The sequence below is a fragment of the Vallitalea maricola genome, from assembly GCF_036985595.1.
Classification (GTDB): domain Bacteria; phylum Bacillota; class Clostridia; order Lachnospirales; family Vallitaleaceae; genus Vallitalea; species Vallitalea maricola.
On sequence record NZ_BTPU01000015.1, the window covers coordinates 1 to 57,671 of the forward strand.

At 30.1% G+C, this 57,671-nt stretch carries 48 protein-coding genes and 3 riboswitches (1 of these 51 running past the window's edge); of the genes, 47 read left to right on the plus strand and 1 reads right to left on the minus strand.

The features are described from left to right. From AACQ14_RS05055 to AACQ14_RS05165, 23 genes are all read left to right on the plus strand, one after another. Nucleotides 1-1,630, plus strand: a 1,630-nt coding sequence (locus AACQ14_RS05055; protein ID WP_339362491.1) for an S-layer homology domain-containing protein, incomplete at its 5' end; no start/stop codon positions are given. 234 nt (nucleotides 1,631-1,864) lie between these two features. Beyond that, entirely contained in the window at nucleotides 1,865-2,242 is a 378-nt protein-coding gene (locus AACQ14_RS05060; protein WP_113674871.1) for a BlaI/MecI/CopY family transcriptional regulator, read from the plus strand. Between the two features lie 12 nt (nucleotides 2,243-2,254). After that, on the plus strand, nucleotides 2,255-4,051 hold the full coding sequence (locus AACQ14_RS05065; RefSeq protein ID WP_339362492.1) for a BlaR1 family beta-lactam sensor/signal transducer: 1,797 nt from the start codon (nucleotides 2,255-2,257) through the stop codon (nucleotides 4,049-4,051). Between the two features lie 22 nt (nucleotides 4,052-4,073). Further along, nucleotides 4,074-4,928: an MBL fold metallo-hydrolase gene (locus AACQ14_RS05070; RefSeq protein ID WP_339362493.1), complete on the plus strand. Its 855-nt coding sequence runs from the start codon at nucleotides 4,074-4,076 to the stop codon at nucleotides 4,926-4,928. Between the two features lie 129 nt (nucleotides 4,929-5,057). After that, nucleotides 5,058-5,146, plus strand: a riboswitch (cyclic di-GMP riboswitch). Nucleotides 5,147-5,178: 32 nt separating this feature from the next. Continuing rightward, a riboswitch (cyclic di-GMP riboswitch) is annotated at nucleotides 5,179-5,263 on the plus strand. Nucleotides 5,264-5,288: 25 nt separating this feature from the next. After that, a riboswitch (cyclic di-GMP riboswitch) is annotated at nucleotides 5,289-5,368 on the plus strand. After that, nucleotides 5,361-6,167 carry a transglutaminase-like domain-containing protein gene (locus AACQ14_RS05075; protein WP_339362494.1) on the plus strand — a complete coding sequence of 269 codons (807 nt, stop codon included), beginning with the start codon at nucleotides 5,361-5,363 and terminating at the stop codon, nucleotides 6,165-6,167. It overlaps the preceding riboswitch by 8 nt. 251 nt (nucleotides 6,168-6,418) lie before the next feature. Continuing rightward, entirely contained in the window at nucleotides 6,419-7,024 is a 606-nt protein-coding gene (locus tag AACQ14_RS05080; RefSeq protein ID WP_339362495.1) for a site-2 protease family protein, read from the plus strand. Between the two features lie 23 nt (nucleotides 7,025-7,047). Then, complete coding sequence (locus AACQ14_RS05085; protein WP_339362496.1) at nucleotides 7,048-7,809, plus strand: segregation and condensation protein A; 762 nt, start codon at nucleotides 7,048-7,050, stop codon at nucleotides 7,807-7,809. A gap of 109 nt (nucleotides 7,810-7,918) precedes the next feature. Continuing rightward, nucleotides 7,919-8,497 (plus strand): SMC-Scp complex subunit ScpB, encoded by a 579-nt coding sequence (scpB, locus tag AACQ14_RS05090; protein ID WP_339362497.1) that lies wholly within the window; start codon nucleotides 7,919-7,921, stop codon nucleotides 8,495-8,497. A gap of 69 nt (nucleotides 8,498-8,566) precedes the next feature. Further along, nucleotides 8,567-9,730, plus strand: coding sequence for a D-alanyl-D-alanine carboxypeptidase family protein (locus AACQ14_RS05095; protein WP_339362498.1), 1,164 nt, complete (start codon nucleotides 8,567-8,569; stop codon nucleotides 9,728-9,730). A gap of 45 nt (nucleotides 9,731-9,775) precedes the next feature. After that, nucleotides 9,776-10,486 (plus strand): pseudouridine synthase, encoded by a 711-nt coding sequence (locus tag AACQ14_RS05100; RefSeq protein ID WP_339362499.1) that lies wholly within the window; start codon nucleotides 9,776-9,778, stop codon nucleotides 10,484-10,486. Nucleotides 10,487-10,575: 89 nt separating this feature from the next. Continuing rightward, nucleotides 10,576-11,136 (plus strand): class I SAM-dependent methyltransferase, encoded by a 561-nt coding sequence (locus AACQ14_RS05105; RefSeq protein WP_339362500.1) that lies wholly within the window; start codon nucleotides 10,576-10,578, stop codon nucleotides 11,134-11,136. A 187-nt stretch (nucleotides 11,137-11,323) separates the two neighbouring features. Continuing rightward, nucleotides 11,324-12,775, plus strand: coding sequence for an acyl-CoA carboxylase subunit beta (locus AACQ14_RS05110; RefSeq protein ID WP_339362536.1), 1,452 nt, complete (start codon nucleotides 11,324-11,326; stop codon nucleotides 12,773-12,775). A gap of 16 nt (nucleotides 12,776-12,791) precedes the next feature. After that, the gene (locus AACQ14_RS05115; RefSeq protein WP_273326372.1) at nucleotides 12,792-13,094 is read left to right on the plus strand and encodes an OadG family protein; all 303 of its coding nucleotides are present in this window, start codon (nucleotides 12,792-12,794) and stop codon (nucleotides 13,092-13,094) included. A gap of 72 nt (nucleotides 13,095-13,166) precedes the next feature. Then, a complete protein-coding gene (locus AACQ14_RS05120) occupies nucleotides 13,167-13,544 on the plus strand; it encodes a biotin/lipoyl-containing protein (protein WP_113674882.1) in 378 nt (125 codons plus the stop codon). Between the two features lie 31 nt (nucleotides 13,545-13,575). Then, nucleotides 13,576-14,751: a sodium ion-translocating decarboxylase subunit beta gene (locus tag AACQ14_RS05125; protein WP_339362501.1), complete on the plus strand. Its 1,176-nt coding sequence runs from the start codon at nucleotides 13,576-13,578 to the stop codon at nucleotides 14,749-14,751. Nucleotides 14,752-14,816: 65 nt separating this feature from the next. After that, nucleotides 14,817-16,226 (plus strand): oxaloacetate decarboxylase subunit alpha, encoded by a 1,410-nt coding sequence (locus tag AACQ14_RS05130; protein WP_339362502.1) that lies wholly within the window; start codon nucleotides 14,817-14,819, stop codon nucleotides 16,224-16,226. 425 nt (nucleotides 16,227-16,651) lie between these two features. Further along, nucleotides 16,652-17,572, plus strand: a complete 921-nt coding sequence (locus AACQ14_RS05135; protein WP_339362503.1) for a MurR/RpiR family transcriptional regulator — start codon at nucleotides 16,652-16,654, stop codon at nucleotides 17,570-17,572. A gap of 28 nt (nucleotides 17,573-17,600) precedes the next feature. After that, nucleotides 17,601-18,839, plus strand: coding sequence for a BaiN/RdsA family NAD(P)/FAD-dependent oxidoreductase (locus tag AACQ14_RS05140; protein WP_339362504.1), 1,239 nt, complete (start codon nucleotides 17,601-17,603; stop codon nucleotides 18,837-18,839). A gap of 24 nt (nucleotides 18,840-18,863) precedes the next feature. Further along, nucleotides 18,864-19,229, plus strand: coding sequence for a chorismate mutase (gene aroH / locus AACQ14_RS05145; RefSeq protein WP_339362505.1), 366 nt, complete (start codon nucleotides 18,864-18,866; stop codon nucleotides 19,227-19,229). A gap of 213 nt (nucleotides 19,230-19,442) precedes the next feature. Next, nucleotides 19,443-20,111, plus strand: a complete 669-nt coding sequence (gene cmk / locus AACQ14_RS05150; RefSeq protein ID WP_353514010.1) for a (d)CMP kinase — start codon at nucleotides 19,443-19,445, stop codon at nucleotides 20,109-20,111. 24 nt (nucleotides 20,112-20,135) lie between these two features. Further along, on the plus strand, nucleotides 20,136-20,981 hold the full coding sequence (ispH, locus tag AACQ14_RS05155) for a 4-hydroxy-3-methylbut-2-enyl diphosphate reductase (RefSeq protein WP_339362506.1): 846 nt from the start codon (nucleotides 20,136-20,138) through the stop codon (nucleotides 20,979-20,981). Continuing rightward, the gene (gene rpsA, locus AACQ14_RS05160) at nucleotides 20,962-22,107 is read left to right on the plus strand and encodes a 30S ribosomal protein S1 (RefSeq protein ID WP_339362507.1); all 1,146 of its coding nucleotides are present in this window, start codon (nucleotides 20,962-20,964) and stop codon (nucleotides 22,105-22,107) included. Before ispH ends, rpsA begins: the two co-directional genes overlap by 20 nt. Before the next feature lie 190 nt (nucleotides 22,108-22,297). Next, the gene (locus tag AACQ14_RS05165) at nucleotides 22,298-23,083 is read left to right on the plus strand and encodes a CheR family methyltransferase (RefSeq protein ID WP_339362508.1); all 786 of its coding nucleotides are present in this window, start codon (nucleotides 22,298-22,300) and stop codon (nucleotides 23,081-23,083) included. On the opposite strand, the gene AACQ14_RS05170 is transcribed toward AACQ14_RS05165, so the two are convergent. Next, the gene (locus AACQ14_RS05170) at nucleotides 23,078-24,166 is read right to left on the minus strand and encodes a ribonuclease H-like domain-containing protein (protein ID WP_339362509.1); all 1,089 of its coding nucleotides are present in this window, start codon (nucleotides 24,164-24,166) and stop codon (nucleotides 23,078-23,080) included. The two genes, AACQ14_RS05165 and AACQ14_RS05170, sit on opposite strands and share 6 nt — an antisense overlap. 189 nt (nucleotides 24,167-24,355) lie before the next feature. Here AACQ14_RS05170 and AACQ14_RS05175 point away from each other — a divergent pair, with 189 nt between their 5' ends. The 24 genes from AACQ14_RS05175 to nadA form a co-directional block, all read left to right on the plus strand. Continuing rightward, nucleotides 24,356-24,730 carry a hypothetical protein gene (locus tag AACQ14_RS05175; protein ID WP_339362510.1) on the plus strand — a complete coding sequence of 125 codons (375 nt, stop codon included), beginning with the start codon at nucleotides 24,356-24,358 and terminating at the stop codon, nucleotides 24,728-24,730. 125 nt (nucleotides 24,731-24,855) lie between these two features. Next, nucleotides 24,856-26,262 carry a tRNA (N6-isopentenyl adenosine(37)-C2)-methylthiotransferase MiaB gene (gene miaB, locus AACQ14_RS05180; RefSeq protein WP_423247984.1) on the plus strand — a complete coding sequence of 469 codons (1,407 nt, stop codon included), beginning with the start codon at nucleotides 24,856-24,858 and terminating at the stop codon, nucleotides 26,260-26,262. 70 nt (nucleotides 26,263-26,332) lie between these two features. Further along, nucleotides 26,333-29,017, plus strand: coding sequence for a DNA mismatch repair protein MutS (gene mutS, locus AACQ14_RS05185; RefSeq protein WP_339362511.1), 2,685 nt, complete (start codon nucleotides 26,333-26,335; stop codon nucleotides 29,015-29,017). A gap of 14 nt (nucleotides 29,018-29,031) precedes the next feature. Continuing rightward, nucleotides 29,032-31,035, plus strand: a complete 2,004-nt coding sequence (gene mutL / locus AACQ14_RS05190) for a DNA mismatch repair endonuclease MutL (RefSeq protein WP_339362512.1) — start codon at nucleotides 29,032-29,034, stop codon at nucleotides 31,033-31,035. A gap of 6 nt (nucleotides 31,036-31,041) precedes the next feature. Then, complete coding sequence (miaA, locus tag AACQ14_RS05195) at nucleotides 31,042-31,995, plus strand: tRNA (adenosine(37)-N6)-dimethylallyltransferase MiaA (protein ID WP_339362513.1); 954 nt, start codon at nucleotides 31,042-31,044, stop codon at nucleotides 31,993-31,995. A gap of 141 nt (nucleotides 31,996-32,136) precedes the next feature. Further along, entirely contained in the window at nucleotides 32,137-32,364 is a 228-nt protein-coding gene (gene hfq / locus AACQ14_RS05200; protein WP_113674896.1) for an RNA chaperone Hfq, read from the plus strand. 14 nt (nucleotides 32,365-32,378) lie between these two features. Further along, nucleotides 32,379-33,668, plus strand: coding sequence for a methionine gamma-lyase family protein (locus AACQ14_RS05205; protein ID WP_339362514.1), 1,290 nt, complete (start codon nucleotides 32,379-32,381; stop codon nucleotides 33,666-33,668). Nucleotides 33,669-33,842: 174 nt separating this feature from the next. After that, on the plus strand, nucleotides 33,843-34,790 hold the full coding sequence (locus AACQ14_RS05210; RefSeq protein WP_339362515.1) for an N-acetylmuramoyl-L-alanine amidase family protein: 948 nt from the start codon (nucleotides 33,843-33,845) through the stop codon (nucleotides 34,788-34,790). A gap of 347 nt (nucleotides 34,791-35,137) precedes the next feature. Further along, a complete protein-coding gene (locus tag AACQ14_RS05215) occupies nucleotides 35,138-36,121 on the plus strand; it encodes an AAA family ATPase (RefSeq protein WP_339362516.1) in 984 nt (327 codons plus the stop codon). Nucleotides 36,122-36,137: 16 nt separating this feature from the next. Next, entirely contained in the window at nucleotides 36,138-37,004 is an 867-nt protein-coding gene (locus tag AACQ14_RS05220; protein WP_339362517.1) for a DUF58 domain-containing protein, read from the plus strand. Between the two features lie 43 nt (nucleotides 37,005-37,047). Continuing rightward, nucleotides 37,048-38,853: a vWA domain-containing protein gene (locus tag AACQ14_RS05225; RefSeq protein ID WP_339362518.1), complete on the plus strand. Its 1,806-nt coding sequence runs from the start codon at nucleotides 37,048-37,050 to the stop codon at nucleotides 38,851-38,853. Between the two features lie 119 nt (nucleotides 38,854-38,972). Continuing rightward, nucleotides 38,973-41,660 carry a VWA domain-containing protein gene (locus AACQ14_RS05230; protein WP_339362519.1) on the plus strand — a complete coding sequence of 896 codons (2,688 nt, stop codon included), beginning with the start codon at nucleotides 38,973-38,975 and terminating at the stop codon, nucleotides 41,658-41,660. A 12-nt stretch (nucleotides 41,661-41,672) separates the two neighbouring features. After that, on the plus strand, nucleotides 41,673-44,030 hold the full coding sequence (locus AACQ14_RS05235) for a hypothetical protein (protein WP_339362520.1): 2,358 nt from the start codon (nucleotides 41,673-41,675) through the stop codon (nucleotides 44,028-44,030). Continuing rightward, complete coding sequence (locus tag AACQ14_RS05240; RefSeq protein WP_339362521.1) at nucleotides 44,030-44,950, plus strand: ABC transporter ATP-binding protein; 921 nt, start codon at nucleotides 44,030-44,032, stop codon at nucleotides 44,948-44,950. The genes AACQ14_RS05235 and AACQ14_RS05240 overlap by 1 nt, the downstream gene beginning before the upstream one ends. A gap of 37 nt (nucleotides 44,951-44,987) precedes the next feature. Further along, nucleotides 44,988-45,839: an ABC transporter permease gene (locus AACQ14_RS05245; protein ID WP_339362522.1), complete on the plus strand. Its 852-nt coding sequence runs from the start codon at nucleotides 44,988-44,990 to the stop codon at nucleotides 45,837-45,839. Continuing rightward, complete coding sequence (locus AACQ14_RS05250; RefSeq protein ID WP_339362523.1) at nucleotides 45,832-47,271, plus strand: ATP synthase subunit B family protein; 1,440 nt, start codon at nucleotides 45,832-45,834, stop codon at nucleotides 47,269-47,271. Before AACQ14_RS05245 ends, AACQ14_RS05250 begins: the two co-directional genes overlap by 8 nt. A 158-nt stretch (nucleotides 47,272-47,429) precedes the next feature. Next, on the plus strand, nucleotides 47,430-48,932 hold the full coding sequence (locus AACQ14_RS05255; protein WP_339362524.1) for a sugar ABC transporter ATP-binding protein: 1,503 nt from the start codon (nucleotides 47,430-47,432) through the stop codon (nucleotides 48,930-48,932). Nucleotide 48,933: 1 nt separating this feature from the next. Then, complete coding sequence (locus AACQ14_RS05260) at nucleotides 48,934-49,926, plus strand: ABC transporter permease (RefSeq protein ID WP_339362525.1); 993 nt, start codon at nucleotides 48,934-48,936, stop codon at nucleotides 49,924-49,926. A gap of 33 nt (nucleotides 49,927-49,959) precedes the next feature. Beyond that, nucleotides 49,960-51,024: a uroporphyrinogen decarboxylase family protein gene (locus AACQ14_RS05265; RefSeq protein ID WP_339362526.1), complete on the plus strand. Its 1,065-nt coding sequence runs from the start codon at nucleotides 49,960-49,962 to the stop codon at nucleotides 51,022-51,024. A 54-nt stretch (nucleotides 51,025-51,078) separates the two neighbouring features. After that, a complete protein-coding gene (locus AACQ14_RS05270) occupies nucleotides 51,079-52,140 on the plus strand; it encodes an arabinose ABC transporter substrate-binding protein (protein ID WP_339362527.1) in 1,062 nt (353 codons plus the stop codon). 123 nt (nucleotides 52,141-52,263) lie between these two features. Beyond that, nucleotides 52,264-54,042, plus strand: a complete 1,779-nt coding sequence (locus AACQ14_RS05275; protein ID WP_339362528.1) for a sensor histidine kinase — start codon at nucleotides 52,264-52,266, stop codon at nucleotides 54,040-54,042. Nucleotides 54,043-54,056: 14 nt separating this feature from the next. Then, nucleotides 54,057-55,259, plus strand: a complete 1,203-nt coding sequence (locus AACQ14_RS05280; protein WP_339362529.1) for a response regulator transcription factor — start codon at nucleotides 54,057-54,059, stop codon at nucleotides 55,257-55,259. Next, nucleotides 55,256-57,064: a substrate-binding domain-containing protein gene (locus AACQ14_RS05285; RefSeq protein ID WP_339362530.1), complete on the plus strand. Its 1,809-nt coding sequence runs from the start codon at nucleotides 55,256-55,258 to the stop codon at nucleotides 57,062-57,064. The genes AACQ14_RS05280 and AACQ14_RS05285 overlap by 4 nt, the downstream gene beginning before the upstream one ends. Before the next feature lie 125 nt (nucleotides 57,065-57,189). Continuing rightward, a protein-coding gene (gene nadA, locus AACQ14_RS05290; RefSeq protein ID WP_339362531.1) for a quinolinate synthase NadA crosses the window boundary here: on the plus strand, nucleotides 57,190-57,671 show its 5' portion. Its footprint extends 424 nt past the window's final position; only the first 482 of its 906 coding nucleotides appear in the window; it begins with the start codon at nucleotides 57,190-57,192; the stop codon falls past the right edge of the window.

Sequence of the window (57,671 nt, forward strand, 5' to 3'; positions counted from 1 at the left end):
CAATCAAGCCCAAGAAGTAACGAGAACAGTAGTAGTAAAAGACGATGAAGAAGCTCCAGTGATAACTCTAGTGGGAAATGCAACAGAAGAAGTAACCTACGGAGGAACGTATACAGATGCAGGAGCAACAGCATTAGATAATAGAGATGGAGATATAAGTGAGACCATAGTAGTGACTGTAACTAAAAACGGTGAAAATGTTGGTGAAGTATCTACAAATGAGCCAGGAACATATATCTACCACTACAATGTATCCGATGAAAAAGGCAATCAAGCCCAAGAAGTAACAAGAACAGTAGTAGTAAAAGAAGATGAAGAAGCTCCAGTGATAACTCTAGTAGGAAATGATAATGAAGAAGTAACCTATGGAGGAACGTATGTAGATGCAGGAGCAACAGCATTAGACAATAGAGATGGAGATATAACAGAAAATATAGTAGTAACTATAACTAAAGACGGTAGCCTTGTAGATGCAATATCTACAGTTGAGCCAGGAACATATATCTACCACTACAATGTAACTGATGAAAAAGGTAACGAAGCTAATGAAGTAACAAGAACAGTAGTAGTAAAAGAAGATGAAGAAGCTCCAATAATAACATTAGTAGGAAATGAGAGAGTAGAAGTAACTTATGGAGGAACGTATACAGATGCAGGAGCAACTGCTTTAGACAATAAAGATGGAGATATAACAGAGAATATAGTGATGACTATAACTAAAGATGGTAACCTTGTAGAAAGAATATCAACAAATGTATCAGGAATATATATCTATCATTACAATGTATCTGATGAGAATGGGAATGAAGCCAACGAGATAACAAGAATGGTAGTAGTTAAGCAAAGACCAAGTTCAGGTGGCGGAGATACCCCTTCAGGCGGAGGTGACAACCCATCAGGAGAAGATAATAATCCTTCAGATGGAGGAGACACAACTGATGATAATGAAGATGGAGACTTAGACGAAGAAATAATAATAGATGAACCTACAACTCCATTAGGTGCCATAGAATTTTATGATCCTTATATCAAGGGATTTCCAGATGGTTCATTTAAACCTAAAAAAGCTGTTACAAGAGCGGAAGTAGCTGCAATGTTTGCAAGAATTCTAAAATTAGATACTGAAGAATCAGGAGATTCTAGCTATACTGATGTAACAAATGCTCATTGGGCATACAAGTACATTCAAGCGATAACCAAGATAGGTTTATTCAAAGGATATGATGATGGAACATTTAAACCAAATCAGGCTATAAAAAGATCTGAAATAGCAGTTGTATTCTCAGCATATTGGGATTATGTTGGTGCAGAAGTAAAAGATGACGAAAGTATCTTTACAGATATTTCAGGACATTGGGCACAATCATATATAAATAAATTATATAATGCTGGAGTAGTAAAAGGCTTTGAAGATAAAACATTTAGACCTGATACCGATACTGCTAGAGAGCAAATAGTAATTATGATCAATAAGATTATAGCTAGACCTAAATTAGATACAGTAAATCCTTCGTTTAGTGATGTATCTAATGACCATTGGGCATATGGAGATATTGAAGCTGCATCAGTAAAATTTAACAAAGAAGAAAATAATGAAGAAGAGAATCAAGATAGTGGAGATCAGCAATAAGACATAATATGAAATAGTAAATGAACAAAAAAATAATCATTTATTTTAAGGACTTAGTCAATAGGCTAAGTCCTTTTGGCGGTTAAATAAATTATATTATAAGCTTAAACTGGTAGTAAAAGGGGTTTTAAATTATTAGAATAAACAGTTGACATACAAGTATTACAGGTGTAATATATAACTTGAGAAACTATTACATATGTAATAGTTTGAGAAAAGAAAGAGGATGATTATATGGAACAAAATACTCAAATATCAGGTGCAGAATGGAAAATAATGAATATACTTTGGTCGACTTCACCCCTTACAGCGAATGAAATAATTAATCATTTGGGTAATCATGTCAATTGGAATGATAGAACCATAAGAACATTAATAAATAGATTATTGAAAAAGCAAGCAATTTCATTTGATAAAAAGGGCAGAGAATACTTATATTACCCTATTGTTAACGAAGATGAATGTAAAAGAAAAGAAAACAAAAATTTCTTGAACCGTGTTTATAATGGCACTTTCAGCTTGATGTTTGCAAAATTTTTGGAAGATGAGGCATTTAGTAAGGATGAAATAAATGATTTGAAAAAGATTCTTAACGAAAAGACGGAAAAATAAGGAGGTTAGATATTGTTTAATTTACATGAGTTGACTATTCAAATATTTCATTCATCAATAATAATAAGTATTGTCATCTTGATTATTCTTAGCATAAAAACCATATTTAAAAATAGATTAGGAGCAATGTGGCATTATTCCATATGGTATATACTTATATTAAGGATGGTGTTGATAGAATCTGTTGAAACCAGTTTTAGTTTTTTTAATATATATAATTACTTATTAAATAAGAAAAGCGATATTGCCATTATCACCAATGATACATTATTAGAACCTCTTGGAAATAGTAATATGCTTAATCAACCAACAAATATTTCAGGTGATTACGCAATATCTATGACACAGAATCAATTGACATTCTTATATGATAAAGGGACTATGGTTTGGTTAATAGGTGTTTTACTAATATCAATAATTATAATAAGTTATAATTTATACTTAAATTTTAGATTAAGACGTGAATATGAAATTAATGTAGATGAAAATATAAAGATGATTGTGGAAGATTGCAAGCTAAAGATGAAGGTAGATAAAAAAATAGGTATTGCTGAAAGTAATTTGTTCAAAACACCCATATTGTTAGGTGTTCTTAAACCAATGTTAGTATTCCCAAAAGCTATCTTACAGGATTTAACATCAAAGGAACTGGAATACATTATCCTACACGAACTAGCACATTATAAAAGAAAGGATATTATAAAGAATTGGATCTGTGTTATGTTACAGGTTATTCATTGGTTTAATCCATTGGTCAGCTATGGATTTTATAAAATGCGTCAGGATTGTGAAGTTGCTTGCGATGCATATGTCCTTTCTCATTTGGAATCACATGAATATAAGGATTATGGTAATACAATAATTACTATGATTGAAAAAATATCTTTTTCTTCATCCATCCCTGGAATAGTAGGATTTAGTAACAAAAAAACAAATATTAAAACTCGCATTCATAGTATTGCAGAATTTAAAAAGGAGAAAAAAACAACAAAAATCAAAAAAGCAATAGTTTTTGTAGTATTAGCATGTATCTTATTAAGCAATAGACAGAATGTAATGGGTTACGAAGAGTCAGAATTACCTATAAATATAATAGATGAACACTTAAAAGAATATTTTGATAAATATGATGGGACATTTGTTATGTTAAATGAGAATGAAGACAATTATTACATTTATAATTCTTATAAGGCTCAACAGCGTATGGTACCATTGTCCACTTTTAAGATAGTTATTGCTGTAACGGCTCTTGAAGAGGGTATCATAAAAGACGGAATGTCAGAGTTGATATGGGATGGAACGAAATATCCTTATGATATATGGAACATGAATCATAACTTAAAAACTGGGATGAAATTTTCTGTTAATTGGTATTTTGAAAAGTTAAGTAGAGATATAGGTAAAGAAATAATGACAGACGTGATTAAGAATATTAATTACGGTAATGAAATTGGTTGGGGAGGGATAGAAAGTATTATAAATGGTAAATTAGCATTAAAGATTTCACCTATAGAACAAGTCGAATTTCTTAAAAAAACACATAATTACGAAATACCCTTTAAGAAAGAAAACATAGATACGGTAAAAGAAGTTATAAAATTATCACAAAAAGAGAATAGTGTTTTGGCTGGAAAAACAGGAACATTGATTTCAAATGAACATGAAATCAATGGATGGTTTATTGGTTATGTGGAAAAAAATAATAACGTATACTATTTTGCGGTTAACATTGAAGGCGATAGTGATGCAAATGGTGTTAACGCTCGCAAAATAGCGCTAAAAATATTAAATGATAAAGGGATATACTAAGAATAATGAGGGAGAATTTTATATGAAAAAATTTTTTGTATTAGTAATGATGATAGTAATAATGGTTACCGCTGGATGCAGTGCTAAAAAGGATGACTATATTTATAAGCTAGATATTGATGATGAAGTTAATATTGATGATAGTTTGACCATTAAAGAAATTAAGAAGGGGGTTTTAGTAGTAAATCATAAATTTCCATGGGATGGAAATTCTATGATTATTGAAATGAAAAATGGTGATGTAGCCCTAATTGATACACCTTATGAAAACGAAGCAACCAGAAAGATTATTGAGTGGGTCCGAGAACGAGCAGGTCAAGAGGTTAAATTTATAGAAATAAATACTGGTTTCCACTTTGACAATTTAGGTGGAAATAAATATCTTGCTGAACAAGATATTAAGATTATAGGAACATCAAAAACGGTAAATATGGTTAAAGAAAGAGGAGAAGATGCTAGAAAGCTTTTTTTAGATTGGCTAAAAGATCCTGAATTGAAAAAATATTATGATGTTTACACTAAACTTGAGTATATAGAGCCTACTGAAATAGTTAATATAGATATTGATGAGGAAATGGAAATTGTTTTTGGAGATGAAAAATTAGTACTTTATTATCCACAAGAATCCCATTCTCCTGACAACATTGTCGTTTATTACCCTAGTAAAAAAGTATTGTTTGGTGGTTGTATGGTGAAATCAGCTGAATCAGAAAACTTAGGTAATACAGCAGATGCAAATATTATGGGATGGTCAGAAAGCATAAAGAAATTAAAAAGAAAGTATAGTGAAAAAAGTGTTGATGTAATTGTTCCTGGTCATGGTGAAGTAGGCGATTATTCTTTGTTAGAAAATACTGAGAATCTATTAGAGCAATGAATCAGATTAACTTAGTGCTATCTATTGTTTATTAGATGTAATATATAAAGAAATATTTACCAAATTAACAATATGTGATATAATATCAATGAGAGGGTAGTCAAAGAGTCGGCAGTATTGACCGTATTATTCTGTAAATCGTAAAGCATATGAAAATATGTGACACAAAGCTATAGGGTCTAAGGCTTAATTATAAGCTATGATAGCCAGTTACCAGAGGAAGACTTTGATTACCTAGTAGTCAAATCTTTTCTCGAAGTGGCAAATTCAGTGAAAGCTGAAGACGCAAAACTAAAGGGCCTAAGTCAAAAATGATATGGCAGCCAGTTACCGAAAGAAGAGTTTTATTACTTTTCTTTCCCACGAATATGGCAAACCTATCGTGAGGTAGGGACGCAAAACTATAGGGTCTTCATATATGAAGATAGCCAGATGCCGAAGGGAGAGTTACAACTGAAAAAAATAGTATTAACTTTTATAGTTGCATTAATTTTTGTAGCATTAGCTGGGACAACCGCTTTTGCTAAGAGTGAAATTATAAAGGTCAATGCTGATAACGGCACAGTAAGTATCAATTATGATACTACTAATTATTCTGACTTAAAAGTTGTCGTGAAGAAGGGTTCGGATAAATATATCTATAACCTTAATTCTTCAAATGAAGAGCTACCATTACAAATGGGCAATGGTGAGTATACTGTAGGAATATATAAAAGAGCTGATGGTAACAAGTACAAATTGTTAACATCTAGTAAAGTACATAATGATACAACTAATAATACAGTATTCTTAGCAAGTGTTCAGAATGTACATTGGACAAGCGATTCAAAAGCAGCTATTCTAGCTAAAGAACTAACTAAAGATGCCAAGACTGACAGAGAGAAAATAGAAGTTATATATAATTACATAATCGATAATGTTAAATATGATGATGAAAAAGCAAAGAATGTTAGTAGCAGATATTTACCTTCAACTAATGAAACGTTAGCTAGTGAAAAAGGAATATGCTACGATTATGCTTCTCTATTTGCAGTTATGCTTAGAAGCCTTAACATTCCTACAAAGCTTGTTCATGGCGATAGTAATTTCACTTCTGTCTATCATGCTTGGAATGAAGTGTTAGTTGATAACAATTGGATAGTTGTAGACACTACCATTGATGCAGCATATAAATCAGAAGGTGTAAAAGTTTCTTATGAAAAAGATCCTTCAGATTATAGTGCTAAAAAGGTATTTTAATAATGAATAATATTTGATCCCTCTCAAAGTAATTTTTGAATTAATTTTATACTTAGAGTTTAAACAAGTATTTTTATATATCTCCATACATCTGATAAATTTCTTTTTTCTATATCATTTTTATAACGTATCATAAATTTTATATCTCCTAATAATAATCTAGGATAAATCAAAGATTTTTCAAGTATTGCTTGAAATTATAACCAATTATTAGTACAATATCTTATAGAATGAAAAATGAGGTGTAAGACATGGAAGCAATAAAATTATTAATAGAAATAGTAATTAGTTTTGTCTGTGCAGTAATTGTAGTATGTGTTCATGAATATCCTAGAATTATTTGTTACAAGTATTTAGTTCATCCATTATATAAGAATGAAACCAAAGTTTCATTTAATCCACTAAAATATATGGATCCATTTGGAATAATTTCTTTTATGTTTTTAGGGGCTGGATGGCAAAAACCTTTTAGTTTTAATACTGGTAGATTAAGAGATAAGAAAAAAGGTCTTATATCCATAACATTAATTGGTATATTATCTAATTTGCTGTTAATGGCAGTTTTAATACCTATTTTTGTTTCAACATTTAGGCAGAATTATTATGTAACTAAGTTTTTATTTATATTGATTCTATTTAACTTAGCTATAGTTGTTGTGAATTTATTACCTGTACCACCATTTGATATGGTTAAAATAATTCAAGCTCTTAATCCACGTGCATACTTCAAATTTGTTCAATACGAGAAAGTTATTCAAGCTTTATTCATTTTATTCTTGGCTTCTGGATTTATTAGTACTCTAGTAAATATTATTATAAATAGTATTTTTAGTACTATGATAGTTAGCGGGGTATAAGAAATAAAGAAAGGGTTTTTTAATTGAGTATTCCTGTAAAATTAGAAGTATTTGAAGGACCATTAGATTTATTGTTACATTTAATAGACAAAAATAAATTGAATATATATGATATACCTATTGTTATAATAACTGAACAGTTTTTGGAATATATCAAGAAGTTAGAAGAAAAAAATATGGAAATTATGAGTGAATTTATTGAAATGGCAGCTACGTTAATAAATATTAAGTCTAAAATGCTGTTACCAATAGAAGACGAAGAGGAAGAAGAAACAGACCCTAGAGAAGAACTGATGAATAAACTCATTGAGTACAAGAAATTTAAATATATTAGAGATAAATTGAAAATAAGACAAATTGATGCTAAAAAAGTTATTTTCAAAGAACCTACAATACCAACAGAAGTTCTTAACTATGAAGAAAAAGTAGATACCAGTAAGATACTATCAGATATTGATTTTTCTATGATTTACAATGTATTCCAATCTGTTATGAAAAAGCAATATAATAAAATAGATACTATAAGAAGTGATTTTGGTGAGATTGTTAGAGAAGAATATACTGTAAATGATAAAATAGATTATATAATTAATTTATCAAAACAGTACGAAACCATAAGTTTCAGAGATGTTCTCGAAACTCAAATATCCAAAGTAGAAATAATTGTTACATTTCTTGCAGTCTTGGAATTAATGAAGATGGGTAAAATATTAATCGTACAAAGGGATCTATTTGATGATATCATTATAAAGTATACAGATTTAAATAATGATAATATAATATAATTAATCCTGAATGCCTAAATAACATAGAATATTTAGGATTTAGGATATATTTATGTAGATTGATTATATATACACTTAGAAATAAAAGTTTGAACAGAGGGGAATAAATATGCAACTATGTAAAATTGAAGCTATTATTGAATCTATATTATTTACTATGGGAGAAGCTGTTGAACTTGATAAGATAGCTGATGTTATAGAACAAGATAAAAACACAACTAAAAAGATAATGAATAATCTTATAGATAAATATGATAGTCCTGATAGGGGCATAACAATTATTGAGATTGATAATGCATATCAGATGTGTACTAAAACAGAATATTACGATTATATAAGAAAAGTTAATAATAAAGCAAAGAATTATGTATTGACAGATGTATTACTTGAAACTTTGTCAATAATTGCATATAAGCAACCTATTACTAAAGCAGAAGTTGAAAAAATAAGAGGTGTAAGTTCTGTACATTGTATTAATAAACTAATAGACTATAATCTAGTATGTGAAAAAGGCAGAATGGATGCACCGGGTAGACCTATAATTTTTGGAACGACACAGGATTTCTTACGAAATTTTGGATTTCAATCCTTAAAAGAATTACCGCTGATAGAAGAAGAAAAACTATCAACTATCCAAATCGAAGCACAACAAGAAGTACAAAAAGAATTTAAAACAGAAGAGGGTTAAAAATTTGGAATAAATTAATCATTTTACTTATAAATTATTATAAGGAATTCTATAAGAAAGATGATTAAGATGAAGAAAATAACTAGTACAATAATATACATATTCATGATTGCTATAATGTTATCTTGTAATATTGCTTCTGCAGAAGATTGCAATGATGAACCAAAAAAATTATATGCATACTCTGCTCTGTTGATGGATAAGAAAACAGGAAGAGTATTATGGGAGAAAAAAGGTTTTGAAGAAAGAGCTATGGCAAGTACAACTAAGATTATGACTTGTATTGTAGCTCTTGAGTCATGCGAACTTGATGAAATAGTTAAGGTAAGCAAAGAAGCATCGAAAGCCCCTAAGGTAAAATTATATATTAGGCCGGATGAGGAATATTATCTGGGAGATTTGTTGCATGCATTAATGTTGGTTTCATCTAATGATGTAGCAATTGCAATAGCAGAGCATGTAGCAGGTTCTACAGAAGAATTTTGTAAATTGATGACTAAGAAAGCTAAGCAGATTGGTGCTATAAATACATGTTATAAAACACCTAATGGTCTTGATGCAGATGGGCACTATACTACGGCATATGATTTAGCCCTTATAACGAGATATGCTCTTAATAATGAGACTTTTATGAAGCTTATTAATACACCATCTGTAAGCTTTTGTGAAATAAATGAGGGTAGAAACTTTAACATATCCAACAAAAATGCTTTTTTAAGTATGTTTGAAGGAGCTAATGGAGTAAAGACAGGTTACACTTCAAAAGCTGGCTATTGTTTTGTAGGTTCTGCTAAACGAGGAGATCTAGAACTAATATCTGTGGTTTTAGCATCAGGTTGGCCTAATAATAAAACTTATCGATGGAACGATACTACAAAAATCATGAATTATGGATTTAATAATTATGAAACAAAAACAGTGTTGACTAGTAATAAACATGTGTGTCAAGTTGGAGTAAAAAAAGGTATTGGAGAATCTATAGATGTTTTAACATCACAAGATGTTGATATAACGTTGTCAAAAGATGAAAAGGTATATATACTATATAATGTTAATTCTAATATAATAGCCCCAGTTAAAATTGGGCAAAATGTAGGTAATGCCGAAATATATGTTGATGGTAAACATTACCTTTCAGTACCACTCATAACCAATACAGAAATTAAAAAGATCACTTACAAACACATATTCAATAAAGTACTTGAAAAATTTCTTTTGTTTTCATGTAACTAATAAATTTATATCTTTATGATTAATATGATTAAGAAGGGAAAATAAATGGAAATTAGATTACAAAAATATTTGGCTGATGCAGGTATCGCCTCTAGAAGAAAATGTGAAAGTTATATAGTTGAAGGCAAAGTATCAGTTAATGGAAGAGTCGTTAAAGAACTTGGAAGCAAGATAGAACCAGATAAAGATATAGTAAAATATAATAGCAGAGTTGTTAAGAATAACTCTCACTTAATATATATTATGTTGAATAAACCTACTGGTTATATAACTAGTGTTTCAGATGAAAAAGGTAGAAAGACAGTAATGGACCTTATTGATATTAATACCAGGGTATACCCTATCGGTAGACTTGATTACAATACCAGCGGGTTATTACTTCTTACTAATGATGGAGATTTAACTTATAAATTGACTCATCCAAAACATGAAGTCGAGAAAAAATATATAGTAACTGTTAAAGGTGTACCTTCAGAAGAAAAACTAAATGAATTAAGGAAGGGAACTGATTTGGGAGTTTATAAGACATCTCACTCCAAAATTAGTGTTCTTCAAAGCAGTAAAGACAAAACAAAATTAAAAGTAGTAATTCATGAAGGTAAGAATCGACAGGTACGCAAAATGTTTGAACATATAGGTTGTCCCGTAATAAAACTTCAAAGAGCGGCTATTGGAAAGCTAAAAATAGACGGTTTATCTCAGGGTAAATATAGACATCTAAGTAAAGATGAACTTAATTATTTAAAAAATTTATAAGATTTATATATCCCCAAAGAAAATAAGATAAAATGTCTTATTATACTCTTTGGGGTTTAACATGTGTATTTTTAAAGGAGGTGGTTTACATGTTTGAGCCTAAAATCACTGATACTGTACAAGGAATTGTTAAAACATACATCAATGAGGGTGATACAGTTATAGATGCTACTATTGGAAATGGTTATGATACTGTTTTTTTAGCTGAGATGGTAGGCATTGATGGAAAGGTATATGGCTTTGACATTCAAGATGTTGCAATCAGGTCAACAAAAGAGAAATTAGATGAAAGAAAATTATTAAATAGGGTAACACTAATAAAGGACTCTCATGAATGTGTCAAAGATCATATTAAGAGTTCAGTGAAAGTTGCTATGTTCAATTTAGGTTATCTTCCAAGTGGAGATAAGGAAATAATTACTAAACCTTATTCTACTATAAAAGCTATAGATAATATACTTGATCTATTAGAGGAAAATGGTCTGGTATCAATTATTTCTTATTATGGACATAAAGGCGGTATGTTAGAAAAAAATGAAGTAAATAAATATTTAGGACAATTAAATAATAAGCAATATGACGTAATATCCATTGCTTATGAAAACAGGAAAATGAATGCTCCTATTATTTATTTAGTAAGGAAAAAATAGTTGCTTATTTTTTAAATACACTTGATATTTGCAACGAATTAATGTAAAATGATACTTGGTGAAGATTGCATTGTTTTACATAAACATAAAAATGGAGGGTTAATGCATGAGTATTCAAAACATGATCAATGAACTCACTAACCGTCGAAATGTTATTGAAACAGGTAGAGAAGAAGCAATTAGCAAGATACATGCTGATTCTAAATTGACGGCTAGAGAAAGAATTGAAGAACTACTTGACACTAATAGCTTTGTTGAGATTGGTGCGTTCGTAAAGCACCGTACAACTGATTTTAATTTAAGTGTTAAGGATACTCCAGCTGATGGCGTTGTAACTGGTTATGGTACTGTTGAAGGAAGATTAGTATACGTATATAGCCAAGACGTAACAGTCCTTGGTGGTGCATTAGGTGAAATGCATGCTAAGAAAATATGTGCTGTTTACGATATGGCTATGAAAATGGGTGCTCCAATCATTGCGTTACTTGATTCTGCAGGAGTTAGACTTCAAGAATCTACAGATGCACTTGATGGGTTCGGACAAATTTTCTTGAAGCAGACGCTAGCATCAGGAGTTGTACCACAAATTACAGCTGTTCTTGGTACATGTGGAGGAGGAGCTACACTTATTCCTTCTTTATCAGATTTTACATTCATGACTAAGAAAGCTACTAGTTTATTTGTTAATAGTCCTAATTCTTTAGATAGTAAAACTGAGACATTAGAAACTATAGCAAGTGCTGATTTCCATTCTAAAGAAACTGGCATTGTTGATTTTGTATGCGAAGATGAAAAAGATTTATTAGCAGAGTTAAGGAATTTTGTTAATTTATTACCTTCAAATAATTTTGAAGAAGCTCCAATATTTGATACAAATGATGATCTTAATAGAGTATCAAGCGAACTGAATGAAATTGCTCCAGAAGATTTAACTGCAGGAATTGATATGAAAGTAGTTATTTCTCATATTGCTGATAATAATATGTTCGTTGAAACTAAAGCAAACTATGCAGTGTCAATGTTAACAGGCTTTATTAGATTAAATGGACAAACTGTAGGTGTATTAGCAAATCAAAGCGTTGAAAATGATGGTTTACTTACTTCTTCAGCTTGTGAAAAAGGAACTAAATTTATTGGATTTTGTGATTCTTTTAACATTCCAATTGTAACTTTAACTGATGTTGCTGGATACAATGCTACAGTAGCAGAAGAAAAGATAGGAATCTCAAAATTAGTATCAAAATTACTTTGTGCTTTTGCAAGTGCAACAGTTCCAAAAGTAAATGTTGTCGTAGGCAGAGGTTATGGAACTGCTTATGTTGCTATGAATAGCAAACATATAGGTGCAGATTTTGTATATGCTTGGCCAAACAGTAAAGTATCTATGATGAACGCAGATTCAGCTGTTAGAATAATGTATGCTGATGAGTTAAGTAAAACTAGTATCTCTACTGAAGATATTAACAATAAAACTGCAGAATATGAAGAACTTCAAGCTAGTCCATATGCTGCTGCAAGTAGAGGATATGTTGATGATATTATTGAACCAGCTGCTACAAGAAAGCGTGTTATAGTTGCATTAGAAATGCTTTATAGCAAAAGAGAATCAAGACCTGAAAAAAAACATGTAACTGTTTAAATGAGGTGAATTTAATATGAGTAACTTATCTGAAGGTGTAATTGCACTTATAAGTGGAATGGGAATAGTATTTGCAGTGCTTATACTGATTGCTGTAATTATATGGGCATTCAAGTTTATTAAACAACCTGGTAAAAAAGAAGTTGTAGTTCCAGAACCACTTCCTGTACAAGCACCTGTAGAAGTGGAAGAAGAAACAGATGACTTAGAATTAGTCGCTGTTATTACTGCTGCTATTGCAGCATCTCTTAATACTACAACTGATAAATTGCAAGTAAAATCTTTTAGAAAAATAGGTTCAAATAGATCAAGATGGTAGTTTAGAGATAATAATTTTAAATGAAAACTTTTGTTAAAAATTGTTAGCAAATATTTGATAGGAGGATTTATCATGAGAAATTTTCAAGTTACTGTTAATGGTAATACATACGAAGTTGCTGTAGAGGAATTAGGAAACGGACAAGTTGCAACTCCTGTAGTATCAGCACCAACAGCAGTACCTAATAAAGCAGCAGCGCCTGCAAAGAAACCAGCCGCAGCGTCAGCTCCAGCAGGAGCGACTAAAGTAACAGCTCCAATGCAAGGTAAAATTGTAGATGTTAAAGTATCTAGTGGACAACAAGTCCAAGCAGGAGATGTACTTGCTATACTTGAAGCTATGAAGATGGAAAATGAAGTCGTAGCTCCAGCAGCTGGCACAGTTGCTTCAGTAAATGTTTCAGCAGGACAAAGCGTTGAGACAGGAGATTTAATCGTATCTCTAAACTAAGAATTAAACATAGTAGGGAGGTAACTCGATAATGGAATTTTGGAGTAGGCTTGGAGACGCTTTGTTAGGATTTGTTCAAGATACCGGTATTTACTGGATATTTGATAAATTTACAGCTGAAGAACAAGCTTGGCGAAATATAATTATGATAGTTGTTGCATTAACATTAATGTATCTAGCTATTAAAAAAGAATATGAACCATTATTATTATTACCAATTTCATTTGGTATGTTGTTAGTTAACTTGCCTTTAAGTGGAGTTATGAATGAACCTGTAGGAGATCAAATAGGTGGATTGCTTCATTACCTATATCAAGGGGACGAACTTGGTATATTCCCACCATTAATCTTTATGGGTGTAGGAGTTATGACAGATTTTGGACCATTATTAGCTAATCCTAAAAGTTTCTTATTAGGTGCAGCCGCTCAATTCGGTATCTTTTTCGCATTCTTTGGAGCTTTAATTTTAGGATTTACACCTGAACAAGCAGCTTCTATAGGTATTATTGGTGGAGCTGATGGTCCTACAGCTATTTTCACAACAATACAGTTGGCTAAGGAGCTACTAGGTCCCATCGCAGTTGCTGCTTATTCGTATATGTCATTAGTACCTATTATTCAACCACCAATTATGAAGGCTTTAACATCTAAAGAAGAACGTATGATTAAGATGGAACAATTAAGACCAGTATCACAATTAGAAAAGATATTATTCCCAATTGTTGTTACTATAGTAGTTATACTTATTTTACCATCAACAGCACCACTTATCGGTATGCTTATGTTCGGTAACCTTATAAAAGTTTCTGGTGTTACTGAGAAACTTGCTGATACAGCTTCTAATGCACTTATGTATATTGTAACAATATTCTTAGGTATTACTGTTGGTGCTACAGCAAGTGCTGAAAAGTTTTTAACAGTAGATACTCTTAAAATATTAGCATTAGGATTAGTTGCATTTGCAATTGGTACTGCTACAGGTGTTATATTTGGTAAAATCATGTGTAAATTATCTGGCGGTAAGATTAACCCATTAATCGGAGCTGCTGGTGTATCAGCTGTTCCTATGGCAGCTAGAGTTGTTCAAAAGGTAGGACAAAAAGAAAACCCAACAAATTTCTTATTAATGCATGCTATGGGACCTAACGTAGCAGGTGTTATAGGTTCAGCAGTTGCTGCTGGGGTATTCTTAACATTATATAAATAATTAAATGTAATATGAGTGAAAGATTCACTTAGGTAGAAAGTCAATGATTATAGGAGGTTTAAGATATGGCTGTGAATAAAAGACCTGTAAAAATTACAGATACCATACTTAGAGACGCTCACCAATCACTAATAGCCACTAGAATGAAAACTGAAGATATGCTTCCTATTGTAGAGAAATTAGACAAAGTAGGATATCATTCAGTTGAATGTTGGGGTGGAGCAACATTTGATGCTTGCTTGCGTTTCCTTAAGGAAGATCCATGGGAGAGACTTAGAAAGTTAAGAGATGGATTTAAAAATACGAAATTACAAATGTTATTAAGAGGTCAGAATATCTTAGGATACAGACATTATGCAGATGATGTAGTTGAATATTTTGTTCAAAAGACTATTGCTAATGGTATAGATATTCTTCGTATATTTGATGCTTTAAATGATCCAAGGAATCTAAAAACTGCAATAGATGCAACTAAAAAAGAAGGCGGTCACGCTCAGATTGCTATTTCTTATACTCTAAGTGAAGTACATACATTAGAGTATTATGCAAAACTTGCAAAACAATTAGAAGATATGGGTGCTGACTCTATTTGTATTAAAGATATGGCTGGATTATTAGTTCCATATTCAGCAACAGAATTAGTGAAGACATTAAAAGAAACTGTAAAAGTTCCTATTCAGTTACATGCTCACTATACTAGTGGTGTTGCTGCTATGACTTATTTAAAAGCTGTTGAAGCTGGAGCGGATATAATTGATACTGCAATGTCACCATTCTCAATGGGAACAGCTCAACCTGCTACAGAAGTTATGGTTGAAACATTTAAAGGAACACCTTATGATACAGGATTTGATCAAGATCTATTATCAGAAATAGCTGATTATTTCAGACCACAAAGAGAAAAAGCTCTAGAAAGTGGATTGATGAATCCAAAAGTATTAGGTGTTAATATTAAAACATTATTATACCAAGTACCAGGTGGTATGTTATCTAACTTAGTATCACAACTTCAAAAACAAAATGCAGAAGACAAATTCTATGACGTTCTTGAAGAAATACCAAGAGTGAGAGCTGATTATGGATATCCACCACTTGTTACACCTTCAAGTCAGATTGTAGGAACACAGGCTGTACTTAATGTACTTTCTGGTCAAAGATACAAGATGGTAACAAAAGAATCTAAAGCTTTAGTTAGAGGAGAATATGGAAGAACTCCTGTACCAATTAGTGATGAAATCAAGAAAATCATTATTGGTAATGAAAAACAAATAACTTGTCGTCCAGCTGATTTAATTAAGCCTGAGCTTAAGAAAATAGAATCTGAAATGACTAGATATAAACAACAAGATGAAGATGTTTTATCTTATGCATTATTTGCACAAGTTGCTGAAGATTTCTTCAAATATAGAGAAGCACAGCAAACTAAGGTAGATCCTAATATGGCTGATAAGGATAATAAGGTATACCCTGTATAGATTCAATATAATAAAGCTGGTACCTTTTGGTACTGGTTTTATTTTTTTAATGGAAGGATTAGAAGTACAATCTTTTAAATTTTACTTTTTTTTATAGGCCGTAAGTACTTTTGTATATGCATATTTTATTAATTAAAACATATTGTAAAATTATTTTTATTAATATATAATAATATTAATCCATAAAAAATAACAATGCCTAGAATTCTATACAAGATATAGTAATCATGAAGAATTAACAACAATATATTGTATAGAAAGTTATACAGAACTATTTGTTTTTTAATTAATTATAACAATCTTTAAAGTGATAAAAAGAAAATAATTCGTTATATTAAGTTATTGGTATAAAAATCTAGTACATAATATTTTTAATATCCATAAAAACTTTGATAGTGAATTAATAATGTTAGAGAGGTATTAATATGCATAGACAAAATGATTTGATGAAAAGGATTAATAATTCCTACCCAAAACTTAGTAAGGGGCAAAAATTATTAGCAAATTATATATTGGAACATTATGAGAAGGCAGTTTTTCTTACAGCTGCAAAGCTAGGTAAGATAGTTGGCGTTAGTGAGTCAACAGTGGTAAGATTTGCTAATGAACTTGGTTATGATGGTTATCCAAAACTACAAAGAGCCCTTGAAGAATTAGTTAAGACAAAATTAACTTCATTCCAAAGAGTTGAGGTGACATCAGATAGAATTGACAAAAATCATGTTCTAAAATCAGTTTTACAATCGGATGCAGAAAAGATTAAGCATACCTTAGAAGAAATTGATGAAGATATATTTAATGAAGCAACCAGCATGATACTAGGGGCTAGGAAAATCTATATACTAGGTGTAAGAAGTTGTGCTTCCTTAGCAGGTTTTTTAGGTTTCTACTTTAACCTAATATTTGATAATACCAAATTAATCCATACAAACAGTGTAAGTGAAATGTTTGAACAGATTTATAGAATTGGTCCAGAGGATGTAGTAATAGGAATAAGTTTTCCAAGATATTCAAAGCGTACTAAAAAAGCTATGGAATTCGCTAAAAATAGAGATGCACAGGTAATTGCTATAACAGATAGTTATTTATCCCCATTGATACAATTTGCTGATTGTAGTCTTATAGCTAGAAGTGATATGGCTTCTTTCGTAGATTCATTAGTTGCACCATTAAGCTTGATTAATGCATTGATAGTTGCATTATGTATAAAAAAGCAAGATGAAGTGTTAGACACTTTAGAGAATCTAGAAAAAGTATGGAACGAGTATCAAGTTTACGACAATGAAGAAGATTATAATATGAATTACAATATACAATCAAAAAATAACACCGATATATTAGAATAGCTAATATGTGAAAGGACTTGAATAAGTATTGAAAAAAGTTTTAGTAGTAGGAGGTGGACCATCAGGCATGATGGCAGCAATAATAGCTGCGAGAAATGGTTGTGAAGTCCACCTTTTTGAGAGAAATGAAAAATGCGGTAAAAAATTATATATAACAGGTAAAGGCAGATGTAATATTACTAATGCTACTGATGTAGAGGAATTGCTTGAAAATGTTACTACTAATAGGAAATTTTTATACAGCGCATTTTATTCCTTTGATAGTTTTATGCTAATAGACTTTTTTAATGATATTGGTTTGAAAACTAAAATTGAAAGAGGGAATAGAGTTTTTCCTGTATCAGATAAATCATCTGATGTTATATCATCTTTAACTAGAGAAATGAATAAATTAGGTGTAGTTATTCATCTTGATTCAAGAGTAAAAGATATAAAAGTAGAAGAAGACAAAGCAAAAGGCATAGTACTTCATGGTGGTAACTTAATTGAAGGTGACAGTGTTATAATAGCTACAGGTGGGCTGTCATATTCATCGACGGGATCAACTGGTGACGGGTTCAATTTTGCAGAAAAAGTCAATCATACAGTTAGTGATACACATCCTTCACTAGTGCCTTTAGTGACAAGAGAAAGTTTTATTAAAGAATTACAAGGACTTTCTCTTAGGAACGTAAAAATCAGTATAAAAGCAAATGGTAAAATTATATATGAAAATTTTGGAGAAATGTTATTTACCCATTTTGGAGTGACAGGACCTCTTATTTTATCTGCTAGTAGATATATTATCCCTTATAAAGGTAAAGATATGACTTTATCAATAGATATAAAACCTTCTCTTGATACTAAAAAACTTGATAATAGGATATTGAAGGATTTTAACAAATATATGCGAAAACAATTCAAAAACGCTTTAGATGATCTGTTGCCAAAGAAATTAATACCTATTATTATAAAACTATCTGGTATTGATGGAGAAAAAAAGGTAGACCAGATTTCTAGAGAAGAAAGATTGAGATTAGTAGATTTAATTAAAAACTTTACATGCCATATTATAGGCACAAGAGATTATAATGAAGCAATAATAACTTGTGGTGGAGTTAGTATAAAGGAAATTAATCCTATGACTATGGAATCCAAAAAAGTTGAAGGATTGTATTTTATAGGAGAAGTTCTTGATCTTGATGCGTTAACTGGAGGTTTTAATTTGCAGATAGCATTTTCTACAGGGTATCTTGCGGGACTTGCTATAGGTGAAAGTGAGCTTTAAATATTATTATATAGGAGTGAAAAAATGGTTTCCATAAGAGGAGCAATTACGATTGACACTAATACTAGAGAAAATATTATTAATGATACAAAAACATTACTAAAAGACATATTAATTAGTAATAATATTAATAATGACCAAATAATATCTATCATTTTTTCAGCTACAAAAGATTTAACAGTTGCATATCCTGCTATTGGTGCTAGAGAACTAGGTATTGTAGATGCATCACTAATGTGTGTTAGCGAAATGTATGTAGAAAACAGTTTAGAGATGTGTATAAGGGTTATGGTGACTGCCCATATCCCTAAATCACAAAATGAAGTAAAACATATATATCTGAAAAAAGCAAAAAAATTAAGACCTGATTTATTAGATAAGATGAATTAAATAATGAGACAATTAAATTATTTTTTGTAAAATTAATTTACTAAGTTAACGTTGAAAAAGGTCCAAATACTAAGCAAGACTATAATAAAAGATAATTTAAGATATAAAATAATTATAATTTTATATCTTATTCATAAAACTTAGTATTGACAGTTTGAGAAATACAGTTTATAGTTTATTATTGGTGACAATATTATTATGGAGGGTAATGTTGTGGATATAATTAACATAGCAATTGATGGACCAGCTGGTGCAGGTAAAAGCACTATAGCCAAAAAGATTGCTAAGGAACTAGATATTATATATGTAGATACTGGTGCTATGTATAGAGCTTTTGGACTTTATTGTATTAGAAATAATATATCAAGTAACCAAAACGATATTATTAACAATATATTAAACGATATTGATATTAGTATCTGCTATATAGATGGTGAACAGCAAGTAATACTTAATGATGAGAATGTCAATCAGTTTATTAGAGATGAAGAAGTAGGTAAAATGGCTTCAGAAATCTCAGTAAATAAAAATGTACGTCTTAAGCTTGTTGAATTGCAAAGAAACCTTGCAACCAAGAAAAGTATTGTTATGGATGGTAGAGACATAGGTACTTACGTGTTACCTAATGCTACAACTAAGATTTATCTCAATGCAAGTGTTGAAACAAGAGCTAAGAGACGTCATAAAGAATTATTAGAAAAAGGTATATCTAGGAACTTGGAATCTATAGAAGATGAAATAGGTAAAAGAGATTATAGAGATATGAATAGAGAATTTGCTCCACTGAAAAAAGCAGATGATGCTATAGAAGTGGATACATCCAATCTATCTATTGATGAAGTAGTTAATAAAATCCTTAAAATGATAAATAATAATTATTAAATATTATTTGAAAGGAAGATACTAATGGAAGTAATAGTAGCAAAATCTGCAGGATTTTGTTTTGGTGTAGATAGAGCAGTAAAAAGTGTATATGATAATATTGATGGCAAACCATTATATACATATGGACCAATAATTCATAATTTACAAGTAGTTGAAGAGTTGGAAGATAAAGGCGTAAAAGTTGTAAATGATATAGAAGAACTTCTAAATCTACCTAAGGGTAAAGTTATTATAAGATCCCATGGTGTAGAAGAAAAAATATATAATTATATTAGAGACAATGGATTTTCTATTATTGATGCTACATGCCCTTATGTCAAAAAAATTCATCGTATAGTTAATGATTATAGTAAAAAGGGTGATACTATAATTATAATTGGTGATTCTAGTCATCCAGAAGTTATTGGAATAAATGGTTGGAGTTCATCAAAAGCAATTATTATAGAAAGTATAGAAGATGCTAAAAAGCTTCAACTACCTACAGATGAACATATTTGTATTGTTGCTCAAACAACACTTAATTATCTAAAATTCCAAGAAATAATTGAAATATTTTTAGATAAAGGTTATCATGTAGATATAAAAGATACAATATGTAGAGCAACAAGAGATAGACAAGAAGAGGCTATAAAGCTATCAGGTAAAGTAGATAAAATGCTGGTGATAGGTGGTAAGCATAGTTCTAATACTAAAAAGTTATACCAATTATGCAAGAATCAATGTGATAATACTTATCATATTGAAACTATAGAAGATTTGGAGTTGCTTGTTTTTAGTAAAAATGAGATAATAGGAATTACAGCTGGAGCTTCAACTCCAAAGAACATTATTCAGGAGGTTATTACACATGTCAGAAGTACAGAATGAAATTAGTTTTGAGGAAATGTTAGAACAATCCCTAAAATCAATTCACAGGGGAGAAATAGTTGAAGGGACAGTTATAGATGTTAATGATAATGAAGTTTTTGTTAATATTGGGTACAAGTCTGATGGTATTATACCTAAGAGCGAATACTCAAACTATCCTGAAGTTGAACTGAGAGATACTGTGAAACCAGGGGATAAGATCAAAGTTAAAGTTTTACGAGTAAATGATGGTGAAGGACAAGTATTACTTACTTATAAAAGAATACTTGCAGAACAAGGTCTTAGTAAGATTGAAGAATACTACAAGAATAAAGAGCATTTGACTGCGAAAGTATCACTAGTACTTGCAGGTGGCTTAGTAGCTATTGTTGATGAAGTTAGAATATTTATTCCTGCTTCTTTAGTATCAGATGAATATGTAGACAATTTAAGAGACTTCTTAGGTAAAGAAATCACATTTGTTATCAGTGAATTCAACCTTAAAAAAGGTAGAATAATTGGTAATAGAAAACAATTATTATTAGCTGATAGGCAAAATAAAATAAAAGAATCAATGGAAAAAATAGAAGTTGGTATGGTAGTAACGGGAAATATTAAAAATGTAACAGATTATGGTGCATTTGTTAATATTGATGGTATCGATGGATTAATCCATATCTCACAAATGTCATGGGGAAGAGTTAAAAAGCCAAGTGATGTTGTTAAAGTAGGAGATAAAGTAAAAGTTAGAATAATAGGTATTGATACTGATAAGAATAAAGTATCCTTATCTATGAAATTTGATGAAGAAAATCCTTGGAATGATGCTGCTACTAAGTATGCGATTAATAATGTAGTTGAAGGTGTTGTTGCAAGAATGACTGACTTTGGTGCTTTCATTGAACTAGAGCCAGGGGTAGATGCATTATTGCATGTGTCACAAATAGCTAAAAAGCACGTTGAAAAACCATCTGATGAACTTAAAATCGGTCAAAAAATTACAGCTAAAGTGTTAGATTTCAATCAAGAATCTAAAAAGATTAGTTTAAGTATCAAAGCTCTTGAGGATAACAAAACTAAAGAAGCTGATGCTAAGGAAGTAAAAGAAGAAGTAAGTAATGAAAAAACAGTTGAAGAAACTAAATAATAATATATAAGATAAAAAAAGCTGCAAAAAGTATTCTAGAGTATTTTTTGTAGTTTTCTTTATCATTTTACTTTTGGCGAAATAAGTTTCGCTATTATAGCCTAATATAATAAAAAATGTATAATACATAGATTAAAAATTATATTTATAAAATATTGTATTTGACATAATAAAGGAGAAGGATAAAATAGTGATTGAAAATTATGAAGATTTTAAAGATGCCGTTTTTAGACTCTCTAAAATTGATTTAAACGCTTACAAAGAAAGACAAATGAAAAGGCGTATAGATTCATTAATAAGAAAGAATAATGCAGATAGTTATCAAGAATTTATTGATATATTAAAGAAAGATAAAAAGATATATGAAGAGTTCATTAACTACTTGACTATTAATGTATCAGAATTCTATAGGAATCCTACTCAATGGCAAGTTCTAGAAAGAGATATTTTACCTTATCTTATAGATAAATTTGCCGATAATCTAAAAATATGGAGTGCAGCTTGTTCAACAGGTGATGAGCCATATTCTTTAGCAATGGTATTAAGTAAATTTATTCCTCTAAGCAAAATTAAAATTGTAGCTACAGATATTGATAAACAAGTATTGGAAAAGGCTAGAATGGGATTATACAAAGACAAAAGTTTAATTGGTCTACCCCAAGAATTCAAAACAAAGTTTTTCAGACAAATAGGTAGTTCTTATCAAGTAACTGATGATATAAAAAAATGTATAGAATTTAAGCAATTAAACTTGTTAAAAGATAATTACCCAAGTAATTGTGATTTAATCGTATGCCGTAATGTTCTAATATATTTTACAGATGAAGCAAAAGATGGTATATACAAGAAATTCAATAATGCTATGAAAAAAGATGCAATATTATTTGTTGGCAGTACAGAACAGATTATTCAATCTGCAACATATAAATTTACATCTCTCAAATCATTTTTTTACAAGAAGATGGATGAACTATAAGCTTTTAAGTATACTAGTACATAGGTTATCTGTGAATGAAGTATTATTATGAATATCATCTTGTAGTTGTACATATTTAGTTTTATTATTTTTAGATAAATAAAATATTTTTTCGTTTTTTACTATATAGGTATCAAGAAGAGGTATGAATATGCCTCTTTTCTTTATGTAGCAGGTTTCACTTGTAGCTTTTGTTTTATTAGATTTATCTATGTACTTTGCCACATATTTATGAACTGCTTGATCCTCTGAATGTATATAATAATAATCTTTATAATTATCAAAGAAAAACTTTAATTCATCATTAAGAAGCCGAATTTTTATAAATAGCTTTTTATGCTTTATATGTATATAATAATTATCAAAAGTAAAACTATAATCAAAAGGAACTTCTGTATTAGCAGAAAGATGTATAGTCATAATTAATTCACTAATATCAATATCATTAACTTTGTAAGATATATTATTGTGTTTAAGATTATTATATGTATCTACGTAATCCAGGATTTTAAGTACTTTAATAAGTCCTATCAAATCTTCTTCGTTATGAAGTAATAAATTAGTCTTCTCAATATCACTTTTTGATTCTGTAAAATCAATGTATTGCCTAATTAATTCTCCTCCTGTAAAGGTATCCTTTCTAAATATACCTAGATATTTTTCAATTGTCTTAAGCTTGCAGTTCTCAAGGTTTAATACATGTTTACATGGTCTAACTAATTTATATATGTCAATATTTTCTATATAAGATAGATTATTGTCTATTTTATATAATAGTGCCTTTTTAGTTATGAAAGGTATATCAAATGATGTGCCATTATAATGTATGATTCTTTTGAAATCATTACTGAATTTTATGAACTCATATAATACGGCATATTCATCATTTTCATTTTCAGCTAGCCATTGAATCATTGTGGGTTTTCCATTTGCAAAATAGATACAACCAATTAAATATACAATGTTCTTCCTATATGAAAAGCCAGTAGTTTCTATATCAAAGAATAATAGGTTATCAAGATCACAATATCTTCTTTTTAAAATATCGGTATCTATATCAATATTTTTATTTATGATTATCATAATTTCTCCTTGTTAATGAGTGGGGATTATTTACAATTTATAGTTACAGTATAAGCTAATTTTAATGTTTAATCAATTTATTATATCATGTTTAATTACTTCTGTATGTGGTATAATAGATAGAGCTTGTACACCTTTTAATTGATTACAGCATATAATGTATTAAGAAATTAGAAAGGGGGACAAGTTATGGAATACTCATATCTAGCACTCATACCTTTAATAGCTGGTATAGGTGAAGCTATTAGACTAACAGGGGTTCCGTGTAGATATATACCATTTATCAACTTAGTTATTGGACTAGCTCTTGGTATGATATTATGTTCAACAAATTCAAAATCATGTATAGTTATTGGTTTGTATACTGGGCTTAGTGCATCAGGTTTAGTTAAATCTACAAGAGAATTCAATAATTGCTTGAATGCTAGAAGTCCATGTAACAAAAAGGACAGGCATTATACCAAAAGAAGAAAAGACAACTGTTTTGAAGAGATATTTAGAGAGCTTGAAAAAGATTACGAATCTCATAATAATACAAACGATGAATTTGAAGATGATGATTAACTACTGTTGAAAAAATGTCTTATATTATGTAAAATACTAATATCAATAAAAAATAATAATTATTTATACGATAAAAGGAAAGTATATGTAGAATAATATTCAATAGACGATAGTGGAGGAATATAATGAATAAGAATCTAGACATATCACATGAAGAAAGTTTAAGGCAAAAACGAATAATGGACAAACTATCAAAGCAAATAAAAGGTAAAGGGTTAAAATATTATGTATCAACTTTTGGTTGCCAAATGAATGCCCATGATTCGGAAAAACTAAAAGGAATATTAGATCAAATAGGATATGTGCCTACTGAAGAAGAAAAGGATGCAGATTTTGTAATATATAATACATGCTGTGTTAGAGAAAATGCTGAATTGAAAGTATATGGCAGACTTGGTTCATTAAAAAACAATAAAAAACATAAACCAGGAATGTTGATTGCCCTATGTGGCTGTATGATGCAGCAAGATACTGTTATAAATGAAATTAAAAGAGCATATAAGCATGTGGATATTTTGTTTGGCACCCACAATTTATATAAATTAGCTGAGTTGATACAAACACGACTAGATACCGGTAGAATGGTAATAGATATCTGGGAGAATTATAAAGAAATCGTAGAAGATTTACCAAGTATAAGAAAATTTAAATTTAAGTCAAGTGTCAATATTATGTTTGGATGTAATAATTTCTGTACTTATTGTATAGTACCTTATGTAAGAGGAAGAGAAAGAAGCAGAAAACCAGAAGATATTATTAATGAAATAACAGACCTAGTTGATGATGGCGTAAAAGAGATTACATTACTTGGTCAAAATGTTAATTCTTATGGGAAAAACTTGGACAAACCTCTTACTTTTGCTAAACTAATTCAAGAAATTGAGAAGATAGAAGGACTTGAAAGAATAAGATTCATGACATCTCATCCCAAAGATTTGTCGGACGAGCTTATAGAAGTAATTAAAACTTCCAAAAAATTGTGTGACCATATTCATCTGCCGTTTCAATCTGGAAGCACAAATGTACTAAAAAAGATGAATAGAAGATATACAAAAGATAGTTATCTGGAGTTGGTTAGTAAAATAAAAGAAGCACGTCCTGACGTTGCTCTTACTACTGATATAATCGTAGGTTTTCCAGGTGAGACAGAAGAAGATTTCCTAGATACATTAGATGTAGTAAAAAAAGTTGAATTTGACAATGCTTTTACATTTTTATATTCTATAAGAACTGGTACACCTGCTGCAACTATGGAAAATCAGGTGCCTGAAAATGTTGCAAAAGAACGTTTTAATAGGCTTTTAGAAGTGCTTAATGAAATAGTATATAAGAAAAGTATGGAAAAAGTGGGGAACACTTATGATGTTTTAGTGGAACAGATAAATAGACAGGATGATAATCTTGTTTCTGGGAGGTTAGGAAGTAATCATCTAGTACATCTTAAAGGAAATAAAGATTTAGTTGGTAAAATTGTACCTGTTAAAATAATAGAATCAAAAGGATATTATTTAATAGGGGAACAAATAAATTAAGAAAATGAAACTAATAGTGTTTTAATATATATAATGCAATAAAAAATTACTATAGGAAAAGAGGTTACTAATGAAGAATAAACTATCACCTATGATGCAGCAGTATATGGATCTAAAGGAACAATATGAAGATTGTATATTATTTTTTAGATTAGGTGATTTCTATGAGATGTTTTTTGAAGATGCAAAATTAGCATCAAGAGAATTAGGAATTACATTGACAGGTAGAGATTGTGGACAAGCTGATAGAGCTCCTATGTGTGGTGTCCCTCATCATTCATCTGAAAACTACATAAATAAATTAATAAAAAAAGGTTATAAAGTAGCTATATGTGAACAGGTAGAAGATCCCAAACAAGCAAAAGGTATCGTTAAACGAGATGTTGTTAGGATAGTCACTCCAGGTACTAACCTTAATATGCAATCTTTAGATGAATCCAAAAATAATTACTTAATGAGTATATTTGGTAATAAAGACAATTACGGAGTAGCTCTTGTAGATATTACAACAGGAGATTTTCTTGTAACAGAAGTAAATGAAAAAAGAAAACTAATAGATGAGATAGGAAAATTTTATCCTACTGAAATAATATGTAATAAAGATATTATAGTTTGTGCAGATTTCATAAGAGAATTAAAAGATAGATTTCATGTCTATATCAGTGAAGAGGAAGAATGGTATTTTGATTATGGTAGATGTGTTGGCAATATTAAAGAGCAATTTGGAGTTGGCACTATAGACGGTTTAGGGATAAAAGAATTCAATCAAGGGGTATGCGCTGTTGGTTCATTATTAGAGTATTTATATAAAACTCAAAAAAGCAATATATCCCATATAACTAAACTAATACCATATCTTACTGATTCCTATATGATGGTTGACTTATCATCAAAACGTAACCTGGAATTAGTGGAAACACTTCGTGAAAAAGAACGTAGGGGTTCTTTATTATGGGTCCTTGATAAAACTAAAACTGCAATGGGTTCCAGATTACTTAGAAAATGGATTGAACAGCCTTTACTATCAAAAACAAATATTGAAGATAGGCTTGATGGGGTTGAAGAATTAAAAAACAAACCTATCATAAGTGAAGAATTGAAAGAGTTTTTGAACCCTATATATGATTTGGAAAGACTTATGAGTAAAATAAGTCTGAAAACCGCTAATTGTAGAGATTTAATAGCTTTCAAGACCTCTCTGGAAATGCTGCCATTTATAAAGAAATTGTTAAACGAATGTAATGCTGATTATATTACCAAGATAAAAGATACATTTGATGACTTAAGAGATATTTATGATTTGATAGATAAAGGAATAATTAATGACCCGCCTATATCTGTAAAAGATGGAGGCATAATAAAAGAATCTTATCATCCACAAGTTGATAAACTTAGAGAAGCAGGTACAAGAGGTAAGCAATGGATCGCTGAATTAGAAGCAAAAGAAAAAGAATTGACAGGCATTAAGAACCTTAAAATTAAATTTAATAAAGTATTCGGTTACTATATAGATGTAACAAAATCTTATCTGGATCTAGTGCCAGATAGATATGTAAGAAAACAGACGTTAGCTAATTCAGAGAGATACATAACTCCAGAATTAAAAGAAATGGAAAATACTATAATGGGAGCAGAAGAAAAAATAGTTGCTCTTGAATATGAGTTGTTTGTGGAACTTAGAAACAAAGTAGCAAAAGAAGTTGACCGAATTAAAGATACTGCTTATAAGGTAGCTATCCTTGATGTTATTACCTCACTAGCAGATGTAGCTATAAAATATAATTATGTACGACCTGTTTTAAGTAATGATGGTGCCATTGATATCAAAGATGGACGTCATCCTGTTGTGGAAAAAATGATGAACAATGAAATGTTCATAGCAAATGATACATACCTCAACAAAATGGATAGTAGATTTTCCATTATCACTGGTCCAAATATGGCAGGAAAATCAACTTATATGAGACAGGTTGCTCTTATTGTCTTAATGGCGCAAATAGGCAGTTTTGTTCCAGCGGGTGAAGCTCATATAGGAATAGTAGACCGTATCTTCACCAGAGTAGGAGCTTCTGATGATTTGGCTTCTGGACAAAGTACTTTTATGGTAGAAATGACAGAGGTAGCTAATATACTTAGAAATGCCACTAGCAACAGCTTACTTATTCTTGACGAAATAGGTAGAGGTACAAGTACTTTTGATGGTCTTAGTATTGCATGGTCTGTAGTTGAGTACATAGTTAATAAAAAGAAAATTGGAGCCAAGACATTATTTGCCACTCATTATCATGAACTTACAGAATTAGAAGGCAAGGTTGACGGCGTGCAGAATTATTGCATCTCCGTAAAAGAAAAAGGCGATGATATAATCTTCTTGCGTAAGATAATAAAAGGAAGCACAGACAATAGTTATGGTGTACAAGTAGCGAAACTTGCTGGTGTACCTTTGGATGTTATTGACAGAGCTAAAGTTCTATTATCTGAATTAAGTAATGCAGATATTGCAAAAAATACTAAGATCGTGTGTAAAGATGCAGTGGAAGAAATAGCAACTGTCAAGGAAGAAGAAATAAATATTGAAGTTCCATTAGAACAGGAAAAAGAAGAAAAAACAGAACCGGTACAATTAGGATTATTTGATGTAATGGGTAATTATAATGAACTAATTGATGACTTGAAAAGTTTGAATATAGTAGAAATGACACCAATGGATGCATTGAATAAATTATATGAATTGCATAAAAAAGCCTTGACTTAGAAGGGAGTGTCATCATGTCTGAAATAAGATTGTTAGACCAAAATACTATCAATAAAATAGCAGCAGGTGAAGTAGTAGAAAGACCATCTTCGGTTGTAAAGGAGTTGGTTGAGAATTCTATTGATGCTGGTGCAAGTGCTATAACAATTGAAATAAAAGAAGGTGGAATATCTTTTATACGTATTACAGATAATGGTAAAGGAATATCAAAAGAAGATATTCAGACTGCATTTATTAGACATTCAACTAGTAAAATCAAGTCCATAGAGGATTTAATAACCGTATCATCATTGGGATTTCGAGGTGAAGCACTTGCAAGTATAGCTGCAGTATCCCAAGTTGAAGTTATAACTAAGACATATGATGATATAACAGGCATAAGATACGTAATAGAAGGTGGTAGGGAAGTAAGTAAGGAAGAAATAGGATGCCCTGAAGGTACAACCATAATTATCAAGAATCTGTTTTATAATACTCCTGCTAGGAGAAAATTTCTTAAAAAGCCAGCAACAGAGGGAGCTTATATTAGTGAGTTCATTAATAAACTAGCCCTTGGTAACATAGGTATATCTTTTAAATTTATATATAATAATACTATAAAATTACATACTTCTGGAAATAATGTTCTTAAGGATTGTATTTTCAATATCTATGGTAAGGAAATAGTCAAAAACAGCGTTCCAATAGAAATTAATAATGACCAATTCAAAATTAACGGTTTCATTGGAAAACCAAAGATAAGCAGAGCAATCAGGAATTATGAGAATTATTATATAAATGGTCGTTATATAAAAAGTAAAATCATTATGAAAGCAATAGAAGAAGGTTATAAAACTAAATTAACCGTCCATAGATTTCCATTTACAGCATTCTATATAACAATTAATCCAGAATTGATTGATGTAAATGTCCATCCAACAAAGATGGAGGTTAGATTCAACAATGAATCCATTATCTATGAAGCAATTAAAAGTGGTATTTACGAAGCGCTTAGGAAAGTAGATCTTATTCCTGAGGTATCATTGAACAATGGACAAAGAGAGATAAAAAAAGATAATATAAAGATAGATACTGCTATTCCAGAACCCTTTGAAAAAAATAGGTTAAATGAAATGAAAAAAACTTCAATAAAAGAGCAAACTAATCATTATGAAGCTAATAGCAGTAGTCTTATAAATACTTTCAGAAAAAATTCTGAGATAACTAATAAAATAGTATCCCAGAATATAAACAACGAGAAACAGGAACAAGCTGATAAACATTTGATAGATAATAAATCAATTCAGCAACCTAAAGTTATTAGTAATGACAGTATAAAAAAAGTAACAGATGAATCAAAGACTAGACCTGATAATAAACAGAATGAATTATCAGCAAAACCCAAATATGTTGCTGAACAAGCCTTGTTATTTGAGGATAAGGGTGTTAATGCTAAAACTGTCAAGAACTATAAGATAATAGGACAGCTATTTAATACTTATTGGATTGTAGAATTTGAGAGCAAATTCTATATTATTGACCAACATGCAGCTCACGAAAGAGTGCTGTATGAGCGTTTAATGAATAAGCTGGAAAACTCAGATATAATGTCTCAAGGTCTTTTGCAGCCAATAATTATTCATGTTTCTATAAGAGAAAAACAATTGATAGCGGATTATAAACAATTATTCATAGACTTAGGTTTCGAAATAGAAGAATTCGGTAAAGATGCTTATGCAATAAGAAGTGTACCTTATATATTTAATAAGTCCTTAAGTTCTAATCAGTTCATTGAGATATTAGATAGTCTTAATGAACATTATGATCCTGATAAATACAATGTAGTAAGAAATGATATAGCAACTATGGCATGTAAAGCAGCTGTAAAAGCTCATGATAAATTGTCGGTTCTAGAATATGAAAAATTATTTGATGAGCTTCTTGAAATAGAAAATCCTTTTACATGTCCACACGGGAGACCAACTATCATTTCTATGACAAAATATGAACTAGAAAAGAAATTCAAGAGAATACAGTAATTAGGAGTGGATATATTGAGAAAACCTTTAATTGTTATAGCCGGACCTACAGCAGTTGGTAAGACTAGTTTATCGGTTAAACTGGCAAAGGAAATAGGTGGTGAAATAATCTCTGCTGATTCTATGCAAGTTTATAAGTATATGGACATAGGAACGGCAAAAGTCACAAAAGAAGAAACTCAGGGTATAAAACACCATTTAATAGATGTACTTGAACCTGATGAGGAATTTAATATAAATATATTCCAGAATTCAGCTAAGAAAAGTATAGAAGAAATTACACAAAATAAAAAAGTTCCTATCATGGTGGGGGGAACAGGTTTCTATATACAGTCAATCATATATGACATTGATTTTGAAAATACTTGTAAAGATAATTCATACAGGGAGGAACTTCAAAAGGAAGCAGCTCTTTCAGGTAATGAATATGTACATGATAAGCTAAAAGATATTGATCTCGTATCCTACAATAAAATTCATCCTAATAACTTGAAAAGAGTTATTAGGGCTTTGGAATATTATAAAGAAACTGGTAGACCAATATCATTGCATAATGAAATAGAATCAAAGAAAGAATCACCTTATAACCTTCTCTTTTATGTTCTTGGCATGGATAGAGAACTATTATATGAAAGAATTGATAGAAGAGTAAATATAATGATTGAACAAGGATTAGTAGAAGAAGTACAGAAATTAAAAGAAATGGGATATAGTGAAGATTTAGTATCCATGAAGGGATTAGGATATAAAGAGATCTATGGATATCTTAATGGTGAATATGACCTAGATAGAGCAATCTACATTCTGAAACGTGATACCAGACATTTTGCAAAACGTCAGATTACGTGGTTTAAGAGAGAAAAAAATGTAAGATGGTTGAATGTAGATGATTACAATATGAATTTAGAATTAATTTCAAATAAAATGTTAAAAGATATTGAAGAATTAGGAATTATATAATACAATAGTAAGTGAGATGAAATAATTACCAAATACTAAAGATGTTAAATTATATAAATTAATTATTCTAATTAATAAAAAGTAATAAAATTTATTATATATATAATTTAAAAAATACGATATCAATGGGGGCGAGTTTAAATGAGTAAACCAATTAATTTACAAGATTTATTTTTAAATCAAGTAAGAAAAGACAAAACAACTGTAGTAGTATATTTAACAAATGGATTTCAACTAAAAGGACTAGTAAAAGGATTTGATAACTTTATAGTAATTCTTGAGACTGAAGGTAAACAACAAATGATATACAAACACGCAATATCGACTGTTATTCCTTCTAGAGAAGTATCCTTAACTGTTGAAGAATAAAGAGGTATAGATAAATGACTGATTTTTTACAGAAGATGTATCAGAAGCAAAATATCTCAGAAGAAGTTTATAACTATTGTAGCGAGATTGAAAAGAATTTAATAGATAGATTTAATCATGTTGATGAAATTGCTGAATACAATCAATTGAAAGTACTATCTGCTATGCGAGAGAATAGAGTCAGTGATGTACATTTTGCTGCAACAACTGGATATGGTTATAATGATCTTGGGAGAGATACATTAGAAAGTGTATATGCTTCTGTATTTAATGCAGAAGCTGCTTTAGTGCGTCCACAATTAATTTCTGGTACTCATGCACTAACTATAGCACTATCTGCTAATCTAAGACCAGGTGATGAGATATTATCTCCTGTCGGTAAACCTTATGATACTCTTGAAGAAGTTATTGGTATAAGAGAAACAAATGGTTCTCTAAAAGAGTATGGTATTACTTACAGACAAGTAGACATGTTAGAAGATGGAAGTATTGATTATGAAGGAATAAAGAAAGCTATAAATGATAATACAAAACTAATCAGCATACAAAGGTCTAAGGGTTACGATACTAGACCAACCCTATCAGTAGATACAATAGGGGAGATTATCTCTTTTGTTAAGAGTATAAACAGTGACCTTATCTGTATGGTTGACAATTGTTATGGTGAGTTCGTTGAGAAAATCGAGCCTACAGATCTAGGAGCTGATATGATAGTAGGTTCTTTAATCAAGAATCCAGGAGGTGGACTTGCACCTATTGGAGGTTATATTGTGGGTAAAGAAGCTTGTATTGAGAATTGTGCCGTTAGATTGACTGCACCGGGACTTGGTAAAGAAATAGGAGCAACCCTTGGTCTTAATCAACAATTTTTTCAAGGATTGTTTATGTCACCACAAATAGTAGCTGGAGCTTTAAAGGGAGCAATATTCGCAGCTAATGTTTTTGAAAAGCTTGGATATGAAGTGATACCTGATTCTACAGAGAGTAGACATGATATTATACAAGCTATCAATTTAGGTTCGCCAGAAGCTATTATTGCATTTTGTCAGGGAATTCAAGCGGCAGCACCTGTAGATAGTTTTGTGACACCTGAACCATGGGATATGCCAGGATATGATTCAGAAGTAATTATGGCAGCTGGAGCATTTGTACAAGGTTCTTCCATTGAGTTAAGTGCTGATGCGCCTATAAAACCACCTTATACAGTGTTTTTTCAAGGAGGTCTATCATGGCATCATGCAAAATTCGGTATAATGACAGCGCTTCAGAAAATGATAGATAATAAAAGTATAACATTAAAGTAACATAAACAAACTCATGACTTTTCAATTTTATTATATATTTTAGATTACAATCAAGTAGTCTTCATACATATTGAACGAATTGAAAAGTTTTTTTGAAACAAAAAATATGACATTGGGACGTTTCGTTTGACACATTTCCTTGAGGGTTAAAAATAATTAAATAGGATGAAAGCTATGGCAAGAAAAATTGATAATAAAGTAAAAATAAATAATGTAAAATTGATTATAGATAGAAAAATGACTGTAGAAGAAGTAGCTTATAAATTAGGTGTTAGTACTAATAATGTTCGTCATTGGTTAAAGGTGTATATGGGAAATCAAAAGAAGAAAAGAATGAGATTGATTGCGGGAGTAGCATTATTACTTATTATTAGTGTTCCAATCATTCTTTTTACCATATTTCATAGAAAAACGAAACCAGTGTCAGAACCTATTGTACAAAACAAAGTGGCAGAAGGAACCACTGATCAAAAAACAAATGCTGATAAAAAATCTATCTACAACGGTATGGGAAAAGTTTTTATCGATCCTGGTCATGGATTTTCTGATTCCGGTACAGAAGCACCTGAAGAATTTGGATTTAAGTTAACAGAAAGTGAAGTCGTTTTAAAAATAGCTAAAAGGGTAGTTGAGATTCTTGAAGCTAATGATTATGATGTAGTAATGTCAAGAACTGAAAATTATGATGAGAAGCAAGAAGATAAGCTATATAAAATATCCTTAACCGAAAGAGTAAGATTAGCTAAAGAAAGTAAAGCTGATGTATTTATATCATTACATGTAAATGCTTATGAAGAATCTAGTAACGTTAATGGATATGATTTGTATTACTGTGAAAAAGATGATAAATATAATGAAGAAGCAGAAAAATTCGCTAATAGAATAACTGATGAGTTCATTAAAAAAACAGGAATAGAAAAAATAAGAGTACATAAGGAACCAAGAAGAAGTTCATATCAAGTGACTAGACAAACAACAATGCCATCTTTACTATTTGAAATGGGATATGCTACTAATAAAGAAGATGCCAAAAGATTATTGGATAATGAATTTCTAGAAAATACAGCAATGTCAATAGCAGAGGGAATCATGGGATATTTAACTGAAATATACTCTATGTAAAATATACAATTTAATAAGAATATTACTGGTTTAATATATACATAAAACAAGGATGACTTTACAAACAAGCGATATGTTTCGTTGATTCTTATATAGAATAAAGGTTATCCTTGTTTTTTCGTAACAAAATCTTAATCATATTTTAATGTTATTTATGCAAAATCTTAATTTAATTCGTGTAGAATTTAAGATGATTTGTTATAAAATTAGCTAAAATAAGTAAAAATATAGTAAAGATAATATATAAATTATAAAATTAAAATACAATTATAAGATTATGTATTTATTGACGATACTTTAGTAAGTATATACATTTGAAGGTAGTATATTAGAAAGAAGGTAAAAAAATGGAAGTTAATGAAAGTACCATAAAGGATTGTAAACTTAAGGTACATAATGTGGAAAAAGAAATAGCTAAAGGAATAATTGGACAAGAAAATATAATTAGACAAGTTCTTCTAGGGGTTCTGACTGGTGGAAATATTTTGCTGGAAGGTGTACCGGGACTTGGAAAAACACAACTTGTCAAGACTTTAGCTAAGGTTATGGATCTGTCGTTTTCAAGAATTCAATTTACACCTGATTTGATGCCAGCTGATGTTGTTGGTACTAATATGTATGTTGAAGATAATCATGGAAAAGGACATTTTGAATATCAGAAAGGACCTGTATTCGCTAATTTATTATTAGCTGATGAAATTAACAGGGCAACACCAAAGACTCAATCAGCTATGTTAGAGGCAATGCAGGAGATGACAGTAACAGTTGGTAACAATACTTATGAATTACCACAGCCATTTATGGTACTTGCAACACAAAATCCAATTGAGATGGAAGGGACTTATCCTTTGCCAGAAGCACAATTAGATAGATTCATGTTCAAAGTATTAGTAGAATTTCCTAATCTAGATGAATTATCCAGAATAATGGATTTAACTGTAGACTGTATAGGTAATGAACCAGAGAAAATAATATCAAGTAGTGATATACTTAACATGAGGAAAATAATAAATGATATACCTGTTGCGAAATATGTTAAAGAATATGCATTAAGATTAGTAGTAGCAACCCATAGTGAATTACCTGATTCACCTGAAATAGCCAGGAAGTATCTTAAATTTGGAGCAAGTCCACGTGCAGCACAAGCTATTCTAAAATCAGCTAAAGCAAATGCTCTACTTGAAGGAAGATACAATGTATCTTTTGACGATATTAATTATGTTGCTCTTCCTTGTCTTAGACATCGTATTTTCTTGAATTTTGAAGCAATCAGTGATGGAATTAATAACGATGAGTTTATTAAAATGCTGATTAATGAAATAAAAGCTTAGGAAGCTGAGGAGTATTATGAACGAACAAATTTTTACATCGGACTTTATGAATAAATTAGAAAAGTTATCAATAAGCGTAAAAAATATGGCAACATATGGTTTGGCAGGAAGCAGAAAATCAAAGGCTAAAGGTATGTCTGTAGAATTCTCTGATTATCGTGAATATGTACCTTCTGATGATTTCAGAAGAATAGACTGGAATGCTTATGGGAGATTTAAAAAACTATATATAAAATTATTTATGGAAGAGAAAGAAGCTGTATTCAGGATTTTTATAGATAATAGCAAATCAATGTCATTTAATAATAAAAACATAACCTCTCTTCGTTTAGCAGCAGCTTTTACTTATATAACTCTCAATAACTTAGATAAAGTATTAATAAATCCCCTGATATCTAATGAAACAGGCATTTTTCTTGGACAAGGTAAAAACTCTTTCATGAAGTACATTAGTTACTTAGAAAATATTGATTTCAATAACCATGAAACGAGTTTTGCAGGACTAAAGAAAATGAATTTCAATGGTAGCGGGATTAGTATTATAATTTCTGATTTATTTACTAATGAAAATATAGAAGATGTTATAAAATTCTTAGCATTCAATAAGCAGCAGATACTGGTTTTACACATATTATCTGATGAAGAAATGAATCCAAGAATTGATGGAAAACTAAAAATGGTAGATAGTGAAACTGGGCAAGAAAAAAATCTCGTAATAACTCCAAGATTACTTAAAAAATATAGAGAAAATGTAAAAAGATTCAGTAATAATATTAACGATATTTGCAGTAAATATGGTGCTTCATATGTTAATATTAAATCAACAGATTCAATTGAAAAGATTATCTTGGAAGATTTAATAGGTACCTTTATTATGATATAGAAAATCTATATCATATTTAATACAAAGAGGATGTGTAATTAATATGAGGTTCAGTAATCCTTATGCTTTATGGGGCTTACTTCTGATTCCATTAGTTATTTTGATGTATATATTGAGGCAGAATTTTGAACAAAAAGAAATTTCAAGTATCTTTTTGTGGGAACTGGCTTCAAAGGAAGATGAAGTAAATACACCCTGGCAAAAGTTGAAAAAAAATATTCTAATGATATTACAAATAATAGTAATAATCATTATTACATTAGCATTGGCTAATCCGTATTTATATAAAAAACAGGAAACTAACAATGTACAGCTCATTGTCATAGACACAAGTGCTAGTATGAATGCAGAATACAAAGATGGGGAAACTAGATTAGATTATGCAAAGGAAATGGCAAAAGAAAAAATAGATGGATTATTAGATGGTACTCCAGTGACTATTATAACTATTGGAAACGATGTTAACATAAATGTGTCTAATGCTGTTTCCAAAGATACTATCAAAAAATCCATTAACAATATTAATCCAACCTATGGTTCTATGAAAATAGATGACAACATAGATTTTATATTCTCAATAGCCAAGAGCTATGAGGATTATGAGATATCTATAATATCTGATGAGATTCATAATAATGATAACGTACACAACTATTTAGTTCAGTCAGAAGGTTCTAATGTAAGTATAGACAATATATCAACTTTCTTCTCAGAAGGTTCATATGAAGTTCTTGCAAAAGTCACTAATAGATATAAAACGCCTGTAAAAATACATTTGGACATATATGACCAAAATGATACATGGCTAAAAGGCAGTGAGATAGACTTAGAATCATATGAAAGCAAGAGTATATTATTTGATAATATCAACTGTGAAGGCAATTATATATATGGTCAAATAAAAGAAAAAGATTTAATTGCAGCAGATAATAAAAGATTTAATATATTGAATAAGAATGAGATAAAAAGAATCATTCTAATATCAGAAGAAAATATTTTTATGGAAAAAGCGATTTTAGCATCTAATAGATACGAGTTGTATAAAACTAAGAATTCTAGTGTTAACAATGAAAAATATGATTTGTATATTTATGATAGTATAATACCTGATTCAATTCCAGATGAAGGCAATTTAATGTTCCTAAATATACCAAAGGTTGATGGATTATATGATACTGAAGCTGAAACCAGTAGTGGAATGGCAGCATTCAGTGATGAAGATATTACTAGACATGTATTCAATGAAAAATTTATTGTTTCTGATTATAGAAAAATATTACCTAATGAATATATAAAATCTATAGCTAATGTTGGTGAAGATAGTATTATAGCAATTGGTAATAAAAATGGTAGAAAATTTAATATTATATCTTTTGATTTACATAATAGTGATTTTCCGTTAAATATCAGTTTCCCTGTTCTTATAGATAATTTATTGGCAGATGTATTAGGGAATGGTGTACAGATTGATGAGAATTATCATGCAGGAGAAAATATTTCTTTTGAACCTTTAAGTACTACTGAAAAAGCTTTTATATCTGATCCGAAAAATAATAAAGCTGAATTGGATGTAAATTTCCCTATAACTTATTATGATGATACTAAGGAATTAGGGGTGTATGAATTGATACAAGAGAATAATGAAAAAGAACAAAAGACAGATTATATAACTATAAATTATAATACTGATTCAGAATCAACTATTAAAGAGTATTCAGATGAGCTTGATGATAATGTATCAAATAAAATGGTCACTAGAAGCCGTAAAAAGACTGATTTCATGAGCCTGTTTATCATTCTTGCTGTAATTGTTATGTTATATGAATGGAAAAAATATGTTATTGGCTAGAGGTGTAATTTATGAGGGTAGAGTTTGGAAGAACATGGATTTTGTTATTATTTCCAATATTGGTGTTTATAATATTTAGAATATCAAAAAACTATTATAGCAATAATTTTAAAAAGTATTTGACTACGGTAACTAGATGTATAGTAATACTGTTTTTAATATTATCTTTAGCTGATATTTCTATCGTTAATACATCAAAAGAAACATCAACAATTTTCTTATCAGATGTATCCGAAAGTGTGTCAGAGAATAAAGAAGAAATTAAAGAATTTATTAGAAATGCTATAAAAGATAAAGGAAAAAACGATAGAGTTGGTTCGGTAATATTTGGAAAAGATGCTTCTTTGGATGTTAGTATTACTAAAGATTTTACATCGGATATATTAGAAACAGATGTTAATAAGTCTTATACTGACATTGAACAGGGTATGCTCAAAAGTATAGCATTAATTCCAAGGGACACAAATAAAAGAATTGTTTTATTAACAGATGGTAAAGAAAACAAAGGAAAAACAGAGAAATTAATTCAATCAATAAAAGATCAAGAAATTGAAATCAAAGTGAAAACCTTAGAATCAAAAGCTGCTAATGAGGTATATATTGATAATTTTTATGTTCCTCAAAAGGTAAATCTTGGTGAACAATTTCAGATTAACATGGATATATTTTCTACTACCCATACTAATGCTAAGATAACTGTTATAGCTGATGGTGAAAAAATTATTACAGACAATATTAATCTTAGAAAAGGTTCCAATAATTATGTGTTGAAAGATACAGCAAAAAAGATGGGATTTGTCAGTTATGAATTATTGATTGAACCTGAAGATGATAGATTGACAGTTAATAATACATACTCAGCATTTACATTTGTTAAAAGTAGCCCCAAAGTACTCATAGTATATGATCAGGAAAAAGATGCCATACAGATAGAGGAAATAACTAAGAGTATAGGACTAAACTATGATAAGACCAAAAGTGTACAAGTACCTGTTAATTTAGAGAATATGTTAAGATATAAGAGCATAATTCTATGTAATGTATCAGCAGATAATTTGAGTGAAGATTTTTTGAACAATATGGAATACTATGTTAAAGATTTCGGAGGAGGATTAGTTACTATTGGTGGTGAAAATTCTTACGCACTTGGTGGTTACTATAAGACTCCACTTGAAACCGTATTACCTGTTAACATGCATATGCGTGGTATAAAGGATAAACCTAATATGGCAATGATGCTTGTTATTGATAAATCAGGTAGTATGTCTGGTAGGAATCTAAGACTTGCCAAAGAAGCTGCTATGCGAACAGCCCTAGTATTGGAAGACAATGATCAAATTGGAGTAATAGCATTTGATGATAAACCTTACGAGATAGTCGAGTTACAAAAAGCTGAAGATAGAGATACTATCAATGAAAGTATCCTTAACATCAACGAAGGTGGGGGTACATCTATATTACCTGCTTTGCAAGACGCTTATGCTAAGTTAAGTGAGAGTAAGGCTGAGATAAAGCATATTGTTTTGCTGACCGATGGACAAGCGGAACAAATAGGATATGAACCATTACTTGATAATATGAATAGCAATAAAATTACATTATCAACAGTAGGGGTTGGTGATGGAGCGGATACTAAGCTTTTATCATATTTAGCTGCTTCTGGCAATGGAAGAAATTATTTTACTAAAGATGGAAGGAATATACCTAGAATATTTGCTAAAGAAGCTTTTATGGCAACAAGGACATATCTTAACAATATAACATTTACACCAATAATGAACTCTTATCATAATATCCTAGCAGATATTTATGATGAAGGATTACCCAAGTTACAAGGATATATTGGTACTTCACCAAAGGATGCTGCGACAGTATTGCTATCTAGCCCTGTAAATGATCCAATATTATCAGTTTGGCAATATGGACTGGGTAGAACAGCTGCTTGGTGTTCTGATTTGTCAGGCGAGTGGAGTGCACTTTATAATACTTGGGATAAAAATAATGTTTTCTGGCAGAATATTATCAATTATACTATTGAAAATTATTCTGATGAACCAATAGAGATTAATAGTACTTATGAAAATGGGGAAGTGAATATTACTCTTAATTCTTCTAACAAAGATTATTTATTAGATTCAACAGTACAAATGAAATCACCATCCAATAAATTAGTTAATGTTAATCTAGAACCAGTTAGAAAGGGAGTATATAAAGGAAAATTTATTCCAGACGAAGTAGGTTCTTACATGATGAAGGGAATTCAAAAAGACGGCGATGAAATTGTAGGTACTGGCTTAAGTGGCATAACTATACCTTATTCAGAAGAATATAAATTGATAGATAACAATAGTTTCATGGATTTTGTAGAAAAAATAGGAGGTAAGATTATTAATGATCCTGATGAAGTATTCAGTGAAATTGATAATAAGGTGAAAACAAGCAAAAACATATCTAACATCTTACTAATAATTGCACTTATACTATGGATTATTGATATAGCTCTGAGAAGATTCAATATTGCATCAAAAATTAATAAAATAGCTATACCTTTTAAAAGACTAATGAGCCTACTGGATAATAAAACGGTAAAAGGAAATAAATCCGATAAAGCTAATATTGAAAATAATAAAAGTAACAGCAAAAATGAAGAGATATCATTGAATAAAAAAGACATGAAGAATGAAAAAGACACGAAGAATGATAAAACAAAAAATAACAAAACCAACAAATCTAATAAAAACAAAGACAATAAACCTAACTTGCTGGATACTTCAGAGTTACTTGGCAATACCAAAAGGAAACGATAAGGGAGAATGATGATGAAGAGGATAATAAGATTAATAGTGTGTACATTCTTGATTTTAATATTTGTAGAAGTTAATATTGAAACATGGGCTGCAGAATATAGAGATTTTGAGGTTGATGTACACTATGGATATGACAATATTTTTAAGTATAATGAGTATTTGCCTGTATCTGTTCATGTGAAAAATAATACAGATGATTTTGATGGTGATGTAGTATTACGTTATCATGTTAACAATAATAGTGATGGGGAATTAAGCCAACGAGTTACCATAGAGAAGAATAATTCAAAAGAAATGAAATTCTTGATACCAAGGATTAGTGAAGAATTATCAATCATGAAAATAATATTTCGAAAAGATAACAAAGTGATGTATGAGGAAAAACTGACTATACCCTATACCCAGGGAATATACAATAACCTAATGTTAGGGATTCTTACAGACGATTTTGATGAACTTAGTTATATTAATTCATCAAATGATTATGTAAAGGTTGAACTTAATGAACAGAATTTTCCAAGTAATATTTTCGCTAGCAAGATTTTGGATGTAATAATTATTAACAATTATGATTTATCCAAATTAAGTCAAGACCAACTGGATATATTGAAAAAATGGGTAAATGATGGTGGACATCTAGTAATTGGTTCTGGAGTCAATTATTCTAAGACTTTAACACTTTTACAAGATTTCATAGGAATCGATATGATTGATGGCGTCAAAGAAATTGATAGTGATATTCTGTATGATTATGTAGCAGAAGAAGCTAAAACAGATGATCACTCATTATTAAGTATAGCATTAATTAATAGTGACAAATTGAAAAGTACAATTATAAGCGGGGATAACCATATAGTCTATAATATGAACAAAGGTAAAGGTATGATTGATTTATTTACATTTGATTTGGGAATGGAACCAATGAAATCTTTTACACATAATAATAAATTTTTTGAGAAGTACTTTAAACAAGAATTTGAAGATATGAAAATTCTACTATCCAATAGCTATTATAGATATAATCGTACAAATAGTTTCTTGAATGTAATACCAGGACTTAAATTTCCTTCGTTGTGGTCAATAATAATAATAATTGGTATATACATTATATTGATTGGACCTGTTCTATACTTAGTGCTTAAGCGTAGGAAGAAAAGACATTTAATGTGGATTATGGTACCTGTAATATCTATAGTTTTTGTTGGTATCATGTATATTAGCGGTATGAACACTAGGCTTAAAGAACCAGTGACTCAAGTTGTCAACATATTGAATTTCTCTGAAAAAGGTGGTTCTTATAATAGCTTCGGAACTGTATTGAATACAGATAAATCAAAGCTGGATATAAAATCCAATGATAGTCTATATATGATCCCATTAGAAAGCTATGACTATTATTCCTATAACCAGTCAAAAAATATGGATATAAAAAATTATAAAGATTTTCCTGTAAGTTTCAACTGGAAATCTGGTCTTGAACCATCAATAGAATATTATAATTCTAATGTGTTCAGTAATAACAACTTTGAATTAGAAACTTCGAAAAATATTCCAGTGGAAAATAAGATTCAATTGAACTTATTATCTGAAGGAACTGAAATAAAAGGTTCTATAACTAACAATTATGATTTTGGATTAGAAAATTGTATAATATATTTCAAGAACAAAGTATATTTGATAGATGATCTGGGAGCAAATGAAACTAAAAAAATAGAAGATATGGGCATTAGGAATTATGACTATTTAAGAGAATATTATTGGAATCTAATTGATAATATTGATAGTTCTTCCGATTTCAAAGAAAAAAATGATAGATATCAAGATAGCAGGATGATTGATTTTAATATGTATACTTATGAAGCGATAAATACTGAAGAAGCTATTTTTGTTGGATGGACAGATAAGAAATTCACTAATGGATTTCAAGTCAACGGTAAAAAGACTAAGAACTTTGAGAAGTCTATGATAAGTGTTATTGATACAATTAACTATGTTAAAGGTTCTAATATTGTTCTTGAATTCGGTTCAGTTAGACCTTATATAGATAACGCAGTCAGCAGTAATGTTATATATAGTCGTAACAAAGAGTTCAGCTATTATTACAAATTACCAACTGAAACAATAGATATTAATAAGATAAAATTCAGAAGAATAGCAAATATGAAAAATAAATATATTGATGCTAAATTTTATATTGTTGGTACTGATAATGAAACATACCAAGAGTTTGATGATACTATTACTATAGAGGCTGAAGAGCTGGATAAATATATTAACAGTAATGGAGAAATATTAATGGCAGTTATTCTATCTGAGGATGAAGGAGAAGTTGACATTCCTGAAATATATATAGAAGGGATTGGAAAATAATGTTAGAGATTAGAGGACTAAAGAAAAACTATAAAAAATTTACTGCTTTAAAAGGTATAGATTTAAAAGTGGAAAAAGGTGAGATATTTGGATTTATCGGTCCAAATGGTGCTGGTAAGACAACGACGATGAAAATTGTATGTGGACTGTTGAGTCCTACTTCTGGTGAAGTGTATGTCAATGGTATCAATGCTTTACAGAATATAAGGAGAGCTAAACAATATATTGGTTATATGCCCGATTTCTTCGGTGTATATGATAATCTTAAGGTTACTGAGTATTTAGAATTCTATTCTTCGATTTATGGCATCAAAGGAACTGAGAGAAACAAAATGATTGAAGACCTACTAGAACTTGTTAATCTTACGGATAAATCAGATTTTTTTGTTGATAGCTTGTCAAGAGGTATGAAGCAAAAGCTTTGTTTAGCAAGATGTCTGGTTCATAATCCAGAGCTATTAGTTCTAGACGAACCTGCGTCTGGTATGGACCCTAGAGCTAGAGCAGATCTAAAAAAAATACTATGTACACTTATAGACATGGGAAAAACAGTTATCATCAGTTCTCATATCTTATCTGAATTATCAGAAGTATGTACTTCCATAGGTATTATTAATAAAGGAGAAATTGTTATTAGTGGAAATGTAGAAGAAGTAACTAACAAAGTATACAATAACAAAGTATTAGAAATTGAAGTTAGTGATTCTCCAGATAAAGCAGAGACAGTATTGAAAGAAATTGATTTTGTTCAAGATATTAATCCTACTGGAAATAAATTAGAAGTTTCTATTAACGGAGATAATGAACAGATTAAAAAACTACTGAAACAACTTGTTATAAGAGACGTTCCAGTTATTACACTTAACAAGAAAACACAAAACCTTGAAGATATATTCTTAGAAGTAACTAAGGAAGCTTAAATATTGTAAATAATATTTATTTGGAAGGAATGAAATTATGAAATCAATTATACTAAAAGAAGCTAAGATAAAAATGAGAAGTTGGAAAAGTGTTGGTATGATAGTATCTTATGTTACATTATTAGCATTTGGGGTTATTGTAATGTTAAGTAGTACTTTATACAGCGTATATAATAATAATCTAAGTGAAAATTATAGGAATATATACATGACAATTACGATTATACAGGTTTTAATGATATCTTTTATAGTACCAATAATTGCTTCAGGTTCAATATCTCTGGAAAGGGAAAAACAAACTTTGGATATACTTCTTAGTACTAATATGAGACCTATATCCATAATAATGGGAAAATTAATGACAACAGTAAGTGTTGTACTATTGTTAATAGTTACATCGTTACCTATTTTTTCGTTCGTATTCTTATTTGGAGGACTAAATATAACATCAATCTTGAGTATGGTAGCATTTTTTATAATCATCTCATTCTTTTTTGGTTCTTTAGGAGTATTTTTTTCAACACTATTCAAGAAGACGTTAACTTCAATAGTACTAACATTCTTAGTTATGATGTTTTTAACTATAGGAACTATCTTGATACCTGCAATCTATACGTATATGACAAGGGATTATTCTTATTTTGAGAATAATACTTTTTTCCTTTATTATATTAATCCAGGTATAACATTTTGGGCGGTATTATTACAGCAATTTGGTGGGATAGACAGGCTTTCTGGCTACTTGAATGGAATAACATTAAATGACAATATTACAATAATCAGTTGTTGTTTATATATACTATTATCTGTAGGATTAAATTTTGCTTCAGCATATATTCTTAATCCTATAAAAAAGAAAAAAGGTATAGAAGAGGTCAGCTATGAATGATATTAATGAAAGTATAATTAGTATTATTAAGAAAGTAAGAAGAAAAATAATATACAAGATGTTAATAGAAAATGTTCTATTGAGCATTACTGGTGGAGTTATTGCATGTATTGTACTTGCAATAATAGCTCATATCACACCAATAACATTTATATATATAAAATCAGCTTATATAATGATTATTAGTATGTTGATAGGAGTGGTATACTCTTTATTCAATATACCGGATAATAATTATACAGCAAAAATTATTGATGAAAAAGGATTGAAAGAAAGAACAATAACTGCTCTTGAATTAATGGAGAGTAATAATCCATATGCAAGGATTGAGATAGAAGATGCTTATTCTCACTTAAGGAAAATCGACTATAAAAAAATAATTTCCTTAAAACCTTCTACTAAAAAATTTGTGTTGAGCATATCCATGGTCACTATTTTAATTATAATATTGGCAATTCCAAATAGGCATAGAAATATTGTAGAACAAAAAGAACGAATGCATATTGTTAAAGAAGAAGAGAAAGATGAAATAGAGAAAATCAAGAAAGAAATAAAGAAAGATGTCTTCTTAACTGAGAAGGATAAAAAAGAACTTGAAAAAGAAATAGCAAAGCTCAATAAAGAGATATCAAGTATTAATGATGAAAAAGAGTATAAGAAACAAGCTGAGTCGAATAAAAAAATCATAGAGCACAAAAAAAATAAAGCCAAGGAAGAGAATTTCGAAAAATTAGCAAAGAAAATGTTGGAAAATAATAGTTTACAGGAATTAGGAAAGGCTCTCAGCGATAAAGAATTTGATAAAGCTAAGAAAGAAATAGATAAATTAATTGAAGAAGCAAAAAAGATGAGTGATAAAGAATATAATGATATGCTGGCTGATTTATCAGATAAGTTAGCTGGACTTGACATCAGTCAATTACAAGATGCTCTAGGGGATTTAGCTAATGAAATGGAAATGACAAGTATAACACTGTCAAATAGCCAGTATGCTTCTTCTAATAGTAATAATGGTAATCCAGGGAAATCCCAAAATAATAATCAAAGCTCCAGTACAGGGGCTAATAGTGCGCAGAATGGACAGGGGAGTGGACAGGGTAACGGACAAGGCAGTGGGCAAGGTAATCAACAAGGTAACGGAAATAGTAATGGAAAAGGACAGGGAAGGGGTAAAGGGAGTGCCAATTCCGAAACAGATAATGAATCCTTAGATGCTTCCACACAAGATAAAAATATCAATGGTAAGCGTGGAAATAAAGATGATTCCCAGATTCAGATGACTAAAGAAGGGATATCTATAGGTGGTGAGAAAGTACCATATGTCCAGGTAATAGGTGAATATGAGAGCAAAGCCTATGAATCAATGAATACATCAGATATTCCTAAAGGAATGCAAGAAGTAGTAAAAGAATATTTTTCAGGACTTAATTGATTTATATAAAATAATTGACATTGCGTATGTCAATTATTTTTTTTGTCTTTATATCATATTTTTATAAATTATTCTACTTTATTGTAAATACAAAATTTCTTTTTTTTAGTATACTTCTTTTAAGCAATACACATATAACATTTTAAGGAGGTTGAAATGTGAAAGATATACTGGAATTTTCAGGTATAACAAAATACTTTCCTGGAGTTAAAGCGTTGGATAATGTAAGTTTTAAAGCCAACAGTGGAGAAGTACTTGCATTTCTTGGAGAAAATGGAGCTGGTAAATCAACTCTTTTAAAAATTTTGAATGGTGATTTTCAGCCTACTAGTGGCGAATACATATTAAATGGAGAAGCAAAACATTTTAAATCACCAAAAGAAGCCATAGATGAAGGTATAAGCATCATATACCAAGAACGTCAAATTGTATTGGATATAAGTGTTGCAGAAAATATATTTCTAGGACAGCAGCCAATCAAGAAAAACGGATTGATTGATTATAAGAAATTATACCAAGATGCTAAAAAAATAATTGATGAATTTGGTCTTAATATCGACCCAAGAGCAAAAGTTCGAAATATCAGTATTGCACATCAACAAATGGTTGAAATAATGAAAGCATATAGCCGAGATCTTAAGGTTATTGCATTTGATGAACCCACTGCTAGTTTATCTGATAGTGAGATAGAAATCCTTTTTGAAATAATCAATAAGCTGAAAAAAGAGAATAAGATAATCATTTATGTTTCGCACAGAATGAAAGAACTTGAAAGAATAGCAGACAAAGTAGTCGTATTCAAAGATGGAAAATTCGTAGATCTTGTTAAACGAAATGATGTGACTAACAACGATTTGATTACTATGATGGTAGGAAGAGATCTAGGAGATATATTTAACGAATTGGATAGAAGTAAAGGTTACGGAGATACAATATTAGAGGTCAATAACCTGACAACTAATGATGTAAATGATGTATCTTTCTCTCTAAGGGAAGGAGAAATACTTGGATTCGCAGGACTTGTCGGTGCTGGTAGAACAGAAGTAATGCGAGCTGTTTTTGGAGCTGACAAAGTTAATGGTGGAAAAATACTATTGGAGAAAAAAGAGGTCAATAGTAAATCTCCAAAGCAAGCTATCAAGAAGGGGATTGTTCTATGTCCAGAGGATAGAAAACTTCAAGGTATTCTACCTAACTTATCTGTAGGATATAACATCAGTATTGCTGTGCTAGATAATATTATAAATAAAATTGGCTTCATCAATAGAAAAAAGGAAAATGTTCTAGTTGAGGATAGTATTAATACCTTTAATATTAAAACTCCTAATGCCACTAAGAAGATTGTTGAATTAAGTGGTGGTAATCAGCAAAAAGCTATTGTTGCCAGATGGCTGGCGACTAATCCAAAGGTACTGATATTAGATGAACCTACCAAAGGTATTGATGTAGGTGCAAAAGCAGAATTTTATAAACTAATATGTGATTGTGCAAAAAATGGTATGGGTGTCATACTGATATCTTCTGAACTCCCAGAAGTTATAGGATTAAGTGACAGGATTATTGTTATGAAAGATGGATATATAACAGGTGAAGTAATGAGAGAAGAGGCGACAGAAGAAAAAATTCTTGCCTATGCAATGTTAGAAGGAGAGGTTAATTAAAATGGATAAACAAAAATTAAAGACATTAAGAGAAAAGATACCTAGCGATAGAATAGGATTATTGATAGCGTTAATAGTTATGATTGCAGTATTTTCTTTATTCAATAAACATTTCTTTTCGTATAAAAATATGATAAATATACTTATTGCAGCTTCATTGACTGGATTGGTTGCAGTAGGTGAAACATATTTGGTTATTGCAGGGTTAGTTGACTTGTCAGCAGGTTCAGTAGCTGCATTTGGTAGTGTATTGGCTGCAGTAGTTCTAAGTTCAACGGGTAATGTTTTTGTTACAGTGGTAATTGTTATCCTTGCAGGAATATTAATTGGTATTTTCAATGCTGTTACAGTTAATTCTTTGAAATTAGAACCATTCATTGCAACTCTTGCATCAATGTCAATCGTTAGAGGTTTAGCATATATAATATGTAATGGAAAACCTGTCTTTATAACTAATAATAGTTTTCTTAAGTTAGGAAGCCAAAGGATATTCGGTATTCCTGTACCTGTTATAATATTAATAATTTCTTTTATAATATTTGGTGTAATTTTATCAAAAACTAGATTCGGTAGAAGTATTTACGTAGTCGGAGGTAACAAAGAAGCTGCTAGATTAGCTGGATTAAACCCTAAAAGGATTACTTTGATTCTATATATGGTTAATGGAGCATTGGCTGCATTAGGAGGGGCTTTATTAGCGGCTAGAATGAATTCAGGGCAACCTGCAGCAAGTGTAGGATTGGAATTTGATGCTATCACAGCAGCTGTATTAGGTGGAACAGCATTCTCTGGTGGAGTTGGAACAATTTTCGGTACTGTCCTAGGTGTATTTATACTACAAGGATTCAACACTGGTCTTATAATGTTGAATGTACCTACTTTCTGGCAGTATGTAGCAAGAGGTTTATTATTATTGATTGCATTGACATTCGACTTCCTTAGAAAGAGAAGAAGAGATAAAAAGATATTAGAGAGCAGTATGGCAAATAGTTAATAATCATGTGATATAGGTAAGGAGGTATATGGAATGAACAGAAGAGAGAATCTATTATCACTACTTAAAAGACAAGGGTATGATGAAGTACCTGTAGAATTTCTTTTATGTCCAGATTTAGAGAAATTATTCAGGAAGAAAACTGATTACATAGGGGATTACATGGAATATTTCAACATGCCTTGGAAGTATGTAGATGATATGAAGCTTATTGATAATGATACTGATAAATACTTGAAGTATTTTGATTCATTGAAACCAGGCTCCAAGATTGATTATTGGGGTGTTGGACATGAACCAGGTAGTGAAGCAGCAAAGCATATGACATATATGAGAAATCCTCTCAAGCAAATAACTAGTATAGAAGAACTTGAGAATTATCCATTTCCTGATTTTTTATCTGCTAATAATGACCACCAAAAAAAGCAGGTTGAACAGATTCACGAAGCAGGTCTAGCAGCTGTTGGTAATATGCAGATGACCATATGGGAAGCTTCTTGGTATATAAGAGGTATGGAAGAATTAATGATGGATATGATGTTTGAAGATGAAAAAGCAGTTTATCTCTTGGATAAGATATCTGAAATCAATCTAATAAGAGCAAAGTCATATGTAAATGCTGGAGTAGATATTTTGTTTATTGGTGATGATATAGGAATGCAGAGAAGTATTATGATGAGCGAAGATTTGTATGTGACTTGGCTAAAACCAAGACTGAAGAATTTAATTAGTGAAGTGAAAAAGATTAATAAAGATCTTTTTGTTTTTTATCATTCTTGTGGTTTCATAACTCCTTTTATACCACATCTAATAGATGCAGGAGTTGATGTACTTAATCCAATTCAGCCTGAATGTATGGACTTCAAGGATATCCATTCAGAGTTTGGAGATAAAATATCTTTCCATGGTACAATAGGTACACAATCTACGATGCCATTTGGAACTCCAGGGGATGTTAGAAAGGAGGTATTCAGAAATCTCGAAATAGCAGGAGATAAAGGTGGTTTATTGGTAGCACCAACACATCTGTTGGAGCCTGAAGTACCTTGGGAGAATATAATTGCTTATGTACAGGCTTGTAAAGATTTTTTGAAATAGATAGTAGAAAATAGTAAATATATGTATAATATAAAAAAAGTGGAGGTATTTATTATGAAGAAAATATTAAGTTTGTTAATAGCTACAACATTGATTATTAGTTTATTTGTTGGATGTTCTAAGGATGAAAAAAATGATACAAAGAAAGATGACAATAAACCAGTAGCTGAAAAGAATGATGATAAAAAAGAAGCTGACAAGAAAGATGATAAAATAGTTATAGCCGGAATCTACAAAGCTGGTGACCAGGTTTGGTTTATAGATGAAGGTGCAGCTGCGGAAGAAATGTGTAAAAAAATGGGTGTAGATGAATTCATTTATATTGATGCAAAAATGAATCCAGAAACATATCTACAAGCTATTGATAATGTTATTGCACAGGAAGTAGATGGAGTTCTAACATGTATACCAGATCAGCAACTAAGTCAAGTAACTGTAAACAAATTGAAAGAAGCAGGTATTCCTGTTATTGCAGCTGATGATGCATTACAAGATGAAGATGGTAATAAATTAGCACCATGGGTAGGTATTAGTGCTTACAATATCGGAGCAGCTAATGGTGAATGGATGGCTAAATATGCAATAGATAATGGACTAGATAAAGACGAAGAAGCAGGATTACTTCTTTTGACTATGGATACTGTATCTAGCTGTGTTCCTAGAACTGAAGGAGAATATGATAAATTCACTGAGAATATTTCTGATTTCCCAGAAGACAAGATTTACCGTGCAGATTATAATGGTGAGACTGATAAAGGATTTGCCGCAGCTTCAAGTGTAATCACAGCTAATCCTCAAATCAAGAAGTGGATGGTAATGGCAGCTAATGACGAAGGAGCTGTTGGTGGAGTTAGAGCTTTAGAGCAAGCTGGTTTGGACAAAGACTCTTGTGTAATAGGTTTAGGTGCATATCTAGCAAAAGGTGAATTCAAGAAAGAGTATTCTGCTATGAAAGCAGCTACATATTTTTCAGCACAAGCTGTTGGTGGCGATTCTGCAAAATTCTTAATTGAACATATAAAAAATGGTACAGAAATACCTATGGAACATGCAGTTGACGCTATAATAGTAACCAAAGATAACTATAAAGAGGTTATGGGTAAATATGCAGAGTAAAATGTGCTAATAATGGTATTTTTTATAACGGGTGTTCATCACCCGTTTTTTTGAATTATGTGGTATAATAATGTTTATTAACCTATGATTCATTATTACTAATTAAGAATGGAGCACATAATATTGAAAATAAAATTAGTCAATTTATATAGGAATAGTAGTATTCTCTATAAGATAATGTTCAATTATATTATTATAATATTACTTACTGTTATAACTTTAAGTTGGTTAAATTTTAATAGAATCAGTAAATCTCTTGAAGAAGTTACTAATGACCATACTTTACAGATGGTTAAACAAGTACAGAATAATATTGAATTCTATATAAGTAATATGGAAAAAACAATAAATTATATTTCTAATGATAAATCTCTTCTACAATATGTAAATCAAAGCTATACCACTGATAGTGAAAAGAAAATATTAGAAGACGATATTCTCTATTTATTTAACAATTATTCAAAAACGGAGTTGGATATTTCTGGTATATTATTTACTGATTCTTATGGTAATTATATCAGTAATAATATGAAAAAAATTGAAACCACTCCTCTTAATAATGATTTCTGGTTTAGAAAAGCTGTTGATAGCCCAAATGAAATACATTTATTCAGCAAACCTATTGGGAGAAATGTAAGAAGTATCTATGATTATTATAGTGCGGATAATGTTATATCAATTGTAAAAGCAGTCAAAGATTCAAAAGAGAACTTCAGAGGAGTTATTATGATTGATATGAAATTATCAGTAGTTGAGGATATTATTGATAATGTCGTGTTAGGAAAAAGTGGTTTTCTATATGTAGCAGATAACAAAGGAGACGTGGTTTATGCTCCAGTAAATAAAATAGTCTATAGAATACATCCTTCAATAACACAAGATATGCAGCCACAAAATAATCTACACACAATTGATAACAAAAATTATCAGATTCTAAAAAATTATTCTAACTATACCGGATACAATGTCATAGGTATATTTCCTACAGATGAAACAATGAGTATAATCATTGAGGTCATTATGTATATAATTCTATATGGTATTTTAATAATAATTCTTGCAATTATTTTATCAGGCTTATTAACAAGATCTCTGACAAAACCAATAAGTAAATTAAGAAAATTAATGGCAGAAGCTGAAAATGGACAGCTTGATGTAAGATTTGAAAGCAAGTATAATGATGAGATCGGTAAGTTAGGTAAAAGCTTCAATAAGATGATTGAATCAATAAAAAATCTCATTAATATAGTTTATATTGAACAACGAAAAAAAAGAAAAGCTGAGTTAAGAGCTTTTCAAGCTCAGATTAAGCCTCACTTTCTATATAATACATTAGATACCATTAATTGGATGGCACAAGATTATGAAGCAGATGATATATCTGAAATAGTAACGTCCCTAACTAATCTATTCCGAATCAGCCTTAGTAAAGGTAAAGAAATAATTACGTTAAAAGATGAAATAAAACATGTTGAAAGTTACTTAACCATTCAAATGGCTCGTTATGAGGATAAATTTGACTATACTATAGATTATGATGAATCATTATTGGAATCAAGAGTGATTAAACTAATAATACAACCTATTGTAGAAAATGCTATCTATCATGGTATTAAAGAATGTGAGCATAAAGGTCATATTTCCATAAAAATAACTAAAATAGAGAATAAAATATGTTTTATTATTAATGATAATGGAATAGGGATAGATAAAGAAACAATAAATGAGATGAATGACATGTTCAATAAAGTTCGAGACAAAACAGGTAAATATGGAATCGGTATGTTTAATGTAAATGAAAGATTGAAGTTAAGTTTTGGTGAAGATTATGGTATAAAAATAGAGAGTATCAAAGGACACGGTACTACAATTAAAATATTGCATCCAATTATACAAGATTAAAGGGAGGGTTTTTGGTGTATAAACTTTTAATTGCAGATGATGAACCTAAGATTAGACGAGGATTAAGTAAATTAAAATGGGAAGAGCTGGGTGTTGAAGTTGTAGGAGAAGCTGAAAATGGTAAAGTAGCTCTACAATTAGCAAAAGAACTTAGGCCGGATATTATGTTTGTAGATATATGTATGCCTTTTATCGGAGGGTTAGAATTAATTACTCAGATAAAAGAAATCTTGCCTAACTGTATAATAATAATAATATCAGGTTATGATGAATTTGAATATGCGAAAAAAGCACTGACTCTTAAGATATTCGATTATGTTCTAAAACCAGTAAACAGAAAAGAATTAATGGAAACAGTAAAAAGAGCGATAGTAACCTTGGAACAAAATCTTAAAAATAATCAATATATCAATTGGGCTAAATATCAAGTTCACAAGAACAAAAATACTATCCTACAGCAGTTTTTAAGCGATTGGTTAAATTTCAGAATCTCATTTGATAAAGTATATAATCAATTTAATTTATTAAACATTGATTATAGCAAAATAAATTTATTATTTTTAGTTAAGCCATTAGAAATTGAAAACAAAGATACAGTGAAATTGGAAAGGGACCTATTGAATTTTTGTCTAGAAAATATTTTACAAGAAATATTAGATGAATATAAGCAAGCATTGATTTTTCATGAAAACGATGTTGTAGTAGTACTATTACCTATGACACAGGAAGATGAGATATTAAATATTGAAAAGAGTATCAAGATGAGTATCAGTAAATATCTAGGTAGAGAAGTTGTGACACTTTATCAAAAACTCAATGATGATTTTTTTGAGTTACCAGATTATTATAAAAATCTTTATAAACAACTTATTTCTACTATTGAATATACACCTATAGTTCAGTTGGCAAAATGTTATATAGAAAAAAAATATTATGACCAAGATTTAAGTCTGATTGAAGTTTCAAAAGAACTTAATGTAAGTGCAGCTTATCTAAGCAGGTTAATAAAAAAAGAGACTGGGATGTCTTTTAAAGAATATTTAACTAAAATACGTATTAGTAAAGCAATTGATTTCATGAATAATCCAACGATAAAGTTATATGAGATTGCTGAGAATGTTGGATATAGTACACAGCATTATTTCAGTTCAGCATTCAAAAAAATAACTGGGGTTTCACCTACTGTTTATAGACATGGGAAGGATGAAGGCATTTGAAAAGATTAAAATTCAGTTATCACATTTTAATATTAATACCTATAATCATAATTGCATTTTTTATAATCAATTCTTTGACTAGTAAGAGTTCAAAAGATCCTCAGATTGATTATTTAATTGGAATGTCACATCCTAATCTAAGTGAAGAATGGCAGATACTGGTTAATGAACAAATGAAAAATGAAGCAGAAAAAATAGATAACCTTAGTGTTATATTCACTAATGCTGGCTCTAGCACATATAAACAGGTAAAAGATATAAATATGTTAATGGATTATGGCATTGATTTGCTTATTATTACTGTAAATGATGCTAATGTTCTAGGGCCCTTATTAAGTGAAATAAATAAAAAAATACCAGTTATAGTTCTGGATAGAGATGTGAGTAATTATGATTTTACTCTTTATATTGGTCCTGACTATTATTCTCTAGGGAAAAAAGCAGGTGAAAGGGTAGTAAGTCTTCTTGGTAAAAATGGAGGAAAGGTTATTGAAGTTAGAGGACCTATAGAAGAACCTTCAGTTGTTGAACTAAGTCATGGATTTGACTATATAATCAATCAACATCCTAATATTAATATTTTAACAAGTATTTCTAGTGAATGGTTAACAAGTCAAACTGAAGAAAGAATGAATAAACTACTCAAAAAGATTTATGATTTCGATATAGTATTTGCCCATAATAATGCTATGGCATTAGGGGCTTATTATGCGTCCAAGACCCAGGATTTAGATATAAAGCTTATTGGTGTATCAGGTTTGATGTCCAATAAATATAGATCATATTTAGAAGAAGGAATATTGGATACAACTTTTCTATGTCCTATAGGAGGAAAAGAGGCAATTGATTATGCAATAGATATATTGAATGGAGAAAATGATATTCCAAGAAAGATTATCCTTAATACTATACCAATAACTAAAGAAAATATGACTGGTATAGAGAGTGAGCCTATCAAGAGAGAATCTATCAAACTTGGGTATATTGACTCGTATACCTCTGATAGCTTTAATTTAGAAACTACTTATACTGCATTTGAGAAAGAAAGCATAGAGTTGTTATATAGAAACATTAATTCAAATCTATCTATTAAACAGCAGCATGTTGAACAACTAGAGGCAATTAAAAACCTTATTGATAATGATGTAGACATGATTGCTATATCTCCTGTTGTTAGTTCAGGTTGGGATGAAGTACTTACTATAGCAAACAAAAAGAATATCCCTATAATATTGTTAAATAATATGGTGAATTCAAAAGAAAATCTATGGACAACATATGTTGGTTCTGATTATTATGACCAAGGAAAATTAGCTGCTAGTTATCTTGTAAATAATGTTTACAATATGAAAAATGATATAGTAATAGCTGAGATAAGAGGTCATAGCAAGTCCGCATCAACCATCCAGAGAACGGAAGGTTTCAATCAAGTGATTAATGGTTATTCTAGAATCAATGTAAAATATAGAGTAGATACAGATTTATCATTTGAAGAAGCATATAAACAGATGACACGTATATTAGATGATGATAAGGTCAATGTAGTATTTACACATGAAGAAGATATATCTTATGGTGCATTGAAAGCAATAAAAGATTATGGTTTGACCATAGGAAAAGATATAATTATGGTTACAACATGTAATTCAGTAGATACATCCATGAATAATCGTGATATTAGCTGTTTGGTTCAATCTTACCCTGTTACTCAAAGCCAATTAATTAAAGTAGTTAGAGATTACATGAATGGTATATCACCTAAAAAGGTTATAAATAAAGATAAATTAGTTATAGAAAATAAATAATATTTCTTAATATATATAAATACATTTTTTGATTATTGCATATTAGGGAATATTATGATATATTTGTAAGTGACAAGACACATGTAAAGTCATATAAGTGACTGATTCATAGAAAAGGTGATATTATGAAAGAAAACTTGAAAACAAAACTGATTGAGTTGAAGAAAAAAAAGAATGCAGTCATTCTAGCCCATAATTATCAACTGGATGAAATACAAGAAGTTGCTGATTACATAGGAGATTCTTTAGCGTTATCAAAAATAGCTATGAGTGTAAAGGAAGATGTAATAGTCTTCTGCGGTGTCAAATTCATGGCTGAAACTGCAAAGATACTTTCACCTGATAAGAAAGTGATACTGCCTGTAATAGAAGCAGGATGTCCTATGGCTGATATGGTAACGGCAGAGAAATTACGTAGCGTAAAAGAAGACTATCCAGAGGCTGCGGTAGTATGTTATGTCAATTCCTCAGCAGAGGTTAAAGCAGAGAGTGATATTTGCTGTACTTCATCTAACGCAATAAATGTTGCTGATAGTATTAAATCCAATAAGATATTATTTGTCCCAGATCAGAATCTAGGATCATATGTAGGAAAACAAATAATTGA

Coding starts and splice junctions, on each gene's coding strand:
- AACQ14_RS05245 (WP_339362522.1), top strand. CDS start 44,988: ATGAAATCAATTATACTAAAAGAAGCTAAGATAAAAATGAGAAGTTGG.
- AACQ14_RS05265 (WP_339362526.1), top strand. CDS start 49,960: ATGAACAGAAGAGAGAATCTATTATCACTACTTAAAAGACAAGGGTAT.
- AACQ14_RS05260 (WP_339362525.1), top strand. CDS start 48,934: ATGGATAAACAAAAATTAAAGACATTAAGAGAAAAGATACCTAGCGAT.
- AACQ14_RS05210 (WP_339362515.1), top strand. CDS start 33,843: ATGGCAAGAAAAATTGATAATAAAGTAAAAATAAATAATGTAAAATTG.
- AACQ14_RS05070 (WP_339362493.1), top strand. CDS start 4,074: ATGAAAAAATTTTTTGTATTAGTAATGATGATAGTAATAATGGTTACC.
- AACQ14_RS05205 (WP_339362514.1), top strand. CDS start 32,379: ATGACTGATTTTTTACAGAAGATGTATCAGAAGCAAAATATCTCAGAA.
- AACQ14_RS05225 (WP_339362518.1), top strand. CDS start 37,048: ATGAGGTTCAGTAATCCTTATGCTTTATGGGGCTTACTTCTGATTCCA.
- AACQ14_RS05240 (WP_339362521.1), top strand. CDS start 44,030: ATGTTAGAGATTAGAGGACTAAAGAAAAACTATAAAAAATTTACTGCT.
- AACQ14_RS05170 (WP_339362509.1), bottom strand. CDS start 24,166: ATGATAATCATAAATAAAAATATTGATATAGATACCGATATTTTAAAA.
- AACQ14_RS05270 (WP_339362527.1), top strand. CDS start 51,079: ATGAAGAAAATATTAAGTTTGTTAATAGCTACAACATTGATTATTAGT.
- AACQ14_RS05135 (WP_339362503.1), top strand. CDS start 16,652: ATGCATAGACAAAATGATTTGATGAAAAGGATTAATAATTCCTACCCA.
- mutS (WP_339362511.1), top strand. CDS start 26,333: ATGAAGAATAAACTATCACCTATGATGCAGCAGTATATGGATCTAAAG.
- AACQ14_RS05130 (WP_339362502.1), top strand. CDS start 14,817: ATGGCTGTGAATAAAAGACCTGTAAAAATTACAGATACCATACTTAGA.
- AACQ14_RS05250 (WP_339362523.1), top strand. CDS start 45,832: ATGAATGATATTAATGAAAGTATAATTAGTATTATTAAGAAAGTAAGA.
- miaB (WP_423247984.1), top strand. CDS start 24,856: ATGAATAAGAATCTAGACATATCACATGAAGAAAGTTTAAGGCAAAAA.
- AACQ14_RS05235 (WP_339362520.1), top strand. CDS start 41,673: ATGAAGAGGATAATAAGATTAATAGTGTGTACATTCTTGATTTTAATA.
- aroH (WP_339362505.1), top strand. CDS start 18,864: ATGGTTTCCATAAGAGGAGCAATTACGATTGACACTAATACTAGAGAA.
- scpB (WP_339362497.1), top strand. CDS start 7,919: ATGCAACTATGTAAAATTGAAGCTATTATTGAATCTATATTATTTACT.
- AACQ14_RS05080 (WP_339362495.1), top strand. CDS start 6,419: ATGGAAGCAATAAAATTATTAATAGAAATAGTAATTAGTTTTGTCTGT.
- AACQ14_RS05220 (WP_339362517.1), top strand. CDS start 36,138: ATGAACGAACAAATTTTTACATCGGACTTTATGAATAAATTAGAAAAG.
- AACQ14_RS05100 (WP_339362499.1), top strand. CDS start 9,776: ATGGAAATTAGATTACAAAAATATTTGGCTGATGCAGGTATCGCCTCT.
- AACQ14_RS05175 (WP_339362510.1), top strand. CDS start 24,356: ATGGAATACTCATATCTAGCACTCATACCTTTAATAGCTGGTATAGGT.
- AACQ14_RS05125 (WP_339362501.1), top strand. CDS start 13,576: ATGGAATTTTGGAGTAGGCTTGGAGACGCTTTGTTAGGATTTGTTCAA.
- AACQ14_RS05095 (WP_339362498.1), top strand. CDS start 8,567: ATGAAGAAAATAACTAGTACAATAATATACATATTCATGATTGCTATA.
- AACQ14_RS05115 (WP_273326372.1), top strand. CDS start 12,792: ATGAGTAACTTATCTGAAGGTGTAATTGCACTTATAAGTGGAATGGGA.
- AACQ14_RS05215 (WP_339362516.1), top strand. CDS start 35,138: ATGGAAGTTAATGAAAGTACCATAAAGGATTGTAAACTTAAGGTACAT.
- AACQ14_RS05075 (WP_339362494.1), top strand. CDS start 5,361: ATGCCGAAGGGAGAGTTACAACTGAAAAAAATAGTATTAACTTTTATA.
- hfq (WP_113674896.1), top strand. CDS start 32,137: ATGAGTAAACCAATTAATTTACAAGATTTATTTTTAAATCAAGTAAGA.
- rpsA (WP_339362507.1), top strand. CDS start 20,962: ATGTCAGAAGTACAGAATGAAATTAGTTTTGAGGAAATGTTAGAACAA.
- AACQ14_RS05060 (WP_113674871.1), top strand. CDS start 1,865: ATGGAACAAAATACTCAAATATCAGGTGCAGAATGGAAAATAATGAAT.
- AACQ14_RS05120 (WP_113674882.1), top strand. CDS start 13,167: ATGAGAAATTTTCAAGTTACTGTTAATGGTAATACATACGAAGTTGCT.
- mutL (WP_339362512.1), top strand. CDS start 29,032: ATGTCTGAAATAAGATTGTTAGACCAAAATACTATCAATAAAATAGCA.
- ispH (WP_339362506.1), top strand. CDS start 20,136: ATGGAAGTAATAGTAGCAAAATCTGCAGGATTTTGTTTTGGTGTAGAT.
- AACQ14_RS05105 (WP_339362500.1), top strand. CDS start 10,576: ATGTTTGAGCCTAAAATCACTGATACTGTACAAGGAATTGTTAAAACA.